At 65.1% G+C, this 56495-nt stretch carries 53 protein-coding genes and 1 pseudogene (1 of these 54 running past the window's edge); 26 read left to right on the plus strand and 28 right to left on the minus strand.

Annotated features, from left to right (window positions below):
* Positions 1-349: 349 nt before the first annotated feature.
* The gene (locus tag RN01_RS26745) at positions 350-1126 is read right to left on the minus strand and encodes an enoyl-CoA hydratase (RefSeq protein ID WP_017515060.1); all 777 of its coding nucleotides are present in this window, start codon (positions 1124-1126) and stop codon (positions 350-352) included.
* Between the two features lie 227 nt (positions 1127-1353).
* Between RN01_RS26745 and paaG the strand changes: the two genes are divergently transcribed.
* The 3 genes from paaG (at position 1354) to paaK (ending at position 4067) form a co-directional block, all read left to right on the plus strand.
* Entirely contained in the window at positions 1354-2196 is an 843-nt protein-coding gene (paaG, locus tag RN01_RS26750; protein ID WP_035835743.1) for a 2-(1,2-epoxy-1,2-dihydrophenyl)acetyl-CoA isomerase PaaG, read from the plus strand.
* A gap of 32 nt (positions 2197-2228) precedes the next feature.
* A complete protein-coding gene (paaI, locus tag RN01_RS26755) occupies positions 2229-2669 on the plus strand; it encodes a hydroxyphenylacetyl-CoA thioesterase PaaI (RefSeq protein WP_008647561.1) in 441 nt (146 codons plus the stop codon).
* Positions 2670-2762: 93 nt separating this feature from the next.
* Complete coding sequence (paaK, locus tag RN01_RS26760) at positions 2763-4067, plus strand: phenylacetate--CoA ligase PaaK (RefSeq protein WP_024570349.1); 1305 nt, start codon at positions 2763-2765, stop codon at positions 4065-4067.
* Between the two features lie 25 nt (positions 4068-4092).
* On the opposite strand, the gene norR is transcribed toward paaK, so the two are convergent.
* Positions 4093-5670: a nitric oxide reductase transcriptional regulator NorR gene (gene norR / locus RN01_RS26765; protein WP_017511760.1), complete on the minus strand. Its 1578-nt coding sequence runs from the start codon at positions 5668-5670 to the stop codon at positions 4093-4095.
* Between the two features lie 160 nt (positions 5671-5830).
* Here norR and RN01_RS26770 point away from each other — a divergent pair, with 160 nt between their 5' ends.
* Complete coding sequence (locus RN01_RS26770) at positions 5831-8110, plus strand: nitric-oxide reductase large subunit (protein WP_017511759.1); 2280 nt, start codon at positions 5831-5833, stop codon at positions 8108-8110.
* Between the two features lie 18 nt (positions 8111-8128).
* Here RN01_RS26770 and cobA read toward each other — a convergent pair.
* The 6 genes and pseudogenes from cobA to RN01_RS26800 form a co-directional block, all read right to left on the minus strand.
* Positions 8129-8833 (minus strand): annotated as a pseudogene (gene cobA / locus RN01_RS33365) (uroporphyrinogen-III C-methyltransferase); the annotation flags it as partial.
* 11 nt (positions 8834-8844) lie between these two features.
* Positions 8845-10326 (minus strand): nitrite reductase, encoded by a 1482-nt coding sequence (locus RN01_RS26780; protein WP_017511757.1) that lies wholly within the window; start codon positions 10324-10326, stop codon positions 8845-8847.
* Positions 10323-11486 carry a heme d1 biosynthesis radical SAM protein NirJ gene (gene nirJ, locus RN01_RS26785; RefSeq protein WP_017511756.1) on the minus strand — a complete coding sequence of 388 codons (1164 nt, stop codon included), beginning with the start codon at positions 11484-11486 and terminating at the stop codon, positions 10323-10325. The genes RN01_RS26780 and nirJ overlap by 4 nt, the downstream gene beginning before the upstream one ends.
* A gap of 3 nt (positions 11487-11489) precedes the next feature.
* Positions 11490-11795 (minus strand): c-type cytochrome, encoded by a 306-nt coding sequence (locus RN01_RS26790; protein WP_011517655.1) that lies wholly within the window; start codon positions 11793-11795, stop codon positions 11490-11492.
* Between the two features lie 20 nt (positions 11796-11815).
* Positions 11816-13465 (minus strand): nitrite reductase, encoded by a 1650-nt coding sequence (locus RN01_RS26795; RefSeq protein WP_011517656.1) that lies wholly within the window; start codon positions 13463-13465, stop codon positions 11816-11818.
* Positions 13466-13676: 211 nt separating this feature from the next.
* Complete coding sequence (locus tag RN01_RS26800) at positions 13677-14816, minus strand: murein transglycosylase A (RefSeq protein WP_024570347.1); 1140 nt, start codon at positions 14814-14816, stop codon at positions 13677-13679.
* A gap of 98 nt (positions 14817-14914) precedes the next feature.
* Between RN01_RS26800 and RN01_RS26805 the strand changes: the two genes are divergently transcribed.
* Positions 14915-15112, plus strand: coding sequence for a hypothetical protein (locus RN01_RS26805; RefSeq protein ID WP_011517658.1), 198 nt, complete (start codon positions 14915-14917; stop codon positions 15110-15112).
* A gap of 18 nt (positions 15113-15130) precedes the next feature.
* Here RN01_RS26805 and apaG read toward each other — a convergent pair whose 3' ends face one another.
* The gene (gene apaG, locus RN01_RS26810) at positions 15131-15505 is read right to left on the minus strand and encodes a Co2+/Mg2+ efflux protein ApaG (RefSeq protein ID WP_008647582.1); all 375 of its coding nucleotides are present in this window, start codon (positions 15503-15505) and stop codon (positions 15131-15133) included.
* A gap of 168 nt (positions 15506-15673) precedes the next feature.
* Here apaG and rpe point away from each other — a divergent pair, with 168 nt between their 5' ends.
* The 8 genes from rpe (at position 15674) to RN01_RS26850 (ending at position 23015) form a co-directional block, all read left to right on the plus strand.
* Complete coding sequence (gene rpe, locus RN01_RS26815; RefSeq protein WP_017511753.1) at positions 15674-16375, plus strand: ribulose-phosphate 3-epimerase; 702 nt, start codon at positions 15674-15676, stop codon at positions 16373-16375.
* A 21-nt stretch (positions 16376-16396) separates the two neighbouring features.
* Complete coding sequence (gene gph, locus RN01_RS26820; RefSeq protein WP_017511752.1) at positions 16397-17137, plus strand: phosphoglycolate phosphatase; 741 nt, start codon at positions 16397-16399, stop codon at positions 17135-17137.
* 459 nt (positions 17138-17596) lie between these two features.
* Positions 17597-19123 carry an anthranilate synthase component I gene (trpE, locus tag RN01_RS26825; RefSeq protein ID WP_008647586.1) on the plus strand — a complete coding sequence of 509 codons (1527 nt, stop codon included), beginning with the start codon at positions 17597-17599 and terminating at the stop codon, positions 19121-19123.
* A 23-nt stretch (positions 19124-19146) separates the two neighbouring features.
* Complete coding sequence (locus tag RN01_RS26830; protein ID WP_008647587.1) at positions 19147-19716, plus strand: aminodeoxychorismate/anthranilate synthase component II; 570 nt, start codon at positions 19147-19149, stop codon at positions 19714-19716.
* A gap of 50 nt (positions 19717-19766) precedes the next feature.
* On the plus strand, positions 19767-20795 hold the full coding sequence (gene trpD, locus RN01_RS26835; protein ID WP_035835758.1) for an anthranilate phosphoribosyltransferase: 1029 nt from the start codon (positions 19767-19769) through the stop codon (positions 20793-20795).
* 6 nt (positions 20796-20801) lie between these two features.
* Positions 20802-21614 (plus strand): indole-3-glycerol phosphate synthase TrpC, encoded by an 813-nt coding sequence (gene trpC / locus RN01_RS26840; RefSeq protein ID WP_011517662.1) that lies wholly within the window; start codon positions 20802-20804, stop codon positions 21612-21614.
* A gap of 7 nt (positions 21615-21621) precedes the next feature.
* Positions 21622-22245, plus strand: coding sequence for a CYTH domain-containing protein (locus RN01_RS26845; protein ID WP_017514804.1), 624 nt, complete (start codon positions 21622-21624; stop codon positions 22243-22245).
* Complete coding sequence (locus RN01_RS26850; protein ID WP_024570346.1) at positions 22245-23015, plus strand: uracil-DNA glycosylase; 771 nt, start codon at positions 22245-22247, stop codon at positions 23013-23015. The genes RN01_RS26845 and RN01_RS26850 overlap by 1 nt, the downstream gene beginning before the upstream one ends.
* 61 nt (positions 23016-23076) lie before the next feature.
* On the opposite strand, the gene RN01_RS26855 is transcribed toward RN01_RS26850, so the two are convergent.
* Positions 23077-23364 (minus strand): acylphosphatase, encoded by a 288-nt coding sequence (locus RN01_RS26855; protein WP_011517665.1) that lies wholly within the window; start codon positions 23362-23364, stop codon positions 23077-23079.
* Positions 23365-23694: 330 nt separating this feature from the next.
* On the opposite strand from RN01_RS26855, the gene RN01_RS26860 reads away from it, so the two are divergent.
* Together RN01_RS26860 and RN01_RS26865 are read left to right on the plus strand one after the other, a co-directional pair.
* Positions 23695-25440 carry an ABC transporter permease subunit gene (locus RN01_RS26860; protein WP_024570345.1) on the plus strand — a complete coding sequence of 582 codons (1746 nt, stop codon included), beginning with the start codon at positions 23695-23697 and terminating at the stop codon, positions 25438-25440.
* 10 nt (positions 25441-25450) lie between these two features.
* Complete coding sequence (locus tag RN01_RS26865) at positions 25451-26797, plus strand: nitrate/sulfonate/bicarbonate ABC transporter ATP-binding protein (protein ID WP_017512571.1); 1347 nt, start codon at positions 25451-25453, stop codon at positions 26795-26797.
* 79 nt (positions 26798-26876) lie between these two features.
* Here the strand turns inward: RN01_RS26865 and RN01_RS26870 are convergent, their stop codons facing one another.
* From RN01_RS26870 to RN01_RS26890, 5 genes are all read right to left on the minus strand, one after another.
* Positions 26877-29249: an FUSC family protein gene (locus tag RN01_RS26870; RefSeq protein ID WP_017512570.1), complete on the minus strand. Its 2373-nt coding sequence runs from the start codon at positions 29247-29249 to the stop codon at positions 26877-26879.
* Positions 29250-29334: 85 nt separating this feature from the next.
* Positions 29335-31149: a M61 family metallopeptidase gene (locus tag RN01_RS26875; protein WP_024570343.1), complete on the minus strand. Its 1815-nt coding sequence runs from the start codon at positions 31147-31149 to the stop codon at positions 29335-29337.
* Between the two features lie 64 nt (positions 31150-31213).
* Positions 31214-32215 carry an MDR family oxidoreductase gene (locus tag RN01_RS26880; protein WP_011517670.1) on the minus strand — a complete coding sequence of 334 codons (1002 nt, stop codon included), beginning with the start codon at positions 32213-32215 and terminating at the stop codon, positions 31214-31216.
* A 110-nt stretch (positions 32216-32325) separates the two neighbouring features.
* Complete coding sequence (locus RN01_RS26885; RefSeq protein ID WP_008648688.1) at positions 32326-33084, minus strand: DsbC family protein; 759 nt, start codon at positions 33082-33084, stop codon at positions 32326-32328.
* A gap of 112 nt (positions 33085-33196) precedes the next feature.
* Positions 33197-34621: a UbiH/UbiF family hydroxylase gene (locus RN01_RS26890; RefSeq protein WP_080672865.1), complete on the minus strand. Its 1425-nt coding sequence runs from the start codon at positions 34619-34621 to the stop codon at positions 33197-33199.
* An 81-nt stretch (positions 34622-34702) separates the two neighbouring features.
* Here RN01_RS26890 and RN01_RS26895 point away from each other — a divergent pair, with 81 nt between their 5' ends.
* On the plus strand, positions 34703-35758 hold the full coding sequence (locus RN01_RS26895) for a phosphatase PAP2 family protein (protein ID WP_080672864.1): 1056 nt from the start codon (positions 34703-34705) through the stop codon (positions 35756-35758).
* Positions 35759-36072: 314 nt separating this feature from the next.
* Positions 36073-37164, plus strand: coding sequence for a redox-regulated ATPase YchF (ychF, locus tag RN01_RS26900; protein WP_017515963.1), 1092 nt, complete (start codon positions 36073-36075; stop codon positions 37162-37164).
* 103 nt (positions 37165-37267) lie between these two features.
* Here ychF and RN01_RS26905 read toward each other — a convergent pair whose 3' ends face one another.
* From RN01_RS26905 to RN01_RS26925, 5 genes are all read right to left on the minus strand, one after another.
* Positions 37268-38095, minus strand: coding sequence for a hypothetical protein (locus RN01_RS26905; protein ID WP_017514291.1), 828 nt, complete (start codon positions 38093-38095; stop codon positions 37268-37270).
* An 88-nt stretch (positions 38096-38183) separates the two neighbouring features.
* Positions 38184-38777, minus strand: coding sequence for a tetratricopeptide repeat protein (locus tag RN01_RS26910; protein ID WP_024570341.1), 594 nt, complete (start codon positions 38775-38777; stop codon positions 38184-38186).
* Between the two features lie 763 nt (positions 38778-39540).
* On the minus strand, positions 39541-40041 hold the full coding sequence (locus RN01_RS26915) for a GDYXXLXY domain-containing protein (RefSeq protein ID WP_017514293.1): 501 nt from the start codon (positions 40039-40041) through the stop codon (positions 39541-39543).
* Positions 40038-41165, minus strand: coding sequence for a DUF4401 domain-containing protein (locus RN01_RS26920; RefSeq protein ID WP_017514294.1), 1128 nt, complete (start codon positions 41163-41165; stop codon positions 40038-40040). Before RN01_RS26920 ends, RN01_RS26915 begins: the two co-directional genes overlap by 4 nt.
* Complete coding sequence (locus RN01_RS26925) at positions 41162-42175, minus strand: DUF2157 domain-containing protein (protein ID WP_017514295.1); 1014 nt, start codon at positions 42173-42175, stop codon at positions 41162-41164. The genes RN01_RS26920 and RN01_RS26925 overlap by 4 nt, the downstream gene beginning before the upstream one ends.
* A gap of 179 nt (positions 42176-42354) precedes the next feature.
* Between RN01_RS26925 and RN01_RS26930 the strand changes: the two genes are divergently transcribed.
* Entirely contained in the window at positions 42355-43122 is a 768-nt protein-coding gene (locus RN01_RS26930; RefSeq protein WP_024570340.1) for a 5'-methylthioadenosine/adenosylhomocysteine nucleosidase, read from the plus strand.
* Between the two features lie 50 nt (positions 43123-43172).
* Here RN01_RS26930 and RN01_RS26935 read toward each other — a convergent pair whose 3' ends face one another.
* Entirely contained in the window at positions 43173-43433 is a 261-nt protein-coding gene (locus RN01_RS26935; RefSeq protein WP_369799894.1) for a hypothetical protein, read from the minus strand.
* Between the two features lie 146 nt (positions 43434-43579).
* Here RN01_RS26935 and hemA point away from each other — a divergent pair, with 146 nt between their 5' ends.
* The 6 genes from hemA (at position 43580) to RN01_RS26965 (ending at position 48651) form a co-directional block, all read left to right on the plus strand.
* The gene (gene hemA / locus RN01_RS26940; RefSeq protein WP_017515358.1) at positions 43580-44884 is read left to right on the plus strand and encodes a glutamyl-tRNA reductase; all 1305 of its coding nucleotides are present in this window, start codon (positions 43580-43582) and stop codon (positions 44882-44884) included.
* 102 nt (positions 44885-44986) lie between these two features.
* On the plus strand, positions 44987-46069 hold the full coding sequence (gene prfA, locus RN01_RS26945; protein WP_024570339.1) for a peptide chain release factor 1: 1083 nt from the start codon (positions 44987-44989) through the stop codon (positions 46067-46069).
* A gap of 162 nt (positions 46070-46231) precedes the next feature.
* Entirely contained in the window at positions 46232-46555 is a 324-nt protein-coding gene (locus tag RN01_RS26950) for a hypothetical protein (protein WP_008650873.1), read from the plus strand.
* A 156-nt stretch (positions 46556-46711) separates the two neighbouring features.
* Entirely contained in the window at positions 46712-47575 is an 864-nt protein-coding gene (gene prmC / locus RN01_RS26955) for a peptide chain release factor N(5)-glutamine methyltransferase (RefSeq protein WP_024570338.1), read from the plus strand.
* Positions 47576-47693: 118 nt separating this feature from the next.
* Positions 47694-48005, plus strand: coding sequence for a Grx4 family monothiol glutaredoxin (grxD, locus tag RN01_RS26960; RefSeq protein ID WP_008650878.1), 312 nt, complete (start codon positions 47694-47696; stop codon positions 48003-48005).
* Between the two features lie 31 nt (positions 48006-48036).
* Entirely contained in the window at positions 48037-48651 is a 615-nt protein-coding gene (locus RN01_RS26965) for a UbiX family flavin prenyltransferase (RefSeq protein WP_017514882.1), read from the plus strand.
* Positions 48652-48724: 73 nt separating this feature from the next.
* Here the strand turns inward: RN01_RS26965 and RN01_RS26970 are convergent, their stop codons facing one another.
* The 3 genes from RN01_RS26970 to RN01_RS26980 form a co-directional block, all read right to left on the minus strand.
* Entirely contained in the window at positions 48725-48931 is a 207-nt protein-coding gene (locus tag RN01_RS26970; RefSeq protein WP_024570337.1) for a hypothetical protein, read from the minus strand.
* Between the two features lie 156 nt (positions 48932-49087).
* Positions 49088-50611 carry an aldehyde dehydrogenase family protein gene (locus RN01_RS26975; RefSeq protein ID WP_024570336.1) on the minus strand — a complete coding sequence of 508 codons (1524 nt, stop codon included), beginning with the start codon at positions 50609-50611 and terminating at the stop codon, positions 49088-49090.
* Positions 50608-51801, minus strand: coding sequence for a saccharopine dehydrogenase C-terminal domain-containing protein (locus RN01_RS26980; protein WP_011517689.1), 1194 nt, complete (start codon positions 51799-51801; stop codon positions 50608-50610). Before RN01_RS26980 ends, RN01_RS26975 begins: the two co-directional genes overlap by 4 nt.
* Positions 51802-51949: 148 nt before the next feature.
* Between RN01_RS26980 and RN01_RS26985 the strand changes: the two genes are divergently transcribed.
* Positions 51950-52399 (plus strand): Lrp/AsnC family transcriptional regulator, encoded by a 450-nt coding sequence (locus RN01_RS26985; RefSeq protein ID WP_017514856.1) that lies wholly within the window; start codon positions 51950-51952, stop codon positions 52397-52399.
* Positions 52400-52479: 80 nt separating this feature from the next.
* Positions 52480-53289, plus strand: coding sequence for a 4-hydroxy-tetrahydrodipicolinate reductase (gene dapB / locus RN01_RS26990; RefSeq protein ID WP_017514855.1), 810 nt, complete (start codon positions 52480-52482; stop codon positions 53287-53289).
* A gap of 23 nt (positions 53290-53312) precedes the next feature.
* Here the strand turns inward: dapB and RN01_RS26995 are convergent, their stop codons facing one another.
* From RN01_RS26995 to RN01_RS27010, 4 genes are all read right to left on the minus strand, one after another.
* Positions 53313-54083 carry a hypothetical protein gene (locus RN01_RS26995; RefSeq protein ID WP_024570335.1) on the minus strand — a complete coding sequence of 257 codons (771 nt, stop codon included), beginning with the start codon at positions 54081-54083 and terminating at the stop codon, positions 53313-53315.
* Positions 54084-54184: 101 nt separating this feature from the next.
* Complete coding sequence (locus tag RN01_RS27000; protein ID WP_024570334.1) at positions 54185-54514, minus strand: hypothetical protein; 330 nt, start codon at positions 54512-54514, stop codon at positions 54185-54187.
* Between the two features lie 170 nt (positions 54515-54684).
* Positions 54685-56196 carry a chloride channel protein gene (locus RN01_RS27005; RefSeq protein WP_369799896.1) on the minus strand — a complete coding sequence of 504 codons (1512 nt, stop codon included), beginning with the start codon at positions 56194-56196 and terminating at the stop codon, positions 54685-54687.
* A gap of 127 nt (positions 56197-56323) precedes the next feature.
* Positions 56324-56495, minus strand: the final stretch of a protein-coding gene (locus RN01_RS27010) for a tripartite tricarboxylate transporter substrate binding protein (RefSeq protein ID WP_011517696.1). The gene runs 800 nt beyond the window's last position; only the last 172 of its 972 coding nucleotides appear in the window; the start codon falls outside the window, past its right edge; the stop codon is at positions 56324-56326.

Genomic DNA, 56495 nt, shown 5'->3' on the forward strand with positions numbered 1-56495 from the left:
CCGTCATTTCGTTGCAGCGGAGAAACGAGATTATGCAGAGCATTCAGCGTTTCGTCAACAGTTTTTGCAGAACTTTTTTCTGCCGGTCAGCGCTGCATTCCTCCGCAACTCCAACCCACTGCCGCCCCGCAACCCTTGTCGCTGCTGCGTTTGCAGTGCGTTTCGTGTTGCGAGGGGGCGAATATTAGGCCGGTTCACTGGGCTTTGCAACACCAATGTCACGTTACCGTGATCAAGAATTCGCCCCGCACTTGGCAAGTCATTGATCGTAAAGAAAAAATGGGCCGGAAATAACTTTCCGGCCCATTTAATAACCCTTGATTATCCTCGGGTATTCCCTAGTCCAAGGTCACCGATTCTGGAAATTGGGTGCGCGTTTCTCCACAAACGCTGCCATACCCTCCTTCTGGTCCTCGGTGGCGAAGGTCGAGTGGAACAGTCGGCGCTCGAAGTGGACCCCTTCATTCAGAGTCGTCTCATAGGCAGCGTTCACCGACTCCTTGATCATCATGACAACCGGCAGCGAGTAACCGGCGATAGTCTCGGCCGCGGCCACGGCTTCGTCCACCAGCTTGTCCGCCGGGACGATCCGGGAAACCAGCCCGGCGCGCTCGGCCTCGGTGACATCCATCATGCGCGCGGTCAGGCACATGTCCATCGCCTTGGCCTTGGAGACGGCACGCGGCAGCCGCTGCGTGCCGCCGGCGCCAGGCATCGTGCCGAGCTTCACTTCCGGCTGGCCGAACTTCGCGCTGTCGGCGGCAATCACGATGTCGCACATCATCGCCAGTTCGCAACCACCGCCCAGCGCATAGCCGGCCACGGCGGCGATCACCGGTTTGCGGATGCGGCGGATTGTCTCCCAGTTGCGGGTGATGTAGTCGCCCTTGTAGACATCCATATAAGAGTACTTCGCCATCATGCTGATATCCGCCCCTGCGGCGAAGGCGCGCTCGCTCCCCGTGATGACGATGCAGCCGATTGCCTCGTCCTGGTCGAATGCCGTCAGCGCCGCGCCCAGTTCGTCCATCAGCGCGTCATTGAGCGCATTGAGCGCCTTGGGCCGGTTCAGCGTCACCAGACCAACGCGGCCTCGCGTCTCCACCAGGATGTTCTCGTACGACATGTCTGCTCCTTGCAATGCGGTTGGGTTCTATTTGTCGAGTGTCAGCGGGGACGATACTGGCGTGCTTGCGCCCGGCAGGTCAAGCGCACCAGCCTCTTGCGCCCTGCCACCATCCCGTCTACTATTTGCCGACCGACTGGTCGGTTAATTTAAGGCGATCGCGTCCTCACTACAATGGCCGTGCATCGTGTCGTGGCATCAGATCCACTACCAACCAGGAGAACAATATGGCGCAGGAGACAACCATGCCCCCATCCCAAGCGCAGGCAACTGCGCGCGCAAGCCTCGATTCAGGCCCGATCCTGCTGCACTGGCAGGGTGACGTGGCCGTCGTCACGCTCAACCGTCCCGACAAGCTCAACAGCTTCACACGCGACATGCATCGGGCACTGGTCACCGCGCTCGACCATGTCGAGGCAGGCGGTGCCCGCGCGCTATTGCTGACCGGTTCGGGACGTGGCTTCTGCGCCGGGCAGGATCTGGCCGACCTCGATTTCACCCCCGGCCAGGCCACCGACCTTGGCGAACTCATCAATGCGTGGTTCAACCCGCTCGTGCGACGCCTGCAAGCACTGCCCCTGCCGGTCATCGCCGCCGTAAACGGCACGGCAGCGGGCGCGGGGGCGAACCTGGCCTTCGCCTGCGACATCGTGCTCGCGGCCCGGTCGGCCAGCTTCATCCAGGCCTTCGTGAAGATCGGACTGTTGCCCGACTCGGGCGGCACGTGGCTGCTGCCCAAGCGGGTAGGCATGGCGCGCGCGCTTGGCCTGGCCATGACGGGCGACAAGCTCAGCGCCGAAGAAGCCGAGAAATGGGGTCTGGTCTGGGAAGTGATGGACGACCCACTACTGCCCGAGCAGGCCATGGCACTGGCCACGCATCTGTCCGCGCAGCCCACGCGCGCCCTGGCGGCGATCAAGCAGGCCATGCACGCCAGCGCGACCAACACCTACGATGCCCAACTCGACCTGGAGCGCGACCTGCAGCGCGACCTTGGCCAATCGCACGACTACAACGAGGGCGTGAACGCCTTCCTCGAAAAACGCGCGCCCCGCTTCACCGGCGCCTGACAGCATTCCCGCCAACGCCAAAGGAGACCCGCTTGACGCAAGATCCTCAAGCGCTTGCCGAAGCGGCCGCCCATGCCATGTACGAGTCCGATGCCTGCAGCCGCTGGCTCGGCATGGTTCTGGAAGCGGTCCGCCCCGGCTATGCCCGCATATCGATGCCGATCCGCCCCGAGTTCCTGAACGGCCATGGCATCTGCCATGGTGGACTGATGTTCACCCTGGCCGATTCGACGTTCGCATTCGCCTGCAACAGCCACAACATCAATACGGTGGCGTCGGGCTGCTCGATCGAATTCCTGCGCCCGGTGCATGGCGGCGACGTGCTGACAGCCGAAGCGGTCGAGCAGGTCCTGTCCGGCCGCCATGGCATCTACGACATCCGCGTGACCAACCGCGCCGGCGAACCCGTGGCGATGTTCCGCGGCAAGTCGGCCCAGATCAAGGGGCACGTGGTGCCACCCGCGGAGTCCTGACACACGCGGAAAGACAGCCACGTAGCAAGACCGCAGGAAACAAGCAGAAGCCAGCGCCAACGTAGCGCCACCGATCCGAAAACGGAGACATTCATGATTACGCGCCTGACCGATCTGCCCTTGGAGCCGATCGAGACCGCCAGCCGACAGGAGCTCCAGGCCCTGCAGCTCGATCGTCTGAGATGGTCCCTTCGCCACGCCTATGATCATTCGCCGGTCTACCGGCGCAAGTTCGACGAGGCTGGCGTGCATCCCGACCAAGTGCGATCGCTGGCCGATCTGGCCCGCTTTCCGTTCACGACCAAGAAGGACCTGCGCGATAACTACCCGTTCGGCATGTTCGCGGTACCGCAGGACAAAATCGCGCGCATCCATGCCTCGTCGGGCACCACCGGCAAACCCACGGTGGTGGGCTACACCCTTGGCGACATCGACACCTGGGCCACGGTCATGGCACGTTCGATCCGCGCCTCAGGCGCCCGGCGCGGCGACAAGGTGCACATCAGCTACGGCTATGGCCTGTTCACCGGTGGACTCGGCGCGCATTACGGCGTGGAGAAGGCGGGCCTCACTGCCATTCCCTTCGGCGGTGGCCAGACCGAGCGGCAGGTGCAGCTGATCCAGGACTTCAAGCCCGAAGTCATCATGGTGACGCCGAGCTACATGCTGGCGATCGCCGATGAGCTTGAGCGCCAAGGCGTCGACCCGGCCTCCACATCGCTGAAGATCGGCATCTTTGGCGCGGAGCCGTGGACGCCCGAAATGCGTCTGGCGATCGAGAAGCGGATGGGCATCTCGGCGGTCGACATCTATGGCTTGTCCGAAGTGATGGGCCCGGGCGTCGCCAATGAATGCGCCGAGACCAAGGACGGCCCAACGATCTGGGAAGATCACTTCTACCCCGAGATCATCGACCCCGATACGGGCGAAGTCCTGCCGGACGGCGAGTTCGGCGAACTGGTCTTCACCTCGCTGACGAAGGAAGCGATGCCGGTCATCCGCTATCGCACCCGCGACCTCTCGCGCCTGATGCCGGGCAGCGCGCGTGCCGCATTCCGTCGGATGGAGAAGATCACCGGCCGCACCGACGACATGATGATCGTGCGTGGCGTGAACGTATTCCCGTCGCAGATCGAGGAATTGATCCTCAAGCACGCGGAACTCGCGCCTCACTACCAATGCGTGCTGAACAAGGATGGCCCGCTCGATACGCTGATCGTGCGCGTGGAGTGCGCGCATGGGGCAGATCCGGCCACGGCGCGGCAGGCCGAATCGCAGCTCGCGCACGACATCAAGTCCTATATCGGCGTGACGGCGGGCATTGAGATTCTTGCCGAAGGCGGTGTCGAGCGCTCCGTCGGCAAGGCCCGGCGTATCGTCGACCTTCGTCCGCGCTAGTACGTGCTGCCGCGGCTAATGCGTCCTAGCGCGTTCTTGCCGCACTCTTGCTGCCACCCGGCTCGTCGCGCTTGACGCCGAGCCGGCGGGCCAGCTTGTGCAGATTGCTAGCATCCATGCCAAGCTGCCGCGCGGCCTGGGCCCAATTCCCGCTCTGGGCCTCCAGGGCCTGCTCGATGCACCGGCTCTGACAGGCCTCCACCGCCTCGCGCAGGGTGGTGGCCGGCGCCGACGTGAATGGCGCCGAATTGGTGGCCGCATCGGTTGGCGCGACAACCCCATCCAGATCCAGCAAATCGGTGTCGAGCGTAATGATGTCCTTGCGGCTGGCGCCCCGGCTGAGCAGCTTCAGCGCGGCCCGGCTGATCACATGCTCCAGCTCGCGCACGTTGCCCGGCCATGTATATCGGCGTAGCGCATCCTGCGCCGCGACGGACAGGCGCAGGCTGCGCAGGCCGAGCCGCGCCCGGTTGAGTTCCAGGAATCGTCCCGCCAGCAGCAGCACGTCATTGCCGCGTTCGCGCAGCGGCGGAATCGGAATGGGATAGACCGAGAGCCGGTGATACAGGTCGGCGCGGAACGAGCCGTCGCGCACATGCTCGCGCAGGTTGCGGTTGGTCGCCGCGATCACGCGCACGTCTACGCGGCGCGGCCGATCGGACCCCAGGCGCTGGATCTCGCCGTTCTGCAGCGTGCGGAGCAGCTTGGCCTGGATGGCCAGCGGCAGCTCCCCCACCTCGTCGAGAAACAGCGTGCCACCGTCGGCGGCCTCGAAGCGCCCAGGGCGCTCGCCCGTCGCCCCCGTGAAGGCGCCGCGCACATGGCCGAACAGTTCGCTTTCGGCCAGGGATTCAGGCAGTGCGGCGCAGTTCACGTGAATCAGCGGGCGGTCCCGGCGGCGTGACAGCCGGTGCAGCCGGTGCGCGAACAACTCCTTGCCAACGCCGGTCTCGCCGAGCAGCAGCACCGGCAGTTCAGAATCCGCCACCACGCCGATCTCGTGCATGAGCTGCGCGATTGCCTCGCTCTCTCCGATGATTTCGCCGATGACCTCGCCGTCGTCGCGCACCGTTTCCCCGGCGGCGCCCACCGCGCGGCCCATGCGTAGCGCGCGGATCTCGCCCTCCAGCCTCGAGGTGCGGATCGATGCCTCGATCAGCGCCGTCAGTTGGCCCAGTTCCTCTTGGGCCGATGCGGTAAACGTCCCGACTTCCAGGGCATCCAGCGTCACCACGCCCCATGGCTTGCCTTCGCTCTGGAGGCTGATGCCCATGCAGTCGTGGACGGGCAGCGGCTCGCCCACGTGCTCGTCGATCAACCCGTCGTACGGATCGGGCAACGCACTGTCATGGTGGAAGCATGTGACGCCGCGCCGCGCCAGGATCGCCGCAAGCCGGGGATGAAGGCCCACGGAGAACCGCCGTCCAAGCGCATCGCGCACCAACCCATCCACCGCGATCGGACGCAGATGGTCCTCCTCCAGGCGCAGGATCGCCACCGCCCCGCAGTGGAAATGCGAGCGTAAGCACCCTACCAGGCGCTGCAGCCGCACGGCCTGGGGAAAGTCGGCACAAAGATCCGCAAGAAGCACATCGCTGATCATGGTCAAAACAACCCTAGATAGTCAAAAACACCCTAAACGGCCACGGTGAATATTACCGCGCCCGACGCCAACCTGTTGAATTTTTTAGGACTCTTATCAGGCACGCGAATCGCATAGATGAAGCGGTATTCATTGCGACATCAAGAAGGAGCAATTCATCGTGGGCCCCTACAAGAAACTATGGTTCTTGTTGATCGCCGTGCTGGCGGTCACCTTTTCCTTACTCGGCTACTACGGTGCCGAGGTCTATCGGCAGGCGCCGCCCATTCCGGCCAAGGTCGTCACCTCGGACGGCGCCACGCTTTTCACCGGTGACGAGATCCTTGACGGCCAAACCGCATGGCAATCCGTCGGTGGTATGCAGCTTGGCTCCATCTGGGGCCACGGCGCCTACCAGGCGCCGGACTGGACGGCCGACTGGCTGCACCGCGAACTGACCGCATGGCTCGACCTGGCCGCGCGTGACCAGTACGGCAAGGATTACGCCGCGCTGGACGCGCCCGCGCAGGCCGCCTTGCGCGCGCAGCTCAAGTCCGAGTACCGCAGCAATCAGTTCGACCCGGCCAGCCAGGCGCTGACCGTGTCCGACCGCCGCGCGAAGGCGATTGCCAAGACGGCCGATTACTACAGCCGCCTGTTCTCCGATGCGCCCGAGCTGCACAAGAGCCGGGAGAGCTTCGCGATGAAGGAAAACCCGCTGCCCTCGGCGGAGCGACGCGCTCGCCTGACCAACTTCTTCTTCTGGACCGCCTGGGCGGCCTCCACCGATCGTCCGGGGCACACCGCCACCTACACCAACAACTGGCCGCATGAGCCGCTGATCGACAACCACCCCACTGCGGAGAACATCGTCTGGTCGATCGCGAGCGTGGTGATCCTGCTGGCCGGCGTGGGTCTGCTCGTATGGGCCTGGGCCTTCCTGCGTGGCAAGGAAGAACCCCTGCCTGCCGCACCGGCACGCGACCCGCTGACCACCTTCGCCCTGACGCCTTCGCAACGCGCACTCGGCAAGTACCTGTTCCTGGTGGTGGCGCTGTTCGCCTTCCAGGTGCTGATCGGCGGCTTCACCGCGCACTACACGGTGGAAGGACAGAAGTTCTACGGCATCGATGTTTCGCAGTGGTTCCCGTACACGCTGACGCGCACCTGGCACATCCAGAGCGCGCTGTTCTGGATCGCCACCGGATTCCTGGCTGCCGGCCTGTTCCTGGCGCCGCTGATCAACGGCGGGAAGGACCCTAAGTATCAGAAGCTCGGTGTCGACATCCTGTTCTGGGCGCTCGTGGTCGTGGTGGTCGGCTCCTTTGCCGGCAACTACCTGGCGATCGCGCAGAAGATGCCGCCCAACCTGAACTTCTGGCTCGGCCATCAAGGCTATGAGTATGTGGATCTGGGTCGACTCTGGCAGATCGGCAAGTTCGCTGGCATCGTGATCTGGCTCGTGCTGATGATGCGCGGCATTGCTCCCGCCCTGCGCGCGCGCGGCGGTGACAAGAACCTGCTGGCCCTGCTGACGTCGTCGGTGGTAGCTATCGGTCTGTTCTACGGCGCCGGTCTGTTTTACGGCGAGCGCACCAGCCTGTCGGTGATGGAGTACTGGCGCTGGTGGGTGGTTCACCTGTGGGTGGAAGGCTTCTTCGAAGTGTTCGCCACCACCGCATTGGCATTCATCTTCTCCACGCTGGGCCTGGTATCGCGTCCGATGGCCACGACGGCCAGCCTCGCGTCGGCCTCGTTGTTCATGCTCGGCGGTATCCCTGGTACGTTCCACCATCTCTACTTCGCTGGCACCACGACGCCTGTGATGGCCGTCGGCGCGAGCTTCAGCGCGCTGGAAGTCGTGCCGCTGATCGTGCTCGGTCATGAGGCATGGGAAAACTGGCGCCTGAAGGAACGCGCGCCCTGGATGGCCAATCTGCGCTGGCCGCTGATGTTCTTCACCGCCGTGGCGTTCTGGAACATGCTGGGCGCCGGTGTGTTCGGCTTCATGATCAACCCGCCGATCACGCTGTACTTCGTGCAAGGTCTCAATACCACCGCCGTGCACGCACACGCTGCACTGTTCGGGGTCTACGGCTTCCTGGCGCTTGGCTTCACGCTGCTGGTACTGCGCTATGTCAGGCCCAACTACACGCTGAACCCGCGCCTGATGTCGATTGCGTTCTGGGGAATGAATGGTGGTCTGGTTCTGATGATCGCCACCAGCCTGTTGCCGGTGGGTATCATCCAGTTCATCGCCAGCGCAAGTGAAGGCCTGTGGTATGCACGCAGCGAGGCCTTCATGCAGCAGCCACTCCTGCAAACGCTACGCTGGATGCGTACCTTCGGTGATGTGGTCTTCCTGGTGGGCGCGCTGTCGTTCTCGCTGCAGGTCGTGCTCGGGCTGTTTGCACGGCAGCCCAGCGGCAAGGTCGCCGAAGGGGTGCTGGTCCGTCAATGAAGCAGGGTTGGGGATATCAACAACTTCCCCAACCAGAATGACCGCCGGGCTGGCAAGCCCGGCATCCGCAGCCTCGGTCAATGTGGCCAGGCTGCCAACCCAACGCTTCTCATCCCCACGGCTAGCATGCATCACCACCGCAACCGGCATTTCCGACCGCATACCCGCTTGCAGCAAGGCGTCGCGAATGGCGGCAAGACGGCTCATCCCCATGTAGATGACGAGCGTCGTCCGGCTGCCGACCAATGCGGCCCAATCGGGATCGCCATCGTCACGCGTATGCGCGGTAACGAAGGTCACACCATGGCAATGCTGACGATGGGTCAGCGCAATGCCAAGCGCCTGCGCAGCTGCCATGCCACTGCTGATGCCGTTGACGATTTCCACTTCGATGCCGTGCCCGCGCAGGAACTCTGCTTCCTCGCCGCCGCGACCGAACAACAATGGGTCGCCGCCTTTGACACGCGCCACGCACCGGCCAGCCTGCGCGTGCTCAAGCGCCTGCTCGTGAATACTGGACTGACTCACCGAACAGCGGCCGCCACGCTTGCCGACCGAGATGATTCGCGTCCCAGGGTTCGCATAGCACAGCATGGCCTCTGGCACGAGATCATCCACTAGCCAGACATCCGCTTCACGCAGCGCCCTGACTGCCTTCATGGTGGCGAGTTCCGGATCGCCCGGGCCCACCCCAACCAGCCAGACCTTTCCGGTCGTTTGCATGTTGGTACTCCTCAATGGCTCGTGCCAGACGAGCGCGTAGTCTTGTTGAATACGTTGTACTTGCCGATCGGCTTGTCCATCGGCAGTCGCTTGATTTCCTTCAGCGTCCGGGCGTCGTAGACGACGATCGCCCCATCGGCTTCCATCAGGCTGACCAGCGCATATCGACCATCACGGGTGAACTCCACGTGCGCCGCGGTGCGTCCCGGAGACGGCGTGACACTGCCAACGACGGCGAGTGTCTGCTTGTCGATCACCTGCAATGTGTCGCGTTTCGGACTCATCATCGCGTCGGTCCATGCGTATGGCGTGGCTTCGTGGCTACGCAGGAAGAAGCCCGGCCCATTGGTCGGGATCGTCGCCACGGTCTTCCAGGACTGCATGTCGATCACGCTGATCGCGCCCTGCTTCAGGTTCGGGGATGCCATGACTTCGCGGCCGTTGCGTTTCCACGTAATACCGCTGCCAAGATGCGGCATGCCGGTCAGCGCGAGGTCCGCCACCTTCCGGCCCACGTCGAGATCGATCACCTGACCCGTGGCCGTGCGCGAGGCGCCAAGAATGTGGCGATACGGCTGATCGAAGAAGAAGTCGTCGAGCACGTCCGTGAGTTCGATCACGCGCGGTTCGAACGTCTTCTTGCCGATGTATGGGATCTCCCAGACCTCGGGAATATCGCGCAGCGCGACGATGAACGAACCACGCGGCGCGGCGTCGTAAACGGCTGAAACGCGCGAGGACTTGCCACCCGCGCCCGTAACCGGATAGATACGCTGCAGCGACAGGTCCGACGCGCGCAGCAGCACCAGCGTCTGGGGCAACGTATTGCCGACCATCACCCACTCGCCATCTTCGCTGACCGCAAGGTTGCGGGTATTCATGCCGGCGCGGATCTCGGCCACTAGCTTCAGGTTCCAGAGGTCGTACTTGCTGACCCAGCCATCGCGGCTCGCCATGTACACATAGCGTCCGTCACTGCTGAACTTCGGCCCGCCGTGCAGCGCGAACCGGGTGGTGAATCGGTGAATCGGTTCGAGTTTGTCGCCGTCGAGCACGCTGACGTGATGCGTCCCGGCCTCGACGACCAGAAACAGGTTGGAAGGATCGGCACTGAAAACGGGCCGGTCCGGCAGCGTGCCGGGTGCGTGATAGACGATGCGCGATGCCTCGATGTCCGCCTGCTCCCAGCGCGGCGTGGCCGCGGGTGCGGAGCGCAGCCAGGTTGCCATCTGCTTGATCGTGGCGTCTCCGAGTTCTTTGGAGAAGCCTTGCATCTGCGTGGCCGGACGACCGTTGCGTAGCACGTCGAGCAAGTCGTCGGGCCGCAGCCGCTCCAGGCTTTCCGGCAACAGCGCCGGGCCCATGCCGCCCAGACGATCGGCACCATGGCAAGCCGCACAGTGGCTGCTGTAGATGCTGGCGGGATCGATTGTCGTCTCCGCGTTGGCGACGAATGAAGCAAACATGCACGTCCAGAGAATCGCGTGCTTCATGTCATTGTCTCCAGATTGGGCTGCGCACTGATCTCCGCGTCGGAGAGATAGCAGCCCGGGTCCTGCGCCCACGGATTGCCGCTGATCGCGTAGGCCCGCGCGCGCGTATTGCCGTTGCAGATGTCACGATGCAGGCAAGTTGCGCATCGGCCCTGCAACGGTCTCGGCCTGGCGGCCAAGCCACGCATCAACGGATGGCTGCGGTCGGCCCAGATCTCGCCGAACGGGCGCTCGCGCACGTTGCCAAGAGAGAGTTGCCACCACATCGTGTCCGGGTGGACATTGCCGAGGTTGTCGATATTGGCCACGCCGACACCCGTGGCATTGCCGCCCCAGTTGACCAGTCGCTCGCGCATGTCTGCAACGCGCTCGGGCCATTGACGCGCAATCCAGTACAGCAGGAACACCCCATCGGCATCGTTGTTGCCCGTGACGAAATCCCCGGCGCTACCCTGCTGCGCGCGCGCCCATACATGCTCGAACAACCACTCGACCGCCGCGCGTGTACCCGCGTGGCGCGCGTCATCGTTGCGATGGCTGCGGCCTCGCCCGGCGTAGTTGAAGTGGGACAGATAGAACTTGTCGATGCCTTCGGCCTCGGCCAGGGCCACCACGGAAGGCAGCTCGGCCGCGTTGGCCTCGGTCAGCGTCATGCGCACCCCCACGCGCAGGCCGGCGTCGCGCGCGATGCGCAGCCCGGCTATCGCCTGGGTAAAGGCGCCATTCATGCGGCGGAAGCGATCGTGTGTGGCTTCGATGCCATCCAGGCTCACGCCGACATAGTCGAACCCTGCGGCAGCGAGCCGCGCAGCGTGTGCCGCATCGAGCAACGTACCATTCGACGACAGGGAGAGATGAAATCCGAGTTCGCGCGCACGCGCGGCGATCTCGTACAGGTCCGGCCGCAACAGCGGTTCGCCACCGGACAGGATCAGCGCGGGCACGCGCGCCGCCTTGAGCTGGTCGAGCACGGCCATGACTTCGCCGGTCGACAGCTCGCCCTTGAAATCCGTATCGGCAGATGTGGAGTAACAGTGCTTGCAGTTGAGATTGCAGCGCCGCACCAGATTCCAGATCACCACGGGACCACTGGCACGGCGCGGCGGGGGGACCGACCCCCCGTCGCGCAGCGCCTCCATGAAGCGGGAGAGTCGGAACATGGATCAGAGGCTTAGCACCCACTTGGCCAACGTGTTGGCTTCCGCCTCGCTGACCTGATTGGGCGGCATCGGGATCGGGCCCCACTTGCCGCTGCTTCCCTTCAGGATGCTTTGAGAAAGCTGCGCAGCAGCCGCCTTGTCACCTTTGTACTTCGCGGCGATGTCCTTGTAGGCGGGGCCGACCAGCTTCTTGTCGACGCTGTGGCAAGCCATGCAGTTCTTGCTTGTGGCAAGTTCCTGGCTGGCAAACGCGGTAACCGGCAGCGCGGCAGCAAGTGCCACGGCGGCGATAACTGTAGACGGATGCATGCGAATTCTCCTTCCCCTGATCAATAGACGTCGTGTTGTGTGTTGTGCGCGTTGAACTTGCCCGTCGGGGTAATCAGACGCGGGTCCTTGATCACGGTCTTGAGCTTGCGGGTCTTGTCATCGACCACGACCAGCGCGGACTCGCCATCCTTGGTACCCCAGACCGAGAACCAGACTTCATCACCGGCCTGGTTGTACTCGGCCTGCACCACACGCTTCGCGCCTTCGCCCTTCAGGTTCGCCCATTCGGCGATCGGCAGCACCTTGTAACCGTCTTCCAGCTTCTGCGTATCGAACACCGCCACGCTCTGGTTCAGCTTCGCGTCGGGATTGAGCGGCGTATCCACCCACAGGTTGTGCGACTTCGGATTGGTCTTGATGAACAGCGAGCCGCCGCCCTGCCCCTTGAGCGTTTCCACCACCTTCCAGGCCTGCGCCTTGTGGTTGATGGGATCGGTGCCGATCAGGCTGATGGTTTCGTCGCCGAGATGGCTCGTGGCCCAGACCGGACCGAACTTCGGATGCACGAAGTTGGCGCCACGTCCCGGGTGCGGGGTCTTGCCGACATCGACCAGCGCGGCCAGCTTGTCTTCCTTGGTATCCACGACAGCGATCTTGTTCGATGCGTTCGCGGCCACCAGGAAGTAGCGACCCGTGGAGTCGAAGCCACCGTCATGAAGGAACTTGGCGGAATCGATCGTGGTGGTCTTCAGGTTCTTCAGATCCGAATAGTCCACCATCAGGATCTTGCCGGTTTCCTTCGCGTTGATGACGAACTCGGGACGGAAATGGCTGGCAACGATCGATGCCACGCGCGGCTCGGGGTGGTACTCGTTGTCGACGGTCATACCGCGTGTGGACACCACCTTCAGCGGCTTGAGCGTGTCACCTTCCATGATCACGTACTGCGGCGGCCAGTACGAGCCGGCCACGGCGTACTTGTCTTCGTAGCCCTTGTACTTCGAGGTTTCCACCGAACGCGCCTCGAGACCGATCTTTACTTCCGCGACGTTGTCGGGCTTGGGCAGCCACAGGTCGATCAGGTTCAGGCGCGCATCGCGGCCGATCACGTACAGATAGCGCCCGGACGCCGACATGCGCGAGATGTGCACCGCGTAGCCGGTCTTGACGATATTGATGATCTGCTTGCTGTCGCCGTCGATCAGCGCGACCTCACCGGAATCGCGCAGCGTGACCGAGAACAGATTCTGCAAGTTGTAGTTGTTCATCTTGCGCGTTGGCCGCTTGGCCACGGGCACGATGTCCTTGCGCGATTTTTCGATGTCGGCCAGCGAGAATTCCGGCGGTGTCGGAGGATCGAGCTGGATGTAGCGCGCCATCAGGTCGACCTCGGGATCGGTGAGATCGCCCGAGGTGCCCCAGTTGGGCATACCGGCCGGACTGCCGTACTTGATGAACGTCTTCAGGTATTCGGTGCCACGGGCACGCGTGATGTCGGGTGTCAGCGGTTTGCCCGTGGCGCCCTTGCGCAGCACGCCATGGCAGCCTGCGCACCGTTCGAAATAGATCTGCCTGGCGTGGTTGAATTCTTCAGCAGTCAGCTTCGGCTCGGGATTCTGAGTCGGCGCCGTCTGGGCGCTACCGTGCGCACTCCAGAAGAAGAGCGGCATGGCCGCCAGTGCGGGGAACATCCATGATTTCGCTTTCATGATTTTTCATTAGCGAGTGGGGAATGCTGTGCTGCGGCACCGCGCATGGAGCGCGGCGCGCGACAGATGTTCCAATCATGGGGAAGAAGAACTGCATCGCGATTGACACGAGTCAACGCAGGGAACGGGGCAGGAGAATAACCCTGCTCCGTGTCAGGGAACTAACTCGGACGGCGGGCATTGCTGTATGTAGCCCGCCGGTAACATGACGTCAGCTGCGCGGCATCAGGACCCACATCCTGCCGCCCTGCTTCATGCGGCCGGCGGTCTCGCCCGCGGCGTCGCCTGCGCCCCAGAAGAAGTCCGCGCGCACGCCACCCTTGATGGCGGAGCCCGTGTCCTGCGCGAACATCAGACGTTGAATCGGTTCAGAGGAAAGTGGCCGTGTGGTCGACAGGAAAACCGGCACGCCAAGCGGGATGGTTGCGGGGTCAACTGCTATCGAGCGTTCCGCCGTTAGCGGCACGCCCAGCGCGCCTACCGGTCCTTCGTTGGTGGGCGGCAATTCGCGGAAGAACACAAAGCGCGGATTGACGTTGAGCATTTCGTCCACGCGTCCCGGGTTGGCACGCGCCCATGCCTTGATGCCCTGCATCGTGGCCTGCGCCGGCGTGATCTCGCCACGGTCGAGCAGCCATTTGCCGAATGAGCGGAACGGCTGGTCATTGGTGCCGCCGTAGCCGACACGCATCACCGTGCCATCGGCCATGCGGATGCGGCCGGAGCCCTGGATCTGCAGGAACGCGGCTTCGACCGGATCATCCACCCAGACCAGTTCGCTGCCACGCATCGCCGGGTTCTGCAGCAGTTCGGCGCGCGGCGGCAACATGCCCTTGCCGAGTTGCGGCGGCCGGCGATAGAGCGGGACCTGATACGCACCCTGACGCGTGCGGGAGCCGTGCAGGATAGGTTCGTAGTACCCGGTGATCAACCCGTTGTCCGTCCCATCGACGTTGACCACGCGGTATGGCAGGAAGTTGGTTTCGAAGTACGCGCGCATCGCCACGAGATCGCCGGCGTCCACCATCAGGCCAACGGCGCAGACGCGATTCCAGTCGGCGCGCTTTTTCAGCGCCTGGCAGCTCGCCAGCAACGCGGGCCAGGCGGCACGTACGTCGTCCTGGCTCCAGCCGCCGATTTCCGCCCAGCTCGCCGGTTGCAACCGGCCTGCCGCGGAGGAGGTAGCAGGTGCCTTCCCGCCCGGCACGCCGCCCGGACCTTCGATACGCGGGGGCGGCCCGCTCATGCAGCCGGCCAGCAGCGCGGCAGCGCCCGTCAGGGCAAGCCAGCCGCGCCAGGAAGTGTTGCTCGACGATGCGCGGGGGGCGCGCAGGGAATACTGATTTGCCATCTTGTCCATTCTTCGCGGACACGGCCGGCGGTCAGACAGTCCACAAACCCGCGCATGTCCTACAATCTCAACCCGATCCGTCGACTGACCCCCTCGCGATGAGCCAGTTCTTCGAAAACCACCCTACCCTGCTACTTGCCGCCGAAGCCGGCGTGGCGCTGCTGTTGCTGATCTTCATCGTGGTCTGGACGATGAGCACCGCCAAGAAGAATCCGCGCCCCACGCGCGCGCCGCAGGACCATCCGTCCCGCGCCAACCAGACCTCGACGGATGCAGACACACCGCCCGAGGCCTAGTTCCCGCCATGCGGCGGTTCAGTGCAGCATTCGGGGCAGCACCAGCGCGAATTCGGGAATCGGCACCTCGAAACGGTGGCCGTCTTCGGCCACGCAGAAATAATCGCCCTTCATCGATCCCACCGGGGTGGAGATCGTCGCCCAGCTCGAATACTCGAAGTGCTCGCCCGGCTTGAGCAGCGGCTGATGGCCGACCACGCCCAGGCCCGAGACTTCCTGCGTCGAGTTGTCGCTGTCGGTGATGATCCAGTGGCGCGAGATCAGCTGCGCGGCGACTTCGCCGGTGTTGTGGATCGTGATGGTGTAGGCGAACGCGTAGCGTCCACGGTCTGGGTCCGATTGGTCCGGCATGTACTGCGTGCGCACGGCCACGGAAAATGCGTACTCGCTCATGTATCGACGTGGTAAGAAGGGTCGGCAGGCCGCGCGGCGGCCGGGTGTTGCGCATTGTGCGGCAAGGCCATGGCAGGGGCAAGCGGCCCGGCCAGGCGTTCGTCCCGACTCCGGGGGCCCGACCGGCGTAAAATACCGCCCATTCCGCCTTCAGCCCGCCCGAATATCATGAGCAGCCCCACCTTCCGCATTGCCCCGTCCATCCTGTCCGCCGACTTTGCCCGCCTGGGCGAGGAAGTGCGCCGCGTCACCGAAGCCGGCGCGGACTGGATCCATTTCGATGTGATGGACAACCACTACGTGCCCAACCTGACCGTGGGGCCGCTGGTCTGCGAGGCGATCCGCCCGCACGTCACCGCCCCGATCGACGTGCACCTGATGGTACGTCCGGTGGATCGCATCATCCCGGACTTTGCCCGCGCCGGCGCCAACATCATCACATTCCACCCCGAGGCCAGCGACCATATCGACCGCTCGCTCGCGCTGATCCGCGACAACGGCTGCCAGGCCGGCCTGGTGTTCAACCCGGCCACGCCGTTGCACTACCTGGACCACGTGATGGACCGCCTGGACGTGATCCTGCTGATGTCCGTGAACCCGGGCTTCGGCGGCCAGTCTTTCATTCCCGAGACGCTGAACAAGCTGCGCGCCGTGCGCCAGCGCATCGACGCATACACCGCGCGCACGGGCCGCCAGATCCTGCTGGAAGTGGACGGTGGCGTGAAGGTGGACAACATCGCCGAGATCGCGGCGGCGGGCGCGGATACGTTCGTGGCGGGCTCCGCCGTATTCGGCAAGCCGGACGCCGACGGCGGCTACAAGAGCGTCATCGGCGCGCTGCGGGCCGAATTGGCCACGGTTGGCAAGTAATCAGGCAGGGAAGTCACGCGCATGAGTCTCGAAATACTGCGCCGCACGGACTGGCACGCCATCCGGGCGGTGATCGTCGACCTCGATGGCACCATGGTCGACACCGCTGGCGATTTTCACGCCGCCGTCAACGCGATGCTGCTGGCCCTGGCGCACAAGCATCCCAACCTGGGCCCGGTCGAGCCGATGTCCCAGGAGGACATTGTCAGCTTCGTCGGCAAGGGGTCGGAGAACCTGATTCGCCGCGTGCTGGACGCGCGTTTCTCGCCGCTGCACGCCAACGGGCTGTTCGCCGATGCCTACGCGCTGTACGACCGCGAGTACGTGCGGATCAACGGCCAGTTTTCGAACGTCTACCCGAATGTCCGCGAGGGCCTGGCGGCGATCAAGGCGATGGGCCTGCGCATGGCCTGCGTGACCAACAAGCCGTGGAACTTCACCGAGCCGCTGCTGGCCCGTACCGGCCTGGCCCAGTATTTCGATCTGGTCTTCGGCGGCGACGCGTTCGCCCTGCGCAAACCCGATCCGTATCCGCTGCTCAAGGTGGCCGAGGCATTCCGGGTCGATCCGGAGGCCGTGCTGGCCATCGGCGACTCCGAAAATGATGCGCGGGCGGCTCGTGCGGCGGGCATGGGAGTGCTCTTGATGCCATATGGCTACAACCATGGCAATCCTGTACAAGACGTCGACGCCGATGGTATAGTCCCCGACATTGCCCGCGTGGCTGCGCTTCTTGCCGCACATCGGGCAACACACCGCTAAACCCGGCTGAACACCATTCAATGTTCCTCAACCGCAAACGCAACTTTCTTGGCAGTGATCGGCAGGCTTGGCCCTGGCGTCGCTGGCGCGCCTTTGAACAGGCGTAAAGTGCGTTCGCGAGTTTCCTGACGGGCTTGCGGGGATACATCGGGACTTATTAAGTCCGCCGCAGTCACCCCCCAAGCTCCGCCGGCCCGGTCCAGATCCACTGTCGACCGACGTCTCCGGCAGATCCTTCCGCCAGCGCCGTAGCCCAGATGCCTGTGTGCTACGGTTAGCTCATGAACGCGCCGCACGCCACGCCTTCGGCCGTGTGCGCGCGTACGTCAAACGCGTGTGCTACACGGTCCGCTCCCGGGGCGGGTTGCCGCAACTTCTCCAGCCCTCCCCCTGCCGACGACACACGCGGCGCCGCCTGAACCCGACCATCGTGGCGGGCGCCGCAAGAAGAGGATCGACATGACCGAACTGGAATTCAAATCGCTGGCCGACCAGGGATACAACCGCATTCCCATCATCGCCGAGGCGCTGGCCGACCTGGAAACCCCGCTGTCGCTGTACCTGAAGCTGGCCCAGTCGCAAACGCGTGGCGTGAACACATTCCTGCTGGAATCGGTGGTCGGGGGCGAGCGTTTCGGCCGCTACTCGTTCATCGGCCTGCATGCCCGCACGCTGCTGCGCGCCTACGGACACCGTGCCGAGGTGGTCACCGACGGCAAGGTCGTGGAGACGCACGAAGGCAACCCGCTCGATTTCATCGCCGAGTTCGAAAGCCGCTTCAAGGTGGCGCTGCGCCCCGGATTGCCGCGCTTCTGCGGCGGTCTGGCCGGCTACTTCGGCTATGACGCGGTCCGCTATATCGAAAAGAAGCTGGCCGACACCCAGATGCCGGACGACCTCGGCCTGCCCGATATCCAGTTGCTGCTGTGCGAGGAACTGGCGGTCATCGACAACCTGTCCGGCAAGCTCTACCTGATCGTCTACGCCGACCCGACCACGCCGGAAGCCTATTCCCGCGCCCGCCAGCGCCTGCGCGAACTGCGCATGAAGCTGCGCCAGCCCGTGGATGTGCCGGTGACGAGCCCCTCCGTGCTGACCGAGGTCTATCGCGAATTCGCCAAGCCCGACTACCTGGCCGCCGTGCACAAGGCCAAGGAATACATCATGGCCGGCGACATGATGCAGGTGCAGGTGGGCCAGCGCCTGATGAAGCCGTATCGGGACTCGCCGCTGTCGCTCTACCGCGCGCTGCGCTCGCTGAATCCGTCGCCGTACATGTACTTCTACAACTTCGGCGATTTCCAGGTGGTGGGCGCCTCGCCCGAAATCCTGGTGCGCCAGGAGACCCGCAAGGTCGGCGGCGCCCAGGCCAACGGCGACACGCAGAATGCCCGCATTGTCACGATCCGCCCCCTGGCCGGCACCCGCCCGCGCGGCAGCACCCCCGAGCGCGATGCCCAACTGGCCACGGAACTGCTCAACGATCCGAAGGAGATCGCCGAGCACGTGATGCTGATCGACCTGGCCCGCAACGACATCGGCCGCATCGCGGAAACGGGTTCGGTCAAGGTCACCGACAAGATGGTGATCGAGAAGTACTCGCACGTGCAGCACATTGTCAGTTCCGTGGAAGGCACGCTGCGCGACGGCATCAGCAACCTCGACGTGCTGCGCGCCACGTTCCCGGCCGGCACACTGTCCGGCGCGCCGAAGGTGCGCGCAATGGAAATCATCGATGAACTGGAACCGCGCAAGCGCGGCATCTACGGCGGCGCCGTGGGCTACCTGTCGTTCGGCGGCGAGATGGATCTGGCCATTGCCATCCGCACCGGTGTGATCAAGGACGGCAATCTCTATGTGCAGGCCGCGGCCGGCATCGTGGCGGATTCGGACCCCGAAGCCGAATGGAGGGAAACCGAAGCGAAGGCACGCGCCGTGATCCGCGCCGCCGAACAGGTCCAGGACGGTCTGGACGCCGACCTCTGAGCCCAGGAACAGGAGAAACGAACATGCTGCTGATGATCGACAACTACGACTCGTTCACCTACAACCTGGTGCAGTATTTCGGCGAACTAGGCGCCGATGTGCGGACCTTCCGCAACGACGAGATCACGATCGAGGAAATCGAAGCGCTCAAGCCCGACCACATCTGCGTGTCTCCGGGGCCGTGCAGCCCGCACGAGGCCGGCATCTCGGTGCCCGTGCTGCAACACTTCGCGGGCAAGATTCCGCTGCTGGGCGTGTGCCTGGGCCACCAGGCCATCGGCGAGGCGTTCGGCGGCAAGGTGATCCGCGCCAAACAGGTGATGCACGGCAAGGTCAGCACGATCGAGACCACGCAGGAAGGCGTCTTCGCCGGGCTGCCCAAACACTTCGACGTGACGCGCTATCATTCGCTGGCTATCGAGCGCGAAACGCTGCCCGATTGCCTGGCTGTCACCGCCTGGACGCCGGACGGCGAGATCATGGGTGTGCGCCACAAGACGCTGGCCGTCGAGGGTGTGCAGTTCCATCCGGAATCGATCCTGTCCGAACACGGCCATGCGCTGCTGGCCAACTTCATCAAGGCGCCACGATGAGGCGCACCGATTTCTCCGCTTTCGCCGCACACTCTGCCCAAGAATCCGCCATGTCCATCACGCCGCAGGAAGCACTGACGCGCTGCATCGAGCACCGCGAGATCTTTCATGACGAAATGCTGCACCTGATGCGGCAGATCATGCAGGGGCAGATTTCCCCCGTGATGGCCGCGGCCATCCTGACCGGCCTGCGCGTCAAGAAAGAGACGATCGGCGAGATCTCGGCGGCGGCGCAGGTGATGCGCGAGTTCGCCAATCACGTGGCCGTCAAGGACCGCGAGAACTTCGTGGATATCGTCGGCACCGGCGGCGACGGTTCGCACACGTTCAACATTTCCACCGCGTCGATGTTCGTCGCCGCTGCCGCTGGCGCGAAGATCGCCAAGCATGGCAACCGTGGCGTGTCGTCGAAGTCCGGCAGTGCCGACGTGCTCGAGGCGCTGGGCGTGAACATCATGCTGACGCCGGAGCAGGTAGGCGAGTGCATCGAGCAGACCGGCATCGGCTTCATGTTCGCCCCGACCCATCACCCGGCCATGAAGAACGTGGCGCCGATCCGCAAGGAAATGGGCGTGCGCACCATCTTCAACATTCTCGGCCCCCTGACCAATCCCGCCGATGCGCCGAACATCCTGATGGGCGTGTTCCATCCGGACCTGGTCGGCATTCAGGTGCGCGTGATGCAGCGCCTGGGCGCGCAGCATGCGATCGTGGTCTACGGCAAGGACGGCATGGACGAGGTGTCGCTCGGCGCGGCAACGCTGGTGGGCGAACTCAAGGACGGCGAAGTGCGCGAGTACGAGATCCATCCTGAAGACTTCGGCCTGTCGATGATCTCGAACCGCGGGCTGAAGGTGGCAGACGCCGTCGAGTCGAAGGAAATGCTGCTGGAAGCGCTGAGCGATGTGCCCGGCACCCCGCGCGAAATCGTGTCGCTGAACGCCGGCACCGCGCTCTACGCGGCCAATGTGGCCAGTTCGATCGAGGATGGTATCCGCCGCGCGCGCGAAGCCATCGCCAGTGGCGCCGCTCGCGAGAAGCTCGACCAGTTCGTGCGCGCCACCCAGCAATTCAAGTGAGCCCCCATGTCAGCCAAGTCCGACATCCTGGAAAAGATCCTGGCCGTAAAGGCCGATGAGGTAGCAGCCGCGCGCAAGAAGCGCGACCTGCCGAGCCTGCGCGCCGAGGCCGAGAGCCTGCGCCACGAAACGGGCATGGCCCCGCGTGGCTTCGAGCGCGCGCTGCGCGACAAGATCGCGGCAGGCAACGCCGGCGTGATCGCCGAGGTCAAGAAAGCCTCGCCGTCGAAGGGCGTGCTGCGCGAAAACTTCGTGCCGGAGGCCATCGCCGAAAGCTACGCCGCCCATGGCGCGGCCTGCCTGTCCGTGCTGACCGACGTGAATTTCTTCCAGGGTCATGCCGAGTACCTGAAGCGCGCGCGTGGCGCCTGCCCGCTGCCGGCGCTGCGCAAGGACTTCATGGTCGATATGTACCAGGTCTACGAAGCCCGCACCTGGGGCGCCGACTGCATCCTGCTGATCGTCTCCGCGCTCGACCACGGCCTGATGGCCGAGCTGGAAGCGTGCGCGCACGAACTCGGCATGGATGTGCTCGTGGAAGTCCACGGCGGCGAGGAACTCGATAGCGCGCTGCGACTGAAGACGCCGCTGCTGGGCGTGAACAACCGCAATCTGCGCACCTTCGAGGTCTCGCTGGACAACACGCTGGACCTGCTGCCGCGCATGCCGGCCGACCGGCTCGTGGTAACCGAATCGGGCATCCTCGGGCCCGACGACGTCAAGCGGATGCGCGACGCCGACGTCCACGCCTTCCTGGTCGGCGAAGCGTTCATGCGCGCGCCGGAGCCGGGCGTGGAACTGGCCCGCCTGTTCTCGTGATTCCCAGATGGGCATCGAGATCGAACTGAAACTGGCCGTGCCCGACGCCGCGCTTGCCGCGGTGGCGGCCTGGCTAGACGCCAACGGGCAGCCACGTGGCGAGTTGACGTTGCTGAACGTCTACCTGGACACCCCCAACCGGGATCTGGCACAGGCCCGCGCGGCACTGCGCCTGCGCAGGAAGGGCGAGCAGTGGCTGCAAACGCTGAAGACCGCCGGCCACAGCGCCGCCGGCCTGGCTGCCCGCCACGAATGGGAAACGCCAGTCGCGGGCGAGGCCATCGACCTGTCATGCTTCCCCGACGATGCCCGCGCCGTGCTGACGCCGCTGGCAGACCGGCTCGCTCCGGTATTCCGGACCGACTTCGCCCGCCGCACCTGGATTGTCGAACAGGATGGCGAGCGCATCGAGGCCGCGCTCGACACCGGCGCGATCAGCGCCCCCGGCACGTCGCGGACCGAGCGTATCCAGGAACTCGAACTGGAATGGCTGCCGCGCGATGGGGCTGACGAACGCCATGTCGAAGCCGCATTGCGCGCGTTCGCCCTGCGCCTCGCCCACGTCGCCCCGTTGACCCCTTCGGACCTCAGCAAGGCCGCACGCGGCTACCGTCTCACCACCCCATCCTGATGCAAGCCGACCTGTTTGCGCCCGACACGCCGGAAACTTCCAGCGCCACACCCCAGACCGTCAGCCTGCAGGAGCAGGCCGATGCCCTGCCCGCCGCCTGGCGAACCTTGCTCGCGCCATGCCTGGGCAAGGCCGAATGGTCGTCGCTGTGCGCGTTCGTCGACGAAGAACGCGCGGCGGGCAAGCCGGTGTTTCCACACGCGGTATTCCATGCCCTGCACCTGACGCCGCCGGACGCGGTCAAGGTCGTGATCCTTGGCCAGGACCCGTACCACGGCACCGGCGTCGTGGATGGGCTGGAGATCCCGCAGGCACACGGGCTGGCCTTCTCCGTGCCCGAGGGCGTCAAGGTGCCACCGAGCCTGCGCAACATCTTCAAGGAGATCGGCGCGGAATACGGCGTGGCGCCGACGCGTGCGTCGGGCAATCTGGAAGGCTGGGCGCGTCAGGGCGTGCTGCTGCTGAACACGGTACTGACGGTCGAGCAGGGACAGGCCGCCAGTCACGCGAAGCGCGGCTGGGAAGCCGTGACCGACTGCGTGATCCACGCGCTGGCGGCCTCGCGGCCGAACCTGGTGTTCCTGCTCTGGGGCAGCCACGCGCAGGCCAAGCGCGCCTTGCTCGAAGACCAGACGCATTGCGTGCTGGAAGCGCCGCATCCGTCGCCACTGTCAGCGCACCGGGGGTTCCTCGGCTGCGGCCATTTCCGTCAGGCCAACGACTGGCTCGAGCGCCACGGCCGTGGCGGTATCGACTGGCAGGCGACCTGACCGATCGGGCCGACCGGGCCGACGACCGGGCCGACATGCAGGCCGCCGCTCAAGCGATCACTCAGGCCGTGGGCAGCCAGTCGAATCGATCGAACAGCTGCGGCGCCGCCTGAGCCACTTCCACCTTCGACACCTGCGCGGCGGGCGGCCCCGCCTCCATCCACACGCGTAGCGCCTCCAGGCGCTCGCGCGGGCCGCTGGCCAGCACCTCCACCCTGCCGTCGACACGGTTGCGCACCCACCCGCCCAGACCGAGCGATGTCGCCCGGTCCGCACATGCGGCACGATAGCCCACACCCTGCACACGGCCGTGGGCGAACAATTGCCAGGTTTCCGTCGTGGTTGTCATGATTTGCTTCCATACTGAGGGGCGCCATCAAAATGAAGCGAAACAGCTCTGGCCAAACGCGTGGCCGCAGACAGTGCAAGTCGTACGGCAAGGCCACGCAACAACGCCAGAATCATTTTGATAGCGTCTCTAGGTACACTACCTGGCCCGCTTGGGCGTTAGGTCATCAGCATACGATGCCTTTGCCCTCTCCCCCAGCCCCTCTCCCGCCCGCGAGAAAGGGGCGCGAACCGACAGCGTTGGAATTGCGCGGTGTTGGCCGCCCTCCCCGCCTGCGGGCGAGGGATCGATGGAGAGGGTGCGGCGGTTCCGAAACGAAGGGCCGTGCCCATGCCACCAACGCAAGATAACCAACCCGCACCCGGCTACGTCGGTCCCCTGCTGACCGCGCCCCCAAACCGGTTCGACTTCGCGCTGCTGCCGATCATCCTCGCGGTCATCGTCATCGTGGCCTTTGCGGCCAAGCAGATGGTCGTGCCGTACCAGCCTGGCGATGCGCTGTCCGTGCAGCTGGACGTCGCCAGCCTGCCCTACTATCTGATGCGCACCAGCATCCGGATGCTGGCGGCGCTGGCGGCATCGCTGCTGTTCTCGTTCGCCTTTGCGGCCATCGCGTCGCGCAATCGCACCGCCGAGAAAGTGATGGTGCCGGCGCTGGACATCCTGCAGTCGATCCCGGTGCTCGGTTTCCTGTCGATCACGGTCACCGGCTTCATCGCCCTGTTCCCCGGCAGCCTGGTCGGCGTGGAATGCGCGGCGATCTTCGCGATCTTCACGTCGCAGGCCTGGAACATGGCCTTCAGCCTGTATCAGTCGTTCCGCACCATCCCCGGCGACCTGATCGAAGCCGCGGCAATGTTCCGGCTTTCGCCCTGGCAGCGTTTCTGGCGGCTCGAAGTGCCGTACGCCATGCCCGGCCTGCTGTGGAACATGATGATGTCGATGTCCGGCGGCTGGTTTTTCGTGGTCGCTTCGGAAGCCATTTCAGTATCCGGCCATGACATCCGCCTGCCCGGCATCGGCTCGTACATCGCGCTGGCGATCCAGCAGCAGAACCTGCCAGCAATCGGCTGGGCCATCGTGGCGATGCTGGTCGGCATCCTGATCTACGACCAGTTCCTGTTCCGCCCGCTGGTGGCCTGGGCCGACCGCTTCCGCTTCGAAACGCTGGCGCAGGACACCATGCCCCAGTCCTGGCTGCTCGACCTGCTGCGCCGTTCGGCATGGGTCCATGCGCTGCTCAAGTGGACCGCCAGCCTCGGCGGACGCACGCTGGCGTGGAGCGCCCGCCACCGCAACATGGTGATCCTGCCTGCCGCGCCGGCACGCTGGAGCCCCTGGCTCGAGCGCCTGCGCGATACGGTGATCATCGTCATCGCGCTGGCGGCGCTCTATCGCGTGGTGCACTTCGTGCACAGCGAGGTGGGCTGGGGCGAGGCCGCGCACGTGCTGTGGCTTGGCGTGCTGACGATGACGCGCGTGATCGTGCTGATCGCGCTGGCGGCGCTGATCTGGGTGCCGATCGGCATCCGCATCGGCCTGAACCCGTCCGTGGCGCGCATCGCCCAGCCGATCGCGCAGTTCATGGCCGCCTTTCCGGCCAACCTGATGTTCCCGCTGGCCGTGATGGCAATCGTCAGGTTCGGGCTCAATCCGGAGATCTGGCTCAGCCCGCTGATGATCTTCGGCACCCAGTGGTACATCCTGTTCAATGTGGTGGCCGGGGCTTCCGGCATTCCCACCGAACTGCGGCTGGCCGCGCGCAACTTCGGGCTCAAGGGCTGGCTGATGTGGCGCCGCTTCCTGATTCCCGCCGTGTTCCCGAGCCTGTTGACCGGACTGGTCACGGCCGCAGGCGGGTCCTGGAATGCGAGTATCGTCTCGGAATACGTGACCTGGGGCGATCGCACGCTCGTAGCCACCGGCCTGGGCAGCTACATCGCCGAAATGACCGCGCGGGGCGACTTCCCGCGCATCGCACTCGGCATCGGCGTGATGGCGCTGTTCGTGGTCGGCTTCAACCGGCTGCTCTGGAACCGCCTCTACGATCTCGCGCAGTTGCGCACCCGACTCTGACATTCGCACGATGGCACTGCACGACAACCCATCCAGACTGGCCCCATCCGTCATCGAACTGCATGACGTGGGCAAGGTATTCCGTACCGCCGACCATACCGATCGCGCCGTGCTCGAAGGCGTCAACCTCACGCTGCGTGAAGGCGAGATCGTCGCCATGCTCGGCAAGTCCGGCTCCGGCAAATCGACGCTGCTGCGGATCATGGCCGGCCTGGTCGGCGCGGACCGTGGCGAGGTGCGGTTCCGTGGCCAGAAGCTGGTCGGCACGGCCGAAGGCATCGCCATGGTGTTCCAGTCATTCGCGCTGTTCCCGTGGCTCACAGTGCAGCAGAACGTGGAACTTGGGCTGGAAGCGCAGGGCGTGCCGAAGGCGGAACGCGTGCGGCGCGCCGAAGCAGCCATCGACATGATCGGTCTCTCGGGCTTCAACAGCGCGTTGCCGCGTGAACTGTCCGGCGGCATGCGGCAGCGTGTGGGCATAGCCCGGGCGCTGGTGACGCAGCCGGACCTGCTGCTGATGGACGAGGCGTTCTCGGCCCTTGACGTGCTAACCGGCGAAACGCTGCGCGATGAAATGCTCGACCTGTGGGAATCGGGCCGCGCCAACATCAAGAGCATCCTGATCGTCTCGCACAACATTGAGGAAGCGGTGATGATGGCCGACCGGATCGTGATCCTGTCGAGCGACCCGGGGCGCGTGCGCGCCGAGGTACGGGTGCCGTTCGCGCGCCCACGTAATCGCGACAGCGCCCAAGTGCGCGCGCTGATCGACGAGGTCTACACGCTGATGACCTCGCCGGCCGCGCTGGGGCTGCGCGTGCCCGCGATGGCTGCCGCGCAGCAGATCGGCTACCGCCTGCCAGAAGCCGACATCAGCCAGATGGAGGCCATTCTCGACCTGCTGCACGAATCGCCGTTCTTCGGCCGCGCCGACCTGCCGCACCTGGCCGACGAAGCCGGGCTGACCGACGACGAACTGCTGCCGGCCTGCGAGGCCATGCAGTTGCTGGGGCTGGCGACCATCGAGCGCGGCGACATCACATCGACGGCGCTCGGCCGTAGCTACTACGAGACCGAGCCCTCCGAACGCAAGGTCGTGTTCGGCAAGCAGTTGCTGAGCCACGTGGCGCTGGCCGCTCACATCCGGCGCGAGCTGGAAGAGAGCGAGGACGGCGAGGTTGGCGAGGAAACCGTCCTGCGCGAGATGCAGGCATTCCTGAAGCCGGATGAGGCCCAGCGTGTGCTGACGATCGCGATCGACTGGGGCCGGTACGGCGAGGTTTACGGCTACTCGTTCAACAGTGGCGTGTTCAAGCTGCCCGACGTGGAGGAAGCCGGGGCGACTGGGAAGGTCTAGGTCAGCGTGAATGCCGCAGGTTTTCTCTCCTCGCCCGCCACATGGGAGAGGAGAGAAAACCCGTCGCGATTCCGTTCGATCACCCCTTCCACGGCGTCCGGATCGCCCGGCCGATCGCGCCGGTACGCAGCGCGATCTTCGCTGCGTCCTCGCGCAGCGCGCGCAGGCGGCGCTCCAGCACCGCATTGGCCGCACGCCCGGAAGCACTCGCGGAGGACTCGGCACGCTGATCCTGCGATCGCTGAATCGGCTCGGCCGCACCGATCTCGCCGGCCGCCGCGGCCTGCGCCAGCACCTCGGCCTTGCGCCGGTCCGCCGAGTCCGCGATACGCGCGCGGCGCTCGCTCGCGTCGTCCGCCGTGAGATCCGTGGCCGAGGACGGCGCGCTCTGATGGACCATGCCTACGCCGGCCACCGCCGCCTCTGTCGGTGTGCGGATGAACCCCGCGCCACGCGCCCCATGCCGTTCCTCGCCCGCCAGCCGCTCGCTGGCCAGCGTCAACGACCGCACGGCCGCCTCGGTGGCCTGCTCAATCGAGGCCTCGGCTGCGGGCACATCCAGTTCGCCGTAGTGCTGCCGCACCTGGATCCGGGCAGCGGCCACGTGCGCGGCCACCAGGTAGTTCTGCACGATGAAGCGGCTCAGGTTATCCACCGCGCGCTGCCGGCTGCGCGGCTCGTCGAGCATGCGCTGGAACGACGAGATCAGCGCCGACAGCGCATCCATGAACTGCTTGCGCTGCACGCGGTATGCAAAGTCGTCCTGCGCCTTGCGCAGCAGCAGATCCCGCGTGGCCGCAATGTAGCGACGGTTGGCCTGCAGCACGTTCTCCACCAGCTTCGGAATGGCGCGGTACTCCCAGCTCGGCAGCACGAAGCTGAACACAGACGCGATGATCCCGCCGATCACGGTATCGACCAGCCGCTCGCCCACCACCGTCTGGCTGCCCGGAATCAGCAGGTTAATCTGGATCAGCACCTGCACACAGGCGGCAATCGCGGTGTAGCGGTACTTGATCGTGGAGAACGCCGCGCTGGCCACGAGCGCCAGATAGAGCACACCCAGCAGCACTAGCGGCGCATGAATCCAGTGCAGGATGCCGACGCTGATGATGCAGCCGATCAGCGTGCCGATCAGACGATCGTTGTAGCGCTGCTTGGTCATGCTGAAGTTCGGCTTCAGGATCACCACGATGGTCAGCAGGATCCAGTAGCTGTGCGACGCGTACGGCAAATGTTCGCCCAGGAATAGCCCGGTCCCCACCGCCAGCGTGATGCGCACCGCGAACCGGAACGCCGGCGAGCGCCAGTTCAGGCTGTCGAGCACCACGCCCAGTTCGTACTTCTGGCGCGTCAGGAACGGGGTCATGTCCGAACCGGGCAGCACCTGAGCCGGCTCCACCGGCGTGCGCGAAGCCTCGTGCAATTGCCCCATCAGCGTGACCGCGCCCCGAATCATGTCGAAGGTATCGACCAGTGCCGTCATCGCTGTGGCCGACACATTGAGGTGGCGCAGCTGTGCGATCTCGCTTTCCACCGCGCGCAGGTCCGCCGCGTAGTCGTGCGCGCTGTACGACGGCCGCCCGCGCGTGATGTCGTAGGCGATTTCCTCGAGGTCCTTGCAGAGCCCGCGCACGAGCCGGCGCAACGCGTCGAGCACCGGCGTGCCGCCGAACGTCTGCCGCAGCAGCGGATAGTCGGTATTGGTCGACAGCAGATACTCGTAGAGCTCCAGCATGCGCAGGTGCACCCGCACCAGCAGCCCATCGAACGGTGTCTTGTTGCCGCGCAGCACCATGTCGCGCGCGGCCTGCTGGCGCTCGGCCACCACGATCTGCTGGCGCACCAGCCGGTTGAACAGCTCGTCGTAGTCGGTGCCGGCGTCGTAGAACCCCGCCTTGATGTCGAGGTAGGCCGCCATCTCGTAGAGCGACTCCGCCAGGATCTGCTGCCGCGTGCGGCGTTCCATGAACCAGGCCACGCTGATCGCGTAGAGCAAGTAGCCCAGTGCGCCCACGCCAAACAGTCCCGCGTGAGACAAGGCCGTGCGCACGACGAATTCCTCGTTGATCGTCAGCGTCATGACGAACAACATCGAGAACTGCAACGGCATGGTCTTGTTGCCGTAGACCGTCATCATGCCGGCCAGGAATGTGACCAGCACCAGCACGAACGGCATCACGCGCGGGAACGGCGTGGCCAGCGCCACCACCACGGTCACCGCCGTGCAGAGCAGCACGCTAGCCAGCATCTCGTTGAACTTGTGGTTCAGCGGGCTCGGCAGGTCCATCAGGCTGGTGCACAGCGCGCCCATCGAGACGACCATCGCGCTGGGCAGGTCCATGAACTGCATGGCCAGCAGCGTCATGCCGATGACCCCCGTGGCCGAGCGCAGGCCACGGTAGATGTAGTGCGAGTAGAGGAACGTGCGGGGATCGTGCGCGTATTCCATGGGGGGCGATTACAAATGCCGGGTCGGCCGGGTCAAAGGGGAGCCCTGCCGTCGCCAGGGCGGCGACGGTAGGGTGGCAGGCAGGTTACTGGCCGAGCCAGCGCGCTCTCCCGACATGCTTGCCCGTTTCCACCGACACTTTGTACTGCACCGCCGGCTCGCGCGCCAGCGTCACCGGCAACACCTGCAGTTCATCGCGCCGGAACACGTGGAGTTCCACGCGATCGCCTGCCCGGTAACGCCCGAGCAGCTTTTCAAGCTGACCCGGCGCCACGCGCAGCCCGTCGACGGCGGCCAGCAGGTCGCCCGCCGACAGCCCGGCCTTCTGCCCCGCCCCGCCGTCGAGCACCTGGCTCACGCGCACCCAGCCGTCCTGCTTGGCCGTCTTGATGCCGAGCGCGGCCGTGCCGTCCGGCTTCTGGACTTCCGCCTTGACCCCAAACGCACGGAACAACGGCACCAGTCCGATCTCGCCAGTGCCCTCGGTCAGCGCGCGCAGCAGGGTGCCGAGCTTCAGGCCGGTGACATCATCGAACAACGCGTAGACCTCCGCCTCGGTCACGCCGCGCTGCGCGGCGCCCGGTGCGTAGAAGTCGCGCCCGTAGCGTTGCCATAGCGCGCGCATGATGTCATCGAGCGACTTGCGGCCGCGCGTCTTCTCGCGGATCGTCAGGTCCAGCGCCAGCGCCACCAGCGAACCCTTGGTGTAGTAGCTGACGATGGCGTTCGGCGCGTTCTCGTCCTGGCGGTAGTACTTGGTCCAGGCATCGAACGAGCTGTCCGCCACGCTCTGCTTGGTGCGGCCGCTGCCGCGCAGCACGCCGTTCCAGGTCTTGCCCAGCATCTCGACGTACTGCTGGTCGGTCACCAGCCCGGTGCGAACCAGAACCAGATCGTCGTAGTAGCTCGTGAAGCCTTCGAACAGCCAGAGCAGCGGCGTGTAGGTCTCGCTCTCAAGCTGATAGGGCACGAATGCCGCCGGCTTGATCCGCTTGACGTTCCAGGTGTGGAAATACTCGTGGCTGCACAGGCCCAGGAAGGTGCGATACCCCTCGCTGGCCTCACTGTCGCCACGCGCGGGCAGATCGTTACGCGCGCACATCAGTGCCGTGCTGGCGCGATGCTCCAGGCCGCCATAGCCGTCGGTCGTGACCATCGTCATGAACACGTAGCGGCGGTTGCTGTCGAGCATCGGCGCGCGAGCCGAGCGCGGCTCGAACAGCTTGATCTGCGCCTCGCAGATCTTCTTCAGATCGCGGCAGACGCGCTGCAGATCAAGCTGCGGCACCTTGCCCGTGAAGACCACGTCATGCTGCACGCCGCAGGCGCGGAAGCTGGCCAGCGCGAACGTGCCCATCTCCACCGGATGGTCGATCAGTTCATCGTAGTCGGCGGCCTGGTAGCGTCCGAAGCCGTAGCGCCGCGCGCCACCGGGGCCGCGCGCCTCGGGCAATGCCGTAGCAACGCGCCAGTCGGCATAGGCTTCGCCTGCGGGCGCGTGGATATCGACCAGGCACGGACCATCGTCCTGCCCGACCACACGCAGGAACACCGAACTGCCATTGAAGAAGCCATGCGTGGTATCGAGATGCGCAGCGCGCACCGACAAATCCCACGCGTACACCTCGTAGCTGACCACGAGCGGCCCGGCATCCGCCGCCAGCGGCGCGGCCTGCCAGCTCTGCTTGTCGAGCTTGGTCAGCGGCACCGCCACGTCGCCCGCATCGGCCCGGATGCGGACGATATTGCGGGCGAAGTCGCGAATCATGTAGCTGCCCGGAATCCACGCAGGGAGCGTGAAGACCTGGCCAGCGGGATCGGGAACATCCACCGTCACGGTGACGGCGAACAGGTGGGCTTCCGGATGAAGCGGGGCGATGGCGTAGCGGATCGGCGTCATGGTCACGATTGTAGCGTCACGTCCCGGACCGGCCCGGGACGCCAGTGCGCGGCAACCGCCGCCTTCAGCGGTTGACGTTGACCACCACGCGTCCGCGCATGCCGCCATCGACGATCTTGTGCCCCGCGTCGATGGCCTCCGCCAGCCGTATCTCGCGCGTGATGGCCTGCAGCCGGTCTGGCGCCAGATCCTGCGCCAGACGCTTCCACGCGGTTTCGCGCAGCGGCATCGCGGCCATCACGCTATCGATGCCGGCCAGCGTCACGCCACGCAAGATGAACGGCGCCACCGAAGCCGGAAAATCCATGCCCTGCGCCAGTCCACATGCCGTGACCACGCCGCCGTACCGCACCTGGGCGCAGGCATTGACGAGCGTATAGGAGCCGACGGAGTCGACCACGGCTGCCCAGCGTTCCTTCTGCAGCGGCTTGCCCGGCGTGCCGAGTTCGGCTCGGTCGATCACCTCCGCTGCACCCAGCGCGCGCAGGAAGTCGGCCTCCGACGTCTTTCCCGTCGATGCAGTCACGCGATAGCCGAGCTTCGACAGCACCGCTATCGCCACCGAGCCCACCCCGCCCGATGCGCCGGTCACGAGCACATCGCCATCGCCGGGACGCACAGGTCCATTCACGCCACCGCGCTCGAGCGCCAGCACCGACAGCATCGCCGTGTAACCCGCCGTGCCAATCGCCATGGCCTGGCGCGTGGTGAACGCGTCGGGCAGACGGACCAGCCACTCGCCCTTGAGCCGAGCGCGCTGCGCCAGGCAGCCCCAATGCGTCTCGCCGACACCAAAGCCGTTCAGCACCACACGGTCGCCGGCCTTCCAGCGCGGGTCGGCCGATTGCAGCACGGTGCCCGCGCCGTCGATGCCGGCCACCATCGGCCATTTGCGCACCACGGGCGAACGGCCGGTGATCGCCAGTCCGTCCTTGAAGTTGATCGTGGAGTAGTCGACCTCGACCAGCACGTTGCCGTCAGCGGGCAACTGGCTCTCGTCGACCTGCGCGATCTCCGCGTGCGTCTTGCCATCGGTCTGGGTCAGCAACAGGGCCTGGAACGTCATGATGTCTCCGTTTTCGTCGTCGTATTCGAAATCAATCCGGGGCGCGGAAATGCAAAGCGGCCGGTAGCAACCGGCCGCTTCATACAGCCGGATGGGGTCCGGCGTCGGTCTTACTTTTTCAGGCTGGCGAGCTTGCGTTCCAGCGTGGCCGCGTCGGCGGCCCCAGGGATTCGCGTGCCATCGGAGAAGAACACCGCCGGCGTGCCCGTGATGTTCAGGTTGTGGCCAAGCTCGAGGTTCTCATCAACCGGCGTCTTGCAGGATCCGTTGCCCGTGAGCGCCACGTGGTTCAGCATCCAGTCGCGCCAGACCTTGGTGCGATCGGCCGAGCACCACACCTGCTTTGCCTTCACCGTGGAATCCGGCGACAGCACCGGATAGAGGAAGGTGTAGACCGTGATGTTGTCCATCTGCTGGAAGGTCTGCTCGATCTTTTTGCAGTAGCCGCAGTTCGGGTCCGAGAACACCGCCACGGTGCGGCTGCCGTCACCCTTGGTCCACTTGATGGCGCGCGACAGCGGCAGATCCGACCACTTGATCTTGTTCAACTCGGCCAGACGCTCCTCGGTCAGGTTCGTGTTGGTCTTGGTGTCGATCAGTTCGCCGTTGATGATGTAGCGAGCGGTGGCGTCGGTATAGACAAGCTGGCCGCTGACGTTGACTTCGTACAGGCCTGGCACCGGCGCCTTGGTCACGCTCTTGACCTCGGCGCGGCTACCCAGGATCTTCTGGATCGACGCCTTGATGCGATCCGTGCCCGGCTCGTCCGCGGCCAGCGCGTGCAGGGCATAGCCGGCGGCGCCCACGCCGCTTGCCAGAGCCGCGATGGCGGCGAAGCGGGCGGAACGGCGGCGGAACATTTGGAACATAGTGACTCCAGGAAAACGATGCGCCGGTCAGTGTGCCGGCTTGTTCGTGAATGGTAAATCGTTAATGGGCTGGTTTGTGGCTCGTTTGTGGATTCGCCTCTTCCGGCTTGCATCACCCTAGCGCGTGGCCGATCAGGAGCCGCTTGATCAGCCCCTGGCTGCCCACCGCCCGCATCCCCAGATTGCGCACCACACGCGCCGGCGTGCCGGGCAGCGAGAACAACCGGTGCAGGCCATCGGTGGCGGCGGTCAGCGAGAGCAAATCGGTAGCGCGCGCGCGCTCGTAGCGGCGCAACAGGCGCAAATCCCCTTCCGAACGGAACGACTCTTTGTCGGCCATCACCCGCCCGAGTTCCACCACATCGCGCAAACCCAGGTTCATGCCCTGCCCGGCGAGCGGATGGACCACGTGCGCGGCATCGCCGACCAGCGCCACGTGCGGCTGGACGAACTGCTCGGCGCGCTGCAGCACCAGCGGGAAGCCCTGCGCCGGCGTGATGCAGCGCAGCGCGCCAAAGCGGGCGCCCACCGCGCCGCTGGCGACCTGGGCCACGGTCGCGGCCAGCGCCTCGGGCGACAACGCGAGCAGGTCGTGGGCGTGTGCCTCATCGGCCGACCACACCATCGACACCCGATTGCCCGGCAACGGCAGCATCGCCAGGATTTCGCCGTTGGCCGGTTCCTCGTCAGCCATCAACTTCTCCGGCGCCCCCAGGAACCATTGCCAGGCGGTTTCCTGGTGCGGCAGCTCGCACTGGAAGTTGGCCACCACGCCAAGCTGCCGATACCGCCGCTGCGTGGTGCCGATATGACATTGCTGGCGCACCCAGGACCGGGAGCCGTCAGCCCCCACCAGTAAATTGGCGCGAACCTGCGCGCCGCTGGCCAGCGTCAACGTCACACCGTCGACGCCGCGCTCGAGCCCGGTGGCCGTGTCGTCGAACCATTTCACCTGGTGCTGGAATCGCAGCGCGGTATCGAGCACGCGCTCGACGTGCCCAGATTCGACGATCCACGCGAGCTGCGGCACGGCGGCGGCGTAGGCCGAGAAATGCAGATCCCCGTCAAGCGAGGGATCGGTCTCAGCAGCGCTCTCATCGCCAAACACACGCATGTCGCGCACGGGCTGCACACGAGCAGGGTCCAGCGCCTCCCAGACACGCAGCCGCTCCAGCAGCGCCTGCGAACTGGCGGAAAACGCGTAGATGCGGGCATCCCAGTCATCGTCCCCCCGGCGGGCCCCCTCAGCAGCGGGCCGGGGCGCCGCCAGCGCCACCTGCATACCCTGCTGCGCCAGCAGCAGCGCGCAGGCCTTGCCAACAATGCCGCCGCCGACGACGGCGACCTGGAAGCGGGAAGAGGAATTCGAGGACATGGAAGAAGTGACGGTGCGTGACACCGATGCGGCAGGTCCGGACATCCCTGAATTATAGCGACGTGACGGGGGCTCCATCCGCGTGATCGGTTCGGACACGCATACGGACCGGTCTTGCCGCTTGCCTCCCGGCAGGCGCACCCAACCGCCCGGAGCCGGCATTGCCGTCAGGGTGACCTGCGCCGTCCGGTCCGCGGGTCATTTTCTTCTTATCCCGCGAGCAATAAACGAGTGCCATCGAAAATGCCCCACGTCGAGGTCATATCGCACTTTGAATCGCTTGCCTGGATTTTTGCTTTGCGTGTACGCTGGCCGCAAGGGCCCCCTTCCCTCTCGCAGCAATACCAAAAAATCAAAACAACAATGGATCGCTCGAACCTGCGCCGCTATCTGATTGGATGGTTTCTGACTTTACTGCTGGCTGGCGTCGACTGGATATGGCTTTCAGCTACGGAATATGACGTGGAGGATGGGCTCGCAATGAGCACCATTCAGTCGGCGATCGGTCTTCTTCTCGTGTCGACATGCCTGTACGGCGTCAGTCGAATCAATCGGTACGCACCATTGACGGAGAAAATACGCCTTGGCGAAATCGCCAATGTGACATGCTGGGTCGTGCTGCTCGCCTGTTTCATTGTCGCGTGCAATACGCTGCAGTACCTGTGCACAACCGTCGGCGCCCCGCTGGTGGATGAAACGCTTCTGGCATTCGATCGAGCCCTGGGCTTCGAATGGCTGACCTTCTATCGCTGGGTCCATTCCTACGAAACGCTGCGGCAAATCCTGGCAGCGGCGTATCTCAGTTTTTATATTCAGCTTCTGACCATACCGATTATTCTGGGACTGACTCGCCACCACGCAGAGCTTTCGGAGTTTGTCCTGCTGATCATGTTGGCCGAGGCTCTGCTTTTGATTATCTCGACCGCCGTACCGGCTTCCAGTACTTTTGTCTATTTCGGCATCACGGCTCCCAACACTTCGGAGACGGTTTCCCATTTCCATTTGCTGCGAAACGGCTCGCTACAGATCATCAACCCTGTGCAGGGTCTGGTTTCGCTTCCCTCCTTTCATACGATGGTGGCCATTATCTGCACCTATGCGCTCCGACGATTGCCGACAGTCTTTCCCCTCGCCGTCATGCTCAACGTCGTCATGATTGCTTCGACACCGACGCAGGGTGGTCATTACCTGGCGGATGTGCTGGCGGGCATTGCGTGCGGAGTCGCGGTCATTCTGGTCTTCCGCAAGATGTCCGATCGCGCCATGCCGATCCGGGCGATGGTCCGGCGCCGCATCTGAGCGGCGCGAAGGCGGCCATCTGTACCTTCCGGGTACCCGCGCGGGTATCGGCCGGGCCATGCATCGCCCGGCAACACTGCGGGCGTCTGGCCCAAAGCCTTTCTAATCAAGGCGTCCGATAGGGTTACTACGGTTACTAGGGTTACAATTGCCCCTTTCGTGCATGAAGCACGCGCAGGATCCGTGAGCCAACGCCGCGATCCGTGCTTGCTCGTCACTTCCCCGAATTCACTTCCGACTGTCATCGACTGGCGCCCACCGCGCGACAAGCCGCGCGCCAGGCAGTCGTAAGCCATTGACTTCAAAGGTTTACCATGAGCCTCAAATGCGGCATCGTCGGCCTGCCCAACGTCGGCAAGTCCACGCTGTTCAACGCCCTGACCAAGGCAGGCATCGCCGCCGAGAACTACCCGTTCTGCACCATCGAACCCAATGTGGGCGTCGTGGAGGTGCCGGACCAGAGGCTGGCCAAGCTGGCCGAGATCGTGAAGCCCGAGCGCATCCTGCCGGCGACGGTCGAATTCGTCGACATCGCCGGTCTGGTGGCTGGCGCGTCGAAGGGTGAAGGCCTGGGTAACCAGTTCCTGGCCAACATCCGCGAAACCGACGCCATCACCCACGTGGTGCGCTGCTTCGAGGACGACAACGTGATCCACGTGGCCGGCAAGGTCGATCCGCTGTCGGACATCGAAGTCATCAACACCGAACTGGCCCTGGCCGATCTGGCCACCGTGGAAAAGGCCCTGGCCCGCTACATCAAGCCGGCCCGCGCCGGCGACAAGGAAGCCCTGCGCCTGGTGGCCGTGCTCGAAAAGGCCCAGGCAGTGCTGGACCAGGCCAAGGCCGTGCGCACGCTGGACCTGGCGCCGGAGGAATGGGAAGCCCTGCGCCCGTTCTGCCTGATCACCGCCAAGCCGACCATGTACGTGGCCAACGTGCGTGAAGACGGTTTCGAGAACAACCCGCACCTGGACGCCGTGCGCGAGTACGCCAAGACCACCGGTTCACCGGTGGTGGCCGTGTGCGCCGCCATCGAGGCCGAGATCGCGGATCTGGACGACGCCGACAAGGCCGAGTTCCTGGCCGACCTGGGCATGGAAGAGCCCGGCCTGGACCGCGTGATCCGCGCCGGCTTCAAGCTGCTCGGCCTGCAGACATACTTCACCGCTGGCGTGAAGGAAGTGCGCGCCTGGACCATCCACGTGGGCGACACTGCCCCGAAGGCTGCGGGCGTGATCCACACCGACTTCGAACGCGGCTTCATCCGCGCGCAGACGATCGCGTACGATGATTTCATCGCGTTCAAGGGCGAGCATGGTGCAAAGGAAGCCGGCAAGATGCGCGCCGAAGGCAAGGAATACGTGGTGCACGATGGCGACGTGATGAACTTCCTGTTCAACGTCTAAGCCATTCGGGACGCTTCCCGAGGTCCCGGACCATAAAAACGCCCACAACCCTGGAGGTTGTGGGCGTTTTTGTTTCGGCCAGTTCCGCCGAAGGGTATCGACGTTACGAGCCGACCTTGAGCTGGCCGCCGCGACCCAGACCGCCCTTCACTTCCTGCGCCTTGTAGTTGCGCAGCGAGACGACCATGTTGTTGTAGGCGTCCATGAAGGCCGCCACGGTGGCCTTGCCCTCCGGCGTGCGCGAGAAGCCGCCAAGGCCGCCCGCCGCACCGCCGCCAAATGCACCCAGTGCCGCGCCGAAGTTCGTCGCCGTCGCGTTGCCTTCTGAGATCGAAAGTTGCACACCTGAACGGATGTCGAACATGGTCAGCGTCACGACCGAAGCCTTGCTCTGCATGGCGCCGCCCACGAGTGCGCCAACACCGCCGAACAGGCTGCCCACGCCAGCCGCCAGTTTGCCCGTGGAGTCGTTGTCGATGATGATGGCCGGCTCCATGTAGAAGTCGGCGGCCACGCGCTGGCCCTTCTGCTGGCGCGAGCCGGCGCGGAATTCACCCGAGTTGCGCTGCTTGTCGGTGATGTTCGACAGCTTGCTTTCCGTGCGATTGTTGCCAACGGACGTGATGACGAAGCAGTTCGACTGCTGCACCGCCAGGCGGATCAGCGGCTCGATGGTCGTGATCTTGGTGGCAGCGCCAAAGCTCGCATACCACTCCTTGCCGCGGCCATCATCCACGGCGAGCGTACCCAGCGGGGTATCGCAACGCTCCAGCGCCGGATTGGCGTTCACGCTGGTGGCGCCACCAGCCGCGCCGGTTGACGCAGTCGCCGCCGTACCGGTGCTGATGGAACCGCCACCGAGGTTGGCGCAGCCGGCAAGTGCCAGGGACGCGACCAAGGCGGCCGCGCGCAAGGAAATCTTCTTGGACATGAAATCGTGTTCCTGTTGAGAGAAATTGGGAAAAAATCAGTGGGGCGCAATCTGGCTTCGGACAGTCGATCCCTGGCCGCTCAGCCGCCTATCGCTGATACCAGCCGGAGGGGCCCCATACCCAGTAATACGGATAGCCGCTGTACCACGCGTACCAGGACTTTCGGTAGGCCTCGCGCACCTGGTACGCCGCCTGTTCGTCCTTCTTCGCAGCCTGGGCCTGCGGAATCAGCGCCGCCGCTTCCTTGTTGCCCTTGGCGGCCGCACGGGTCAGCCATGCCTCGGCTTCGGCCGGATCGGGGCCCATTTCCTCGAAGCCCATCAGATAGAGGCGGCCAAGCGCCAGTTGCGCCTGCACGTGGCCGTTGTCGCCAGCCTTGCGCATCCATTGCAGCGCCTGGTAGGTGTTGCGCTCCACGCCATCGCCACGCAGGAGACGCAGGCCCAAGTCATAGGCAGCATTCGGATTTCCTTCGGCCTTCTGCGCCAACGCCTCCATGCGGCGATCGGATTCCGACGGCCCGGCCGGCGTGAACGTGGCGATGCGCCGATCCTGATCAGCACAGGTGTTGCCATTGCATAGCCGCACTGTCGGCGACTGCGACAACTGCGACGCCGGCGTCTGAGCACAGCCGGTCATTGCAAGGGCTGTCGGCAACACCAGGAGAGCAAAAGTTCGCATGGAAAGTATCGAGCGCGAGTGCATAGGCACGGGCGGTGTCTGAATTGGGTTATGCCTTTGGGGTGGCTGGCTTCTTGCGCTAGCGCACCAATGCGTATTGGCGAGAGCCTCAATCGTAGGCAAGGTGTTGGCGCGCGAGATGCGGAAACGTCCGAGAAAAACACCTCTTCGATCCGGTTTTCCAAGGCGCACCCACTTGGGCGCAGATGATTCCGAAACAATGACGAGGGCCTGTTGACATCAAGCCAGGACGTGCCGCGGAAGGCCATTAGCCTGCACAGCGATCTGTTTTACGTCTGCCCTTTGGTCGTAACAGGAATGGTGCGAGGAGGAATGGTGCGAAGGATGTCGCGGGGGTGATCTCTACGACGAACTCGGCAAGCTCATAGCGCAACAGACAGGGCTGGCGAACTGGCTCCGCCTGGCTCATGAATACTCCGAGTCAACGCCCAGGTTCGCCGGTCGCCGTAGATTGACGAGTGCATTCTTTTCCCGGAGTGCGTTGCTCAGGATTTGCCTCGCATGACGAGGGCCTCTCACATGCCCGGCATGGATGACCCGTGAAGAAGAACCTGAGGAAGTCCCTTCGGGCATCCTGTTATCGCCTTCGGCAAAGGCTGCGGGATTCGCAGGGGTCGCCGACAGCGACGTCCGCAACAACGCGGTGTTCCTGCTGCCGCGCGGGCAGCAGAGTCCCGCGCCAAACGTGAAGTGGGATCACGACGCGGCAGGCCGGCGAGGCGCCCTTGCAGCGCCTCGCTCGTTACATCGGCGCCAGCTTGTCGTCGCGCATTCCCACCAGCAGAGCTTGCCCGCTGGCATCCACCCGGAACTCGCCGAACCTCGCCTTCGAGAAGCGCTCGGCATGCCCTTCCTGGAAGAACCAGGCATCGGTCGATACCTGCACGTTCGACCGCCCCCAGCGCGACGCGACATTCTGCACGCGCAGCAATTGCTCGCCGGCCGCCAGCGCCTCGCCCTTGTGCAGGCGCACGAAGTGCCCCTCGTTGCTGGCGTCGCGGCGAATCACCACCAGTTCGTCACGGCGATTCTCGGTCTGATCCTGGCCATGCGCGGCCGACACTTCCATGCCGATGGCGAAATTCAGCGCCATGTAGTCGCCCTGCATCAGCGACCGTGGATCGACCGGCGCCAGCCGCAGATAGACCACATCGCCACGCGAGATCACGCGCTCCTTGCCGACGATGCCGGCCACGGCCACGGCGATGGTCAGCAGCCATCCAATCATGATCCAGAGTTTCATGCGATGGCCTCCTTGCGTGGCATACGGGTCAGCGCGAGCCGCGCGGCCAGCAGCAACACGCCAGCGGCGGCGAGCGTGACCGACTTGACGAGCAGCGTCCACTGCAGCGTGCTGTAGTACCAGATAAACCCGAGCAAAATCGCCGCGATGGCCAGCCCGATCCACGGCAACGACGCGCGCCGCAATGCCATGGCCAGCGCAAGCACGCCGGCCGTGACCGCCGGCGCCATCACCATCAGGCCGCTGAACACCACGGCCAGCACCACCAGGCCGATACGCGTACCGGCATCACAGCGAATGCGCGCGCCCTCGATCTGCGCGAAGCCAACCAGGCAGGCGCCGACCAACACGCCGGGCACCCAGTTGCCGGGAGTCTGCAAATGCTTGATGCCATCGAACAGGAACTCGGACGGAAGCGCGGTTCCAGTGATGATTAGCGCCGAAGACAGGCCGAACACCAACGTGGCGTCGGCGGCGGGCTCCCAGAGCGCATGTGTCCCGCGTGCCGCAATGCGTGTCTCGTTCAACACGAAGACCATCTCGGCAGCCATCGCCAGCGCGCCCAGGAGGCCCACCGTGAGCGGCATCATCAGGAACGGATTCCGCATGGAGCCGCCCAGCGCGATATACAGCGCGATGGTTGCTGCCGACCAGCCGCCAGTCACCGCCACGAACCGATGCAGCCGGTTCGGCACGATCACGAACAGCACGGCTTCCAGCGCGGCCACACCCAGCCAGAACACAGCGGTCTGCGAAAGCCGATCGATGCCGAGGCTCTCGCCCACGCCAACGATCACCATGCCCTGTCCGCCCAGACTCGCGGCCAGCGCGAACTGGCCCAGCGCGATGCGCGCGCTGTCCTGACTGGTGGTCCGATACATCAGGATCGCCGCGCCAATCATCAGCAACCCGGTGATGGCGATAGCGGGGCCGTTGCCCCGCGTCACGGCGAACACGGAGCCCAGCAGGAACAATTGGGCGAACAGCGCGCCGAGCCAGCCCGCCGCGCCCATCAGCAGGCGAATCGGCCACGGCATGCGAAGCGCGGGCGTGAACTCGCCCTGCACGGCACCGCGAGCAGCAAGTTGCTGCCAGAGCAGGCGTTCGAATGGTTCGGTACTCATGCCGTCCTCCCGCTCTTTTCGCGCCATGCGCGCAGCAGCCACGTAGCAGCAACGACGGCCAGGCCGACCGTCAGCAGCGCGAGCAACAGGAACGATCCGAAGTCGCCATAGGCATCGATCAGCCAGCGGCCCACCGCCGAGATGATGACGCCGATGCCGGTCAGGCAAACCAGGCTCAGCACGACGATATCGAAAGCGCGCCAGCGGAACCACGCGCCAAGCGCGACCAGCGCCACCATGCAGATCAGCAGGCCGGAGCCTTCGACATGGCTGGTCAGCAGACTCATCAGCCCGACCCAGCCCGCGTAGGCGCAGGCCAGGATGCCGATCAGCCGGGGACCGGTGACACCCCGGAAGCCCCAGCTACCCGCGCGGGCGGCCAGCACGTACCAGAGTGCTAGCTGGACCACTGCGGCACCCAGCAGGAATAGCATCGTTTCGCGCGCATGGTCCGCCGAGAACAGCAACTCGAACATGCCGCCCACGCCAAGTCGCACACTGCCATATCGCAGCAGCGCCACGTTCCCGACAACCAGCACGATCCACCAATGCGGCGCAGCCCGTGCGGCCAGCGCCCAGGGCAGCGCCAGCAGCGTCCAGAGCGCGAAGAGCTGCCAGGCATCGGCGCCGGTCTGGTAGGTCTGACCGATCACGGCCATCAGCACGCCGGACATGATCTGCGCGCCGCCCAACGCGGCGCGACCCGCCATATCGTCGGTCGGGCGCAACGAGGCAAAGCCCGCCAGCAGGGTCAGCAACGCCGCCAGCAGCCCGAACTTGGTGAATTTGTGGAGTGCCGCCCAATTGAAGGCGAAGAAGACGATCACGCCGGCGCATAGCAGCGCCGTCCCCAATATCAGCAGCGCGCGGTCGAGCCAGCGGCGCCAGTCCATGCGATCGGGCAGCGTCGGCGCCCAGGCCGTGCTCAGGTCCGCCGCATCGAGGCGACCCTGGGCACACCAGTCAGCAAGCGCCTGCTGCGCGGCGCGGCGATTTGAGAAGGTTTCCAAACCGTCGATCTCCCGAATGTCGGCATGGATCGCAATGTAACAAAAACGCGCTCGGGCAAAGCATCGCTGTCACCAATTGATGACCAATTGATATGCACGGCGCGCGGACCTTTCGCCCCCGTCGGCACACCGGTATGCTGGCGCTCTCTTCGTTTTCTGCGTTTTCCGCCCTGCCTGCCATGACCCTCGGCATTCTTGCCGCCCTGCACGATGAAGTCGACGGGCTGATCGCCGCCATGCGCCACGAGGACGCGCGCGCCACGAAGCGCACGATCGGGATGCGCGATTACTACAGCGGCACGCTGCACGGCCAGCCGGTGGTGCTGGTGCTGGCACGGATCGGCAAGGTGGCCGCGGCGGCCACGACGGTCACGCTGATCCGCGAGTTCGGTGTGAACGAGATCGTCTTCTCCGGCTTGGCCGGCGGTGTCGGCCCGGAGGTTCGGGTGGGCGATATCGTGGTGGCTGACCGCACCGTCCAGCACGATCTGGACGCCCGGCCACTGTTCCCGCGCCATGAGGTGCCGTTGCTCGCCCGGATCGAATTCCCGGCCGATCCCGGTCTCACCGGCGCTTTGCGCCAGGCCGCCGAGGACTTCCTTCGGCAAGATCTGGCCACTGAAGTCCCGGATGGCGTGCTGGCTCGCTTCGGGGTGCGCGATCCGCGCCTGCACGTGGGAATGATCGCCAGCGGCGACCAGTTCATCGGCTCGCCGGCGGCGGTCAGCGGATTGCGCGAGCAATTGCCGGCGCTGCAGGCCGTGGAAATGGAAGGCGCCGCCCTGGCGCAGATTTGCTACGAATATGGCGTGCCCTACGCGCTGCTGCGAACGATCTCAGACCGGGCCGACGACACCGCGCATGTGGATTTTTCGTCATTTTTGCGTGACGTCGCCAGTCACTATTCCGGGGCGATCCTGCGTCGATTCCTTGATGCAAAGGCTTGAATCCCGACAAAAATGCTCGGAGATTCCTGACTTTTTCGTCTGTTCACCCGTTACCGACGCGGACGCGCAACACCCCAGACACCCACGAGCACGGCCGCGCCGATGATCGCCGCACCCCAGCCAAGCAGTTGGCCATCGGTGAACAAATGCGCCGCGCGTCCGGTGTAGAAAGCGGCCAGCGCACCCGCCGCGCCCAGCAGTAGCGCGGCTGGCAGGCTGACGACGCGTCCGGACGGATGCATCAGCCGCCCCGCCAGTCCAACCACTGCGCCCACCACCGCCAAGCCGAGCATCCGCTTCCTCCGTGTCATTCGTGTCGTTTCGGCCACTTTCCAGCGGCCACGGCATAACAATACTGCAGGTGGAACAAATCGCCTCGATTCCTGCAACCTTGCAGCCGAGCGGTATAATGACCATCGCTTCCGGCGAAGTTCCGGATGGCACGCAAACCCCACAAATGCAACTGCTCGCGATCGGTATCAATCACACCACGGCACCCGTCTCGCTCCGCGAACGTGTGGCGTTTCCGCTTGAGCAGATCAAACCCGCGCTTGGCGCACTGCGCACCCACCTCTCGGGTCGCAACGGTACCGAAGCCGCCATTCTCTCCACCTGCAACCGCACCGAGATCTACTGCGCGACCGACGTGCTGAAGCCGGGCGAGGAAGGTTTCGAGCACACGCTGCGCTGGCTGGCGCAGCATCACAACGTCCCCGCTTCTGAATTGGCGCCGCACCTGTACGCGCTGCCCCAGTCGGAAGCCGTGCGCCATGCGTTTCGCGTGGCCAGCGGCCTGGACTCGATGGTGCTCGGCGAAACGCAGATCCTGGGGCAGTTGAAGGATGCGGTGCGCACCGCCGGTGAGGCCGGCGCGCTGGGCACGTACCTGAACCAGCTTTTCCAGCGCACGTTCGCGGTGGCCAAGGAAGTCCGCGGCCAGACCGAGATCGGCGCGCATTCGGTGTCGATGGCGGCTGCGGCGGTTCGCCTGGCGCAGCGCATTTTCGAGAGCGTCTCCACGCAGCGCGTGCTGTTCATCGGCGCCGGCGAGATGATCGAACTGTGCGCCACGCACTTCGCCGCGCAGATGCCGCGCCAGATCGTGGTGGCCAACCGTACCGTCGAACGCGGCGAAAAGCTGGCCGAACAGTTGTCCGAGCAAGGGCTGACCACCCAGGCGATCCGCCTGCAGGACCTTGGCGACCGTCTGCATGAATTCGACATCGTCGTCTCCTGCACCGCGAGCTCGCTGCCGATCATCGGCCTGGGCGCGGTCGAACGCGCGGTCAAGCGCCGCAAGCATCGCCCGATCATGATGGTCGATCTTGCCGTGCCGCGTGACGTGGAGCCCGAAGTCGCACGCCTGGACGACGTGTTCCTGTACACCGTCGACGACCTTGGCGCCGTCGTGCGCGAAGGCAACGCGCTGCGTCAGGCTGCCGTGGCGCAGGCCGAGGCCATCATCGATTCCCGCGTGCTGAATTTCATGCACTGGCTGGAGACGCGCAGCGTCGTGCCCGTCATCCGCGAACTGCAATCCCAGGGCGAGGCGATCCGCCAGGCCGAAGTCGAACGCGCGCGCCGGATGCTGGCGCGCGGTGACGACCCCGCAGCCGTGCTCGAGGCGCTCTCCGGCGCGCTGACCCGCAAGTTCCTGCACGGCCCGACCCACGCGCTGAACCACACCCAGGGCGAGGACCGCGAGGCGCTGCTGCGCCTGGTGCCGGGCCTGTTCCGCCACAGCAGCCACTCCGAGCGCTAGCCGCTCCCCGCTTCAGCGCTGGCGCACGCCAGCGTCCGGCATCCGCGTGTCGATCTGCGCGGTCCGCCAATGCCCCCCGCGACTCCGAATTCCTCCGCCAAGATGAAAGCTAGCATTTCCACCAAGCTCGACCAATTGGCCGAACGACTCGATGAAGTCAACGCCCTGCTCGCCCGCGAAGACGCGACGGCGAACATGGACCAGTACCGCAAACTGTCGCGCGAACATGCCGAGCTGTCGCCGGTGGCGGAGCAGTACGGCCAGTATCGCCAGGCCCAGGATGACCTGGCCACGGCGCAGGCGCTGCTCGACGACCCAGAGATGAAGGAGTTTGCGGCCGATGAAATCGACGCGGCCCGCGAGCGTCTCCAGTCACTCGAAAACTCGCTGCAGACCCTGTTGCTGCCGAAGGATCCGAACGACGACCGCAACCTGTTGCTCGAAATCCGCGCCGGCACTGGCGGCGAGGAAAGCGCGCTTTTCGCCGCCGACCTGCTCCGCATGTACACGCGTTATGCGGAACGTCGCCACTGGCAGGTCGAGATCATGAGCGAGTCGCCCTCGGACCTTGGCGGTTACAAGGAAGTGATTGTCCGGATCGCTGGCGATGCCGCGTTTTCCCGGCTCAAGTTCGAGTCGGGCGGCCATCGCGTGCAGCGTGTGCCGGCCACCGAATCGCAGGGTCGCATTCATACCTCGGCCTGTACCGTGGCCGTCATGCCGGAAGCGGACGAGGTTGGGGAAGTCGAGATCAATCCATCGGATCTGCGCGTTGACACGTTCCGCGCGTCGGGTGCGGGCGGCCAGCACGTGAACAAGACCGACTCCGCCGTGCGCCTGACCCACCTGCCAACGGGCATCGTGGTCGAATGTCAGGACGACCGGAGCCAGCATCGCAACAAGGAAAAAGCGATGAAAGTGCTGGCAGCGCGCATCAAGGACATGCAGCTCCGCGCGGCGCAGGCCAAGGAGGCCAGCACGCGCCGCAACCTGATCGGTTCTGGCGACCGCAGCGACCGCATCCGCACCTACAATTTCCCGCAGGGCCGGGTGACGGATCACCGTATCAACCTGACGCTCTACAAGATCGACATGATCATGGATGGCGACCTCGACGAGCTGATTTCCGCACTCTCCGCAGAGCACCAGGCCGACCAGTTGGCCGCCCTGGGTGAGGAATCCTGAATATGTAACTGAGGTAAATGCTTGAAACAGCACTAGCCGGGAAAGACGCACTGTCTATAATCGATTTCGACCAGACCACCCCGATGCGTCACTTTCAAGGCTCAAGGGTTCCGAAGTCTGGATGGAAGTTCACTCCTCCAACAGACATACAAGGATGAAATCATGAAAAAACTGCTCGCTCTGCTGATGATCACCGCCGCCCTGACCGCCTGCGGCAAGAAGGAAGAGGCTCCGCAAACGAATACCGACGCCGCGATGCAGAACGCAGCGGACTCGGCCAAGGCCGCCGCCAGCAGCGCAGCCGCAGCTGCATCGGATGCCGCGGATGCCGCCAAGGCTGCCGCCAGCGATGCCGCCGCCGATGTCTCGGCTGCCGCCGACAAGGCCAAGGCCGATGCCGGCAGCGCCATGTCCGCCGCCAAGGATGCAGCCAAGGACGCCGTCAACTCCGCCGCAGACAAGGCCAAGGACGCCGTCAACAAGTAAATCCCCTACGTGATTCAGCGCGCGGTGGGGCCGGAATCGGCTTACACTAGGCGCTAATCACAAAATGCCGCGCAAAACCCCGTCGGGATGTTCCGACGGGGTTTTTTGCAAACTGGCGTACCGGTTCCCCAGATGGTCGAAGTCAGTAGTAAGCCGATGTCCCCGAATCCTCAGGGCGCGCTGCCGCCCGCCCCCACGCTGCGCGAGGCCCTGACCCTCGCAGCCATCGCCGGCCTGCCAGTGCTGGAGGCCCGCATGTTGCTCTCGCATGTGACCGGATTCACGCGCACGCAGCTGATCACGCGTGACAACGACCACCTGGACGCGCCCAAACGTGACGCATTTGCCACGTTGCTGGCCCGCCGGCTCACCGGGGAGCCCATGGCCTATCTGATTGGGGAGCGTGAGTTCTTCGGCCGTACCTTCCGCGTCACACCCGATGTGCTGATCCCCCGCCCGGATACCGAAGTGGCCGCCGAGGCATCGCTGGCGCGCATTGCCGACGTCAAGGCGCCACGCGTGCTGGATATGGGCACGGGCTCGGGCATCCTGGCCGTGACGATCGCCCGCGAGCGGCCCGACGCCGATGTCTGGGCCACAGATATCTCCCGAGGCGCGCTGATGGTGGCGGAAGACAACGCCCGCGCGCTTCAGGCCGACAACATCCGATTCCTGGTTTCCGACTGGTATGAGGATTTGCCGGTCGGATTGTGCTTCAACCTTATCGTCAGCAATCCGCCTTACATCGCGGAGGGTGACCCCCATCTGGTGGAAGGCGACCTGCGGTTCGAGCCGATCGACGCGCTGACCGATCATGAAGACGGTCTAAGCGACCTGGCCACCATCGTGGCGGGCGCCACTGCGCGGCTGCTACCGGGCGGCTGGCTGCTGATGGAACACGGTTACGACCAGGGCGCCGCCATGCGCGCGCAGCTGGCCGAGGCGGGTTTTGTCGAGGTCTTCACCACGCGCGATCTGGCCGGGCTCGAGCGCTGCAGCGGTGGCCGCCTGCCCGGTTGATTTCCGGCCCGAATACCCCTACCTGAAGGCAGGGCCCGAATCCGGTAAAATCCGGACCGCTCCCCCCATTTCAGCGGTGCCAGCCTGGCGCCGCGCGCAACCAGAACGCATATCAATCATGAGTGACGTACAGCAGAAGATCGACCAGATCGTGAAGGGCAGCCCCGTGGTCCTGTTCATGAAGGGCACCGCGCAATTTCCGATGTGCGGTTTCTCGGGCCGGGCCATCCAGATCCTGAAGGCATGTGGCGTGGACGCCCCGACCACGGTCAACGTGCTCGAAGACGAAGGGATCCGCCAGGGCATCAAGGAATACGCCAACTGGCCGACGATTCCGCAGCTCTACGTGAACGGCGAGTTCATTGGCGGTTCGGACATCATGATGGAGATGTACCAGAACGGCGAACTGCAATCGCTGCTGAAGGCTTGATGGCCTAACGGCCTTCACGCTCCAGCACATCATGCCTGTGACCAACGGCGGCGCGCCGCAACGGCTGATCATCGCCATCACGGGCGCGACGGGCGCCATCTACGGCGTCCGGCTCCTGCAGGCGCTCCAGGGGGCGGCCGATGTGGAAACGCATCTGCTGATGTCACCCGCCGGCGTGATGAACCTGCAGCACGAACTCGACATGGGCCGCGCCGAAGTGGAAGCGCTGGCCGATGTGGTTCACAACGTGCGCGACATCGGCGCGACGATCGCCAGCGGATCCTTCCGCGCCAACGCGATGATCGTGGCGCCCTGCTCGATGCGCACTCTTGCGGCAATCGCCCACGGCCTTTCCGACAACCTCATCACGCGCGCGGCGGACGTCACGCTCAAGGAGCGGCGCAAGCTGGTGCTGATGGTGCGGGAAACACCGCTAAATCTGGCGCATCTGCGCAATATGACCGCGGTGACGGAAATGGGCGGGATCGTGTTCCCGCCGGTGCCCGGGTTCTACCAGAAGCCGCAGACAATTGACGAACTGGTCGACCACACGGTCGGACGAGTACTCGACCTGGTCGATCTGCGCGAGATCGGCGAAAAGCTCGCGCCCGGCTGGGGTGGGCTGAACAGCAGCACGGAAGACTGAAGCGCTGACGCCAGCCAGGCACACCCCTCTCCCAGCGGTGGACGAGGGATGTGCCCACCATTCACCATTCGCCTTACCAGTGGTAGTAGCGACGGCCGTAGTAGCCGTAGTAACCGCCATACGGCCGCACCACCACGGCAGGCGGACCCACATAGACCGGCGCGGGGGCCACAGCGATCGGCGCCGGTGCCACGGCTGGTCCGTACGGCGTGGGGTACACCGCGCAACCGCCAAGCATGGCTGCGCCAGCCACTGCCAAACCCATCAATATTGTTTTCATTTCCGCGTCCTTGTAGTGATGCTGCTACCTGCAAGAACGTTATACGGGTGGGTCTGGTAATACAGCGTCAAGCTGCTGTAACCCTTGTTACGATTCGCAACGTATTCGCGCATGTATATACGTGCGCTTTACTCACACATCCGCACATATATCCGATCAAACGTCGAAGCGGATACCCTGTGCCAGCGGCAACGCATCGCCATAGTTGATGGTGTTCGTAGCACGCCGCATGTAGCCCTTCCACGCATCCGAGCCTGATTCCCGACCACCGCCGGTCGCCTTTTCGCCGCCAAAGGCGCCGCCGATTTCCGCGCCACTGGTGCCGATATTGACGTTGGCGATGCCGCAATCGCTGCCCGCCGATGACAGAAACCGCTCGGCTTCCCGCAACGACTCGGTGAAGATGCACGACGACAGCCCGTGCGACGCTGCGTTATTGAGCGCGATGGCCTCATCCAGCGAGGTGTATGGCATCAGATAGAGAATCGGCGCGAACGTCTCGGTCAGCATCGTGTCGTGCTGCGCGTCGGTCAGTACCAGCGCGGGCCGCACGTAGCAGGCATGGGGATAGCGGTCGCCAAGCAGACGCTCTCCGCCGTGCACGACGTTCCCTTGGGCACGGCAACTCGCCAGCGCATTGGCCATCGTATCGCCCGCCGCATGATCGATCAGTGGCCCCACCAACGTGCCGTCTTCCAACGGATCGCCAACCGGCAGCCGGGCGAACACCTGTCGCAGCCGATTGGTGACAGTCTCGATCAGATCGGCATGGACAAAGGCGCGCCGCAACGTGGTGCAGCGCTGCCCGGCGGTGCCCGCCGCCGCGAACGTCATCGCGCGAATCGTCATTTCAAGATCGGCCGATGGCGTGACGATGGCCGCGTTGTTGCCGCCGAGTTCGAGAATCGCCCGCTTGAAATGCGCGGCACAGGCCATGCCGACTTCGCGGCCCATGCGCGTCGATCCCGTCGCGCTCATCAAGCGCACGGCCGGATGCTGCACGAGGTGCTCGCCAAGCTGGCGGCCGCCGGTCAGCACGCAGCTGAGTCCGTCGAACTGTGGCGCGTGGCGTTCGAATACGCGATCGAGCAATCCCTGCGCGGCCAGCGCGCAAAGCGGTGTCTTTTCCGACGGCTTCCACACCACGCCGTTGCCGCAGACCAGCGCCAGCGCGGCATTCCACGCCCACACGGCCACCGGAAAATTGAAGGCCGAGATCACGCCGCACAGGCCATATGGATGCCAGGTTTCGCGCATCGCGTGCGCGGGCCGCTCCGAGGCAATCGTCAGTCCGTGCAACTGGCGCGACAGCCCTACCGCGAAGTCGCAGATGTCGATCATCTCCTGCACTTCGCCAAGACCTTCCTGCAGGATCTTGCCGGACTCCAGCGAGACCAGTCGCCCGAGCGCATCCTTGTTCGCGCGCAGCGCCTCGCCAAAGCGCCGCACCACCTCGCCCCGCGCTGGCGCCGGTGTCAGCGCCCAGGTGGTCTGGGCCGCATGGGCGCGCGCGATCCGCGCGTTGGCCTGCGCGGCATCACACATCGCAAGCTGGCCGAACACCTCGCCGTCGATCGGCGAACGCACGGCCAGCACGCCTGGCGCGGCGCCTTCGGCTGGCGTCCACGGTGGCGGCAGGTCCATGGCCTGCCAGCAGGCTGCGATCTCTTGCGCTTTCATGCGAGCGTCTCCTGTAGCGGATGATGCGAGTAGTGCTGGCCGAAGCGGTTGGCCAGGAACCGGTCGAGCGGCATGGCTTCCTGCGGCACGAACCCGGCCTGCGGCAGCACGCCCGTGGCCACAAGGTCGAGCGCCGTGCAGATGCCCGCCGCCGTGGTCAGCTGGATCGCGTTGACGTGGCCAATCCCGGCAAAGTCCGCCATGCCGCCGATGCGCGCGGAGAACGATGCCTGCGTGAGCGGTCCACGCTTGCCCTCGCCCCTCACGCCGGGCGGATGCCCGGTGGCGCTGGCGAAGACGATCACCACGTCCTGCTCGGTGACCGGAATCGCGTGCTCGAAGATCTCGCGCAGCCACTCGCGCCGTTCGCGCAGCCGCAGGTCATTCAGCAGCAGTTTCATCTGCGCGCAGTGCCCGGGGTAGCGGATCGACTTGTAGTCGACTTGCCGCGCATGGCCTGCCAGGGTGTCTGGCAAAGTGCCCAGCCCTCCAGATGTATTAAAGGCCTCGTATTCGACGCCGTCCAGTGCGAAGGTCTCATGCCCTTCCAGCGCGGGCAGTTCCACGCGCCGACCGTCGACGATGGCTTCGCACGGGTTGCAGTATTCGTTGATCAGCCCCTCGGTGCTCCACGTCAGGTTGTACTTGAGTGCGTTGCTCGGATAGCGCGGCAGCGCGCCCACGCGCATCCGCAGATCGAGAAGTTCGCCGCCGCCGCGCAGGAAGCGCTGCGCGAGGTCGTGGCCAACCACGCCGATGAAACCCGGCGCGAGCCCACACTGGGGCATCAGCACGGCACGCGCACTCCGCCCCAGTTCGCGAATCACCCGGGTGGCGGCCACATCCTCGGTCAGGTCGAAGTAGTGCACGCCAAGCCGCGCCGCCACTTTTGCCACGTTGACGGCGGCATGGAACGGCAGCGCATTGAGCACCGCATCAGCGCCGGCCAGCAGCGCAGCGCAGGTGCCGGGCTCGGTTGGATCGCCCGCGCGCACGGCGATCTGGCGCGGCATGCCGTCGAGCCGGTGCGCGTCGTGATCGACCAGGCAGACACGGTAGTCGCCAGAGGCGGCCAGCATCGCGGCAATCACACGGCCGATCTTGCCGGCGCCGAGCACCACCACGGATAGCGGCCGCGGTGCCAGGGTCAGGTCGCGCACGGCGGCGGGACCAAGCGTTGAGGGTTGCATGGCGGGCTCCGTCAGAAGGTCATGGAAAGCATTCGTTGTGACTGAAGTATGGGCAGCAACGCGCACGTTTTGTAGCCACAAGATTGACGAAAGCCCGGCATAATCCGACGTATCGACGTTTAATACTGACGAATCGTCAGAGCGAGCCATGGCGGAACTCGACCAGACCGATCGGCACCTGCTGGCCCTGCTGCAGGCCAACGCACGCGAGAGCGCTGCAAACCTGGCGCGCGCGCTTGGCATCGCCCGTACCACCGTGGTGGCGCGTATCGCGCGCCTGGAGAAGATCGGCGTGATCGCCGGCTACGGCGTGCGGCTGGGCCGCCAGATGGAGGACAACTCGATCCTGGCGTTCTGCGGGCTCTCCGTGCAGCCCAAGGCATCCCCTGCCGTGGTGCGCGCATTGCAACGCTTCCCGGAAATCGAGGAACTCAATTCGGTCAGCGGCCCGGTGGACTACATGGCGGTGATCCGCTGCGACTCGCATGCGCGGCTCGACAAACTGCTCGATGAAATCGGGATGCTCGATGGCGTCAATCACACCCAGACGTCGATCGTGCTGGCGCGGAAGATCGACCGGCGACGGGCCGCTGGCTAGGCGAAGCAGGTCAACCGGGCCTGCCGAGCGCCCACCGCGCGGCTGCACTATCCTCTACGTACTCAGGAGAGGAGACCAATATGAACAATGACATTCGCGTTGCCGTCGGTGGTGTCACTGGCTGGGCCGGTGGCGAGCTGGCGCGCGGCGTGGCACATGCCGCCGACATGACACTGGTGGCAGGCCTGTCGCGCGGCGCGGCCGGACAGGCACTGGCGAAACTGACGGGGCACGCCGACACGCCGGGCATTGCCGTGGCCAGCATCGAGGAACTGAACCAGACGCCTTACGACGTCTATGTCGAATACACCGAGCCGGTCATCGGCAAGCACAACATCCTGCAGGCGCTGTCGCGCGGCGCGCACGTCGTGGTGGGCACCTCGGGGCTGACGGACGACGACTACGTGGAAATCGACGCCGCCGCGCGCAAGGCCGATCGTGGCGTGCTGGCTTGCGGCAATTTCGCGATCACGGTGGTGCTGCTGCAGAAGTTCGCAGAAATGGCCGCGCGCCATCTCGAGCACTGGGAAATCATCGACTACGCCAAGGCTGGCAAGGTCGACGTGCCGTCGGGCACGGTGCGCGAACTGGCATTCCGGCTCGGCCAGGTCAAGGCCGCCGCGCAGGTGGTGCCGATCGAGGAGCTCAACGGCCCGAAGGAAACGCGCGGCGCGACGATGTCGGGCACGCAGGTGCACGCGGTGCGGCTGCCCGGCTACCAGCTCGGCGTGGAGGTGATCTTCGGCGCCGATGGCCAGCGCTTGCACCTGAAGCACCAAGCCGGCGACGGCTCGAAGCCGTACGTGTCCGGCGCGCTGCTCGCGATCCGCAAGGTCCACACCGTGCGCGGTGTGGTCCGCGGACTTGACAAGGTGATGGAAGGGCTCTGACGAGCCCGACGACTCCGGGCGCCTTACCAGCTGCCGGGGTTCACCGGTTTGACGGGCGCCTTCTTCTCCGCCTTTTCCTTCTCGGCCTTCTCGGCTTTCTCGGTCCCCTTGCCGGGCTTGGCCGCCGCGTCTGACGCCGGCGGCGCGAGCGACTTGGCCACCGCGGCATCGCGGTTGGCCATCAGCGCGCGCGCCTGCGGCAGCAGCAGTTCGATCGTGCCTTCGGATGGGTCCTCCGGAATCGCGTATAGCTCGACCGTCAGTGGGCGATGCATCCAGCCCGCGTGAATGGTCTTCACCGCATTGCCGGCCTTGTCCTTCATGTCGACCATTTCCTTGCGGAACGGCTTGCCGTAGCGCGCGGAGAGCGACTGCTCGGCGGCATCCTGCGACTTGATGCCATCGGTCGGCACCATCACGCCCACCAGCGCATTGCCGTCGACGAATGCCAGCAGGTGCGGGCCATCCATGAATACCGGGCGCTTGTCGCGCGGCACGCCAATCTGGCGCATCGTGCCGTCGCCGCGCAGCTCGACGCATAGCGCTGTCACGTCCTTGCCATCCGGTGTGCGGTGGTCGGCACAATCCGGCAGCGCGGGCAGCGGGTTGCCGATCTCGAGCGTGCCGAGGATCTGGGCCAGCGCGTCAGTCCCGGTGGCGGCCGGCGCGGCAGCTACGGCAGCTACGGCAGGTGCGGCGGGTGCGGCGGGTTTCGCAGGTGTTGCGGGTGCGGCATGGGCGACGGACGTCGCCAGCAGGCTGGCGAGCGCCAGCCCGGCAAGAGGCAATCTCAAAACTCACTCCTGAAAACGGCTCCGCGTTGGAGTCGGCCCCGCGCCGAGGGTTCAAACCCGTCCACCGGAGTGACGTCTGGTCGACAGATTGGCCGAGGCGGCTAGCGGAGCATGTGCTTCACGGCGTTGAAGCATACCAGCGCGAGGCCGATCAGCACCGCCCACAGGATCAGGCGCGGTATCGGGCTCGGTGGAAGCTGGCGCGACGGGGTGCGCTGCATGACCGGCATGCGCATGCGGGAGTTGGTCTGCAATCCGCGCGTGTGCCAGATGGTGGTGTCCGCGCCAAGGTCGCCCGCCTGGGGCGTTTCGCGCCGAGGCTGGCTGCTCGGCGCCCTGGCTTGCGTGCTGGTATTGGTGCTGGTACTGGTCGAAGCCTTGCTGGTGGAACTACTGGTCGAACGCGTGCCGACCGGTCGTTGCGTGGCCATCCCCTGCTCCCCGATTGCATCGATTGCCGACGTATCAGTGTGCCGCCGGTACACACGCGTGGCCGCCGGTCTGCAGCCCCCGGTCCACGCGCGGCACATGTTAAGACAAAGTGGCCGTGTCCGCCACCGCGCCTTTCCTCTGGCAGCGGCGGCAACCACGCATCACGCCGTCACGCGGACGCGGACGCTGACTTCCGGCCGATCGACATTGCCTCGCGGCGGAAGGCATGGCCCATGTGGTGATAGAACGGATGCGGGTTGAACTGGCGCGACAGGAACGACGCCAGCAGCGACGCCGCGAGCAGGTAGATCGTCAGATCCTGCGTGCGGGTCATCTCCATCACGATCACGCTGGCGGTGATCGGCGCCTGCGTGGCGGCGGCCAGGAATGCGGCCATCGACACCAGCGCCAGCACGCGCGGCTCGGTCGCGCCCGAGAGGAAATGGGACACGGTATCGCCGATGCCCGCGCCGATGGCCAGCGAGGGGGTAAAGATGCCACCTGGGATGCCCGCGAAATACGACACCACCGTGGCAACGAACTTCGCCAGCCCGAACCAGATCGTGCTGTGCGGCGTGCCGTTAATCAGGCCGGATGCCTGCTCATAGCCCGTGCCAAACGTCGCGCCCGCGGTTGCCCAGCCGAGCGCGGCCACGATCAGGCCGCAGAAGAACGCCACCATGACCGGATGCGCGTTCAGCCAGCCGCGCCACGATGTCGGTGTCAGGCCCGGCACCCCCGCGATCAGCAGCTTGGCGAACAGCCCGCCCATCACGCCGTTGACCACGGCGCAGAGCAGCACCGGCCCCCAGGCGTCGTGCAGCACCAGCATCGGCACCTTGACGCTGAAGTACGGATTGTTGCCGAGCACTGCCAGCGACAGAAAGCCTGCCGTCAGCACGCCGGATAGCACCAGCCTGTCCCAACGCACCGACGTGCCACGGCCCAATTCCTCGATCGCGAACACCACCCCGGCCAGCGGCGTGTTGAATGCTGCGGCAAGACCGCCGGCCGCACCGGCCGCGATCAGGGCGTTCGGATGAAAGCCGATGCGGAACTGGAGCTTCTCGTGACACAAGCGGCCCCAGGCCAGCATGGCTGCGGCGCCGACCTGGACCGATGGACCTTCACGGCCCACCGAGGCGCCGGCCAGCAATGCGCCGGTCGTCAGCAACACCTTCCACATGGATTGCCGGAACGAGACCAGCACTGTCTGCGCAACGCCCGCCGGCGGCAGCGTCACGGCGGCGATCACCTGCGGAATGCCGCTGCCGCGCGCCTGCGGCGCCAGTCGAATGGTCAGCCAGCGCAATGCGGCCAGCCCGAACGGCAGGATCACGAACGCCAGCCACGGCGTGGCCGTAGTCAGTTTCGCATTCCAGTTCAGCGCCACTTCGGCAATATAGGCAAAGACGATCGAGAACAACGCCACGAAGCCCGCGCCGCACATGAACGCGCCATAGCGAATGGTGGTGCGCGAAATTCGGCCAAACTGGCGCGTCTTGCGGAATGCGGTGCTGCGCGCGTGCAAGCGCAGCTTGCTCAGTCGATCGGGCTGGTCCCGACGTGGCGTGGATTCGGAATCTGGGGGCTTGCCAGCACCAGAAGGCGGTGTGGCTTTGGCGGGATCGGAGGGACCGGAAGAGTTGGACGAATCGGGCGGCTCGGCGGAATCGGTCATGGCGTCGATGCGTGAGCGTTGGCAGCGGGGGAAAATGACAGAGGCTGCGGGAGGCATCCAGCGCCTCCGGCAGCCCTCAACTATACGCCCGTCGCTCCCGCTGCCGTCCCAGGCTTCGGACTAAATCTCAATCCAGCGTGATGTGGTTGGCACGAATAACCTTGCCCCAGTTGTCCCGATCGGCGGTCACGTAGCGGTCGATCTCAGCCTGCGTGCGCGGCGGCTGCACCACGAACCCGAGCGCGTTGAACGTGTTGCGGAACTGCGCCTCCGTCAGCACGTGCGATGCAGCGGCCTGC

The sequence above is a fragment of the Cupriavidus sp. SHE genome (assembly GCF_000812445.1).
In the GTDB taxonomy this organism is placed as follows: Bacteria; Pseudomonadota; Gammaproteobacteria; order Burkholderiales; family Burkholderiaceae; genus Cupriavidus; species Cupriavidus metallidurans.

What these genes read in the sequence shown, in the direction of transcription:
- RN01_RS26745 (WP_017515060.1), bottom strand. Translation starts at nt 1,126, where the DNA reads ATGTCGTACGAGAACATCCTGGTGGAGACGCGAGGCCGCGTTGGTCTG.
- paaG (WP_035835743.1), top strand. Translation starts at nt 1,354, where the DNA reads ATGGCGCAGGAGACAACCATGCCCCCATCCCAAGCGCAGGCAACTGCG.
- paaK (WP_024570349.1), top strand. Translation starts at nt 2,763, where the DNA reads ATGATTACGCGCCTGACCGATCTGCCCTTGGAGCCGATCGAGACCGCC.
- norR (WP_017511760.1), bottom strand. Translation starts at nt 5,670, where the DNA reads ATGATCAGCGATGTGCTTCTTGCGGATCTTTGTGCCGACTTTCCCCAG.
- RN01_RS26780 (WP_017511757.1), bottom strand. Translation starts at nt 10,326, where the DNA reads ATGAAGCACGCGATTCTCTGGACGTGCATGTTTGCTTCATTCGTCGCC.
- nirJ (WP_017511756.1), bottom strand. Translation starts at nt 11,486, where the DNA reads ATGTTCCGACTCTCCCGCTTCATGGAGGCGCTGCGCGACGGGGGGTCG.
- RN01_RS26790 (WP_011517655.1), bottom strand. Translation starts at nt 11,795, where the DNA reads ATGCATCCGTCTACAGTTATCGCCGCCGTGGCACTTGCTGCCGCGCTG.
- RN01_RS26795 (WP_011517656.1), bottom strand. Translation starts at nt 13,465, where the DNA reads ATGAAAGCGAAATCATGGATGTTCCCCGCACTGGCGGCCATGCCGCTC.
- RN01_RS26800 (WP_024570347.1), bottom strand. Translation starts at nt 14,816, where the DNA reads ATGGCAAATCAGTATTCCCTGCGCGCCCCCCGCGCATCGTCGAGCAAC.
- RN01_RS26805 (WP_011517658.1), top strand. Translation starts at nt 14,915, where the DNA reads ATGAGCCAGTTCTTCGAAAACCACCCTACCCTGCTACTTGCCGCCGAA.
- apaG (WP_008647582.1), bottom strand. Translation starts at nt 15,505, where the DNA reads ATGAGCGAGTACGCATTTTCCGTGGCCGTGCGCACGCAGTACATGCCG.
- rpe (WP_017511753.1), top strand. Translation starts at nt 15,674, where the DNA reads ATGAGCAGCCCCACCTTCCGCATTGCCCCGTCCATCCTGTCCGCCGAC.
- gph (WP_017511752.1), top strand. Translation starts at nt 16,397, where the DNA reads ATGAGTCTCGAAATACTGCGCCGCACGGACTGGCACGCCATCCGGGCG.
- trpE (WP_008647586.1), top strand. Translation starts at nt 17,597, where the DNA reads ATGACCGAACTGGAATTCAAATCGCTGGCCGACCAGGGATACAACCGC.
- RN01_RS26830 (WP_008647587.1), top strand. Translation starts at nt 19,147, where the DNA reads ATGCTGCTGATGATCGACAACTACGACTCGTTCACCTACAACCTGGTG.
- trpD (WP_035835758.1), top strand. Translation starts at nt 19,767, where the DNA reads ATGTCCATCACGCCGCAGGAAGCACTGACGCGCTGCATCGAGCACCGC.
- trpC (WP_011517662.1), top strand. Translation starts at nt 20,802, where the DNA reads ATGTCAGCCAAGTCCGACATCCTGGAAAAGATCCTGGCCGTAAAGGCC.
- RN01_RS26845 (WP_017514804.1), top strand. Translation starts at nt 21,622, where the DNA reads ATGGGCATCGAGATCGAACTGAAACTGGCCGTGCCCGACGCCGCGCTT.
- RN01_RS26850 (WP_024570346.1), top strand. Translation starts at nt 22,245, where the DNA reads ATGCAAGCCGACCTGTTTGCGCCCGACACGCCGGAAACTTCCAGCGCC.
- RN01_RS26855 (WP_011517665.1), bottom strand. Translation starts at nt 23,364, where the DNA reads ATGACAACCACGACGGAAACCTGGCAATTGTTCGCCCACGGCCGTGTG.
- RN01_RS26860 (WP_024570345.1), top strand. Translation starts at nt 23,695, where the DNA reads ATGCCACCAACGCAAGATAACCAACCCGCACCCGGCTACGTCGGTCCC.
- RN01_RS26865 (WP_017512571.1), top strand. Translation starts at nt 25,451, where the DNA reads ATGGCACTGCACGACAACCCATCCAGACTGGCCCCATCCGTCATCGAA.
- RN01_RS26870 (WP_017512570.1), bottom strand. Translation starts at nt 29,249, where the DNA reads ATGGAATACGCGCACGATCCCCGCACGTTCCTCTACTCGCACTACATC.
- RN01_RS26875 (WP_024570343.1), bottom strand. Translation starts at nt 31,149, where the DNA reads ATGACGCCGATCCGCTACGCCATCGCCCCGCTTCATCCGGAAGCCCAC.
- RN01_RS26880 (WP_011517670.1), bottom strand. Translation starts at nt 32,215, where the DNA reads ATGACGTTCCAGGCCCTGTTGCTGACCCAGACCGATGGCAAGACGCAC.
- RN01_RS26885 (WP_008648688.1), bottom strand. Translation starts at nt 33,084, where the DNA reads ATGTTCCAAATGTTCCGCCGCCGTTCCGCCCGCTTCGCCGCCATCGCG.
- RN01_RS26890 (WP_080672865.1), bottom strand. Translation starts at nt 34,621, where the DNA reads ATGCCGGCTCCGGGCGGTTGGGTGCGCCTGCCGGGAGGCAAGCGGCAA.
- RN01_RS26895 (WP_080672864.1), top strand. Translation starts at nt 34,703, where the DNA reads ATGCCCCACGTCGAGGTCATATCGCACTTTGAATCGCTTGCCTGGATT.
- ychF (WP_017515963.1), top strand. Translation starts at nt 36,073, where the DNA reads ATGAGCCTCAAATGCGGCATCGTCGGCCTGCCCAACGTCGGCAAGTCC.
- RN01_RS26905 (WP_017514291.1), bottom strand. Translation starts at nt 38,095, where the DNA reads ATGTCCAAGAAGATTTCCTTGCGCGCGGCCGCCTTGGTCGCGTCCCTG.
- RN01_RS26910 (WP_024570341.1), bottom strand. Translation starts at nt 38,777, where the DNA reads ATGCGAACTTTTGCTCTCCTGGTGTTGCCGACAGCCCTTGCAATGACC.
- RN01_RS26915 (WP_017514293.1), bottom strand. Translation starts at nt 40,041, where the DNA reads ATGAAACTCTGGATCATGATTGGATGGCTGCTGACCATCGCCGTGGCC.
- RN01_RS26920 (WP_017514294.1), bottom strand. Translation starts at nt 41,165, where the DNA reads ATGAGTACCGAACCATTCGAACGCCTGCTCTGGCAGCAACTTGCTGCT.
- RN01_RS26930 (WP_024570340.1), top strand. Translation starts at nt 42,355, where the DNA reads ATGACCCTCGGCATTCTTGCCGCCCTGCACGATGAAGTCGACGGGCTG.
- RN01_RS26935 (WP_369799894.1), bottom strand. Translation starts at nt 43,433, where the DNA reads ATGACACGGAGGAAGCGGATGCTCGGCTTGGCGGTGGTGGGCGCAGTG.
- hemA (WP_017515358.1), top strand. Translation starts at nt 43,580, where the DNA reads ATGCAACTGCTCGCGATCGGTATCAATCACACCACGGCACCCGTCTCG.
- prfA (WP_024570339.1), top strand. Translation starts at nt 44,987, where the DNA reads ATGAAAGCTAGCATTTCCACCAAGCTCGACCAATTGGCCGAACGACTC.
- RN01_RS26950 (WP_008650873.1), top strand. Translation starts at nt 46,232, where the DNA reads ATGAAAAAACTGCTCGCTCTGCTGATGATCACCGCCGCCCTGACCGCC.
- prmC (WP_024570338.1), top strand. Translation starts at nt 46,712, where the DNA reads ATGTCCCCGAATCCTCAGGGCGCGCTGCCGCCCGCCCCCACGCTGCGC.
- grxD (WP_008650878.1), top strand. Translation starts at nt 47,694, where the DNA reads ATGAGTGACGTACAGCAGAAGATCGACCAGATCGTGAAGGGCAGCCCC.
- RN01_RS26965 (WP_017514882.1), top strand. Translation starts at nt 48,037, where the DNA reads ATGCCTGTGACCAACGGCGGCGCGCCGCAACGGCTGATCATCGCCATC.
- RN01_RS26970 (WP_024570337.1), bottom strand. Translation starts at nt 48,931, where the DNA reads ATGAAAACAATATTGATGGGTTTGGCAGTGGCTGGCGCAGCCATGCTT.
- RN01_RS26975 (WP_024570336.1), bottom strand. Translation starts at nt 50,611, where the DNA reads ATGAAAGCGCAAGAGATCGCAGCCTGCTGGCAGGCCATGGACCTGCCG.
- RN01_RS26980 (WP_011517689.1), bottom strand. Translation starts at nt 51,801, where the DNA reads ATGCAACCCTCAACGCTTGGTCCCGCCGCCGTGCGCGACCTGACCCTG.
- RN01_RS26985 (WP_017514856.1), top strand. Translation starts at nt 51,950, where the DNA reads ATGGCGGAACTCGACCAGACCGATCGGCACCTGCTGGCCCTGCTGCAG.
- dapB (WP_017514855.1), top strand. Translation starts at nt 52,480, where the DNA reads ATGAACAATGACATTCGCGTTGCCGTCGGTGGTGTCACTGGCTGGGCC.
- RN01_RS27000 (WP_024570334.1), bottom strand. Translation starts at nt 54,514, where the DNA reads ATGGCCACGCAACGACCGGTCGGCACGCGTTCGACCAGTAGTTCCACC.
- RN01_RS27005 (WP_369799896.1), bottom strand. Translation starts at nt 56,196, where the DNA reads ATGACCGATTCCGCCGAGCCGCCCGATTCGTCCAACTCTTCCGGTCCC.